We start from the raw sequence: 46,048 nt of genomic DNA, 5'->3' as shown, positions 1-46,048 counted from the left end.
TATCCGGGCTGCGGTTACGGCGGTTCCTGTTTCCCCAAGGACGTGCAGGCGCTGGCGCGCACCGCCAGCGAGGTCGATTACCCGGCCGATCTGCTCAATGCCGTCGAGAGCGTCAATCGTCGTCAGAAAAGCACCCTGTTCGCCAAGCTCAATCAGGCCTTCGACGGCAACCTGACCGGCAAGACGATTGCCCTGTGGGGACTGGCCTTCAAGCCCAACACCGATGACATGCGTGATGCCCCGAGCCGCGACGTCATGGAGGCACTGTGGGCGGCTGGCGCCAAGGTCCAGGCCTATGACCCGGAGGCCATGAAGGAATGCCGCCGCCTCTATGGTGAGCGCGATGACCTGGTGCTGGTGGCCGATCGCATTCAGGCCGTGAAGGGCGCGGATGCCCTGGTCATCTGTACCGAGTGGAAAGAGTTTCGGATTCTCGACTTCGACTGGCTCAAGGCGCAGCTCGCCATGCCGGTAGTGGTCGACGGGCGTAACCTGTTCCCGCCGAAGGCCGTCAAGGACGCGGGCCTGATGTACTACGCCGTGGGCCGCGGGGCGTCACTGAAGGCACAATAATTGCGATATACACGGATTCTTCTTAGCTTTGAATCGCCCTGCCTATTAATCTAGGGCGATTCAGGCTTGCACTTGACAAAGGTTTAGCCGATTAGAATACGCTCCCGAAGGTGCTCTATTACGGCATCCGCCGCCTCTTCGCTACTCATATCTCCTGTTCTCAGGTGGAGGTCAGGGGCATCGGGCGCTTCGTAGGCAGAGTCGATGCCGGTGAAGTTCTTCAGCTCGCCTCGCCTGGCTTTCTTGTACAGCCCCTTGGGGTCACGGTCTTCGGCCACTTCAAGCGGGGTGTCGACGAAGATCTCGATGAATTCACCATCATCCACCAAGTCCTTGGCTAACTGCCGCTCGCTGCGGAAGGGCGATATGAAAGCTGTCAGCACGATCAGGCCCGCATCCACCATCAGTTTGGCGGTCTCGCCTACACGGCGAATATTCTCGACTCGGTCGGCATCGGTGAAGCCCAGGTCACGGTTGAGGCCGTGGCGCACGTTGTCGCCATCCAGCAGGTAGGTGTGTTGGCCGGCGGCATGTAGTTTTTTCTCGACTAGGTTGGCAATGGTCGATTTTCCGGCCCCTGAGAGACCGGTGAACCACAGCACGGCAGGGCGTTGATTCTTGGCAGTGGAACGTGCTTGCTTGTCGACATCCACGTGCTGCATGTGAATGTTCTGGCTCCGGCGCAGTGCAAAGTGCAGCATACCAGCGCCAACGGTGTTATTGGTCATTCGGTCAATGAGAATGAAACCGCCAGTGTCCTGATTGTCCTTGTATGGGTCGAAGGCGACCGGGCGGTTCAGGCTCAAGGTGCAAACGCCGATGGCATTGAGGTCCATCTGCTTGCCAGCGGTGTGCTCGAGCGTATTGACGTTAATCTGGTACTTGATGTCCGTGACGGTCGCTGAGACGGTCTGCGTACCGAGCTTCATCAGATAGGGGCGACCGGGCAGCAGTGCTTGTTCATGCATCCACACGATGGTGGTCTCAAACTGGTCGGCTGTTTGAGCCGGCTGATCCACGCCCGAAATCACATCGCCGCGTGAAATATCGATTTCATCGTCCAGCAGCAAGGTGACGGATTGACCGGCAACGGCCTCATCCAGATCGCCATCGAAGGTATAGATGCGCTTGACGGTGCTGTTCTTGCCGGATGGCTGTACGCGAATCGCATCGCCCGGTTTTACGCAACCACTTGAAATCATCCCGCTGAAGCCACGGAAGTCTAGGTTAGGGCGGTTGACCCACTGCACCGGCATGCGGAAAGGCGTACGTTGCAGGTGTGCTTCATCTATCTCGACGGTTTCGAGATAGGCCATCAGCGTAGGGCCGTGATACCAGGGCATGTGGTGTCCATGCTCGATAACGTTATCGCCCTTTAGCGCCGACATCGGGATGAAAGTGATCTTTTCCAGGCCGAGTTGCTGGGCCAAGTCGCGGTATTCCTCGACGATTGCGTCGAATCGCGCCTGCGAGTAGTTCACCAGGTCCATCTTGTTGATCGCCACCACCACATGGCGTATCCCAATCAGTGACATCAGAAAGCTATGGCGGCGCGTCTGTGTCAGGATGCCGTGGCGTGCGTCGACCATCAGAATGGCGGCATCGGCAGTCGAGGCACCGGTCACCATGTTACGGGTGTACTGCTCGTGCCCAGGCGTATCGGCAACGATGAACTTGCGTTTGTCGGTGGAAAAGTAACGGTAGGCCACATCGATGGTGATGCCCTGTTCACGCTCTGCGGCCAGGCCGTCCACCAGCAGGGCGAAGTCCATGTCGCCGCCCTGGGTACCGTACTTGCGTGAGTCGGCTTCAATGGCCGCTAATTGATCCTCGAATAGCAGCTTGGATTCGAACAGCAGTCGTCCGATCAGTGTGCTCTTGCCGTCATCCACGCTGCCACAGGTAATGAAGCGCAGCAGTCCTTTGTTCTCGTGTGACTGGAGGTAGCCCTCAATGTCACCGGCGATCATGTCGGAAGCGTGTGCCATCAGAAATACCCCTCTTGCTTTTTCTTTTCCATGGATGCCGCACTGTCGTGGTCAATGACGCGGCCTTGTCGTTCGGATGTTCTGGTGAGCAGCATTTCCTGGATGATCGCCGGCAAAGTGTCGGCCTCGGATTCCACGGCACCGGTCAGCGGATAGCAGCCCAGGGTGCGGAAGCGCACCTTGCGCATCATGGGTACTTCGCCTGGCTCCAGCGGCATCCGTTCATCGTCGACCATGATCAGGGCGCCATCACGTTCCACGACAGGCCGTTCTCCGGCGTAGTAGAGAGGAACGATGGGGATGTTCTGCAAGTAGATATATTGCCAGATATCCAGCTCGGTCCAGTTGGAGAGCGGGAACACGCGTATTGATTCACCCTTGTGCTTGAAGGTGTTGAAAACCTTCCAGAGTTCGGGGCGTTGGTTCTTTGGATCCCAGCGGTGCTGAGCGGTGCGAAACGAGAAAACACGCTCCTTGGCGCGGGACTTTTCTTCGTCGCGACGCGCGCCGCCGAAGGCGGCATCGAACCCGTACTTGTCCATTGCCTGCTTGAGGCCTTCGGTCTTCATTACATCGGTATGAATCGCCGAGCCGTGGGTGAAGGGGTTGATATCCTTCTCGATGCCTTCTGGATTGATGTGAACCAGCAGGTCCATGCCCGCTTCCTCGGCCATCCGGTCTCGGAACTCGTACATGGCACGAAACTTCCAGCGGGTGTCCACGTGGAGGAGCGGGAATGGGGGAGGAGATGGCGCAAAGGCTTTGCGTGCCAGATGCAGCATCACGGCGCTATCCTTGCCGACGGAATAGAGCATCACCGGGTTCTCGGACTCGGCGACCACCTCGCGCATGATCTGGATGCTCTCGGCCTCAAGGCGTTGAAGATGGGTGAGTGTCGTCATCGTTGTTCCATTTGGTGGTAAATGCGCGGCTTATCGTAGTTGTGTGCCCGCTTATAGCTTGCTGTTGGGCGGTACGCCGAGAAGTTGAAAATCAGTGTGTTGCTCGAGCCAAGCGGCGATCTCTGCGCTTGCCTTGAAAAAGGCTCCATGGAAAATCAGTGCTGTGGGGCCTTGATCGGCCAAGCGCTCGAACAATTCAATATAGTCTCTGGCCTTTGGTGGCGAAGCGAAGCGGCAGGTATGCAGCACGCCGCGCTTGCCATGCACATACAGCTGGTAGCAACGCGCCTGTCGACCGTCTGAATTTGTGACGACGCGCACACCTCCCTGCCAGTGAGCACCGCCGAGGCTCCGCACTCGCTCAAGAACCGGCTGTACTTGCTGATGCAGCCACCGCCCTTTGCGCGAACGCTTTGTCGTGGTCTCAAGTGACATGGGCGCCGGTTTGAGATCCCGCGCCTCCAGCCAGTGTTCTATAGCGCGCGGCGAGACCTTCCGCCCTGTCTCATCGCTGAGTGCCTCTGCCAGCTCCCGGCTAGTCCAGCCAGGGCTTTTATCGGCAGGCCAGCGAGATAGCTGCTGCCACAGGAACTCTCTTTCAGTCTCACCCAGTCTCTGGGGGTTGCCCTTGTGACGGCCACGAGGGCGAACCGGCACCGCCTGCCAGCCTCCCTCCCTAAAGGCCTTCCACGCGGCCGAAATCGTCGGTGCAGATAGCCCGGTGCGTTTTGCGGTGTTAGCCACTGTCTGGCCGTCGAGGCGTAAGCGAACAGCCTCAAGACGGCGCTGGTTGAGTATTTCAGGCGATAAATGTTTAGTGATCATTGTGTTTTCAATGCACTGAAATTAAAGAGAAAAAATTTGGCTTCCGCACTGCGGGTGCATGCCTGTTCGACATCATCATAAAAGGCCCCGTAAACTCCCACAAGTTTTCTGCAGCCTTCAAGGATGAATCGGATGACAGCTTGGTTGGTACTGCTTTCCTTGGCCGGCCTGTTGGCCTTGCTGGTGTCGGGTTTGGTGCGGCCTGCCATCGCCTTCGTCACCATGGCCGCTGGCTACTTAGTCTGTGGACTGGTGGATACCACTGTGCTTCTTCAGCAATACACCAACCCGGCCTTGGCCACCTTGCTGTTGCTGCTGCTTGTGTCATTAGCCTTGGAGCGCTCGCCGTTGCTTGACTGGGTGTCACAGCACCTTCTGCAAAGGCGTCCTGATAAGGCGGTCGTGAAGTTGATGGGCGTCAGTGCTGTTCTTTCGGCTTTTCTCAATAATACGGCCGTGGTCGCGAGTTTCCTGAGTACGATTTCACGGCAAGACCGTATTGCCCCGTCTCGGCTGCTGATCCCGCTTTCCTATGCTTCCATCCTAGGTGGGATGACTACTCTGGTTGGGACCTCGACCAACCTGGTGGTCAATTCTTTCGCGATGGGCAGCGCAGGCATCGAACTTGGTATGTTTCAGTTCAGCCTGGTGGGTGTGCCCGTGGCGCTGCTGACTTTTGTGGTGTTGGTATGGCGAGCAGCAACATTGCCGCATCATCACCCGGAGGAAGCTGAAGATAAGCTTTCCTATTTCCTGGCGGCCGACCTCGAGCGAAGCTCCGAGTTGGTTGGCAAGAGCATAGAAGCCAATGGTTTGCGCAGCCTGGATGGCCTCTATCTGCTCGAGATTGAGCGAGAAGGGCGGCTGATCACTCCCGTGGGGCCGGAAGAAGTGCTGCATGCAGACGACACGCTGGTATTCACCGGCGCGGTGAGCAAAGTGCAAGCGCTCCAGCGTTTCCCGGGGCTCAAGCTGTTTGGGCACCACGCCGATGACCTGCTGGCCACCAACCTGATGGAAGTCGTGGTCTCGCATGAATCGGAGCTGTCGGGACGGACGTTGCAGGAAGTCGATTTTCGCAGCATGTTCAATGCGGGGGTGGTGGGCATTCGTCGTGGGGGTAAACGCTTGGAAGGCCAGTTGGGGCAAATTCCGCTGCGAGTGGGCGACTGTCTATTGATGGCGGTAGGGAGCGACTTTCATCAGCATCGTAACCTGGATCGCAACTTTCACTTGCTGAGCGGCAGCCCCACCCGGCCACGCCTGAGTACCTGGGAAAGTGGCTTGACCCTGGCAGGGTTTGCGGGCGTGATTGGGCTGTCGGCCCTTGAGCTTTTGCCCTTGTTTCATGGTTTGCTGTTGTTGATGGGGGGATTGTTGCTTGGGCGTGTGCTGAGCCCTTCAGAGTTGCGTCGACGCTTCCCCTTTGAGCTTTGGATGATCATCGGCTCGGCACTGGCTATTGCTCAAGGACTGGAGACATCCGGCGCGGCAGAACTGCTGGCCGATGGCATGCAGGCAATGTTCAATGGTCACGGCGTGTATGGCGCATTTATCGGCTGCTATCTCCTGACGCTGCTACTGACCGAAACGGTGACCAACAATGCCGCTGCGGCCTTAGGTTTTCCGGTCGCTTGGGCTACCGCTCAGGCCTTGGGCGCCGACCCCATGCCCTTCATCATGGCTGTCGCCTATGGGGCCAGTGCCTGCTTCTTGATTCCCTATGGGTATCAGACCCATCTGATGGTCTACTCGCCGGGGCGGTATAGTCTGAACGACTTTCTACGTATTGGTGCCCCGGTCAGCGTTGCCTACTCGGCAGCCGTGCTCGTATTGACCCCCATCGTCTTTCCTTTTTAAGAGGGCCTCTGCAACGGCCGAAGTGAAGCTCGTCCCATCGGCTGTGTACAATGGGGCGCTAAGTTGAAGCGCTAACACGAAGCGGAATGCGGCAGATACCATTTTTCGGATGGGTTTCAGAGCGCGTCAGGGGCGTGGTCCTAGTGTACTGTACGATAAGATGCGGAGAACCAATAAAGGCATGGATGTGACATACCCATACGAACGTCGCCACTCCCGGTGGTATGAGCAACTCCTGCTGGGCCTGCCTTTCCAGGTATTGGTCGGGCTACCGCTGGTGATTGTGCTGCCTGCTCTAGAGCGTTGGGGCTGGGGGTTCTGGCAAACCATGCCGGATTATCGCTTCAACACCATCGTGGCGCTCGGCTTGGCCTTTGTGGCTATTACCCTGTGCTTGCGGCGGTTTGCCCGCTTTCCCGGCGTGCAGGTGGCCGCTTATATTTTGCCCACTGTCAGCTTGGCCTTTCTCGTGGTGGTGGCCATCCTCTTCTTCACCAGGGAAGAGTACACACGCCAAGTACTGTTTACGGGGTATCTGGCTTCGCTGCTGTGGTTCTTTGCCGGTTACTTCATCGGTAGGCGCTACCGCCGTATGAAAATCGCGGTGGTACCTGTAGGGAATGCCCTGCAATTGAAGCCCACAGCGAGGATAGAGCTGCGCCAGCTATGTACTCCAGAACCGGATGGCACCCGCTATGATGCTGTCGTGGCGGATCTGAGAAGCGAGGACCTGGGGGCCGAATGGGAGAAGTTTCTAGCGCAATGCACCCTGTGCAGAATTCCGGTTTATCACGTCCGCCAGATGCAGGAGTCCATCACCGGTCGTGTCCGGGTCGACCATCTTTCGGAGAATGAATTTGGCTCTTTGCTGCCATCTGCCATGTACGCCGGCTTGAAGCGTTGTGCTGATTTGCTGGGGGCGTTGCTGCTGCTACCCGTTCTTGCTCCCATCATGCTGCTTACGGCCTTGGCGATAAGGAAAGATAGTCCCGGTCCCGCGCTGTTTCTTCAGGAGCGCATGGGTTACCGCGGTGTTCCGTTCAAGGTCTACAAGTTTCGCAGCATGTATATCGATCGAGAGGGCAAGGGCTTCACCGATGGTGATGACGACCCCCGCATCACCCGGGTTGGCAAGGTGATCCGCAAGTACCGCCTTGATGAGCTCCCTCAGTTGTTCAATGTGTTGAAAGGTGAGATGAGCTTTATTGGCCCTCGCCCAGAATCGATGCAGCTATCCGAGTGGTATGAGCGCGATGTGCCTTTCTTCCGGTACCGCCATGTCGTCCGGCCGGGCATTTCCGGCTGGGCTCAGGTCGAGCAGGGCTATGCGGCGGAGATCGATGGCATGACAACGAAGCTGCAATATGACTTTTACTATATCAAGCACTTCTCGCTATGGCTTGATGTGTTGGTGCTATTCAAGACTGTCAAGACGGTGTTTACCGGTAATGGTGCTAGATAGTAAAGTCAATTATCTTTTCGATGTTTCAAGAAGGGGTGGCTTTGTGCTGCCCCTTTTTTTTATCTTAATTATTTTTAATTTAGTTGTTGATGGGAAGGTATCTGCAAATAGGTGGTAGTTTTACCTACTTTCACTTTCCAATATATCAAGGTCCTGAAGGGGGTGATAAATATCATCGGGATGAAGGCTGTAAAAAGACTCAAGGTTTCCGCGGGAAGGTCACAAGTCGCTGATATAATTGAGTGTTTTTTTGGCTGAATCAAGGAGCTGCGCTAGGTTCGCACTCGTTACGAAAAAGTGCCCAGCAAGTTTCAGGACAATGATATGCATTGCTTGCTTGACCGCTCCTTGCGTGTCGTCTTGTCAAACAGAGGCTAATCAGCCACGGCCATTCGCCCCATTTTCTTTCACAAGGGGCTGAAGCAACATGCGGTCCAGTCGCAGGTCATGTGCTGATCTAAATGCCTTTATGCCGATTGTCATGCCGAGATGGCCGGCCGCAGGCTGGTCTCGGTAAGTGCCGAACAGTCGATCCCACCAGGGCAGGTTGAAGCTGAAGTTGCTGTCGGTTTCCTGGCGAACAATGGAGTGGTGGACGCGGTGCATGTCGGGTGTCACCACGACCAGGCGTAGCCAATGGCCAACTCTGGTGGGTAGGCGGATATTGCCGTGGTTGAACATCGAGGTGGCGTTGAGCAACACCTCAAAGATCAGTACGGCCAGCGCCGGCGCGCCGAGCAGGGTCACCACGGCAAGCTTGATGCCCATCGAGATCAGGATCTCAAGGGGGTGGAAGCGCAGACCCGTGGTGACATCGAACTCCAGGTCCGCATGATGCATTCGATGCAACCGCCACAGCCAAGGAACGGCATGGAAGAGGCGGTGCTGGAAGTAGATAGCTACGTCCAACATGATCACGCAGACGATCACGGTCAGCCATATTGGGACCGACACCAGATTGAAGAGGCCCCAGCCCCGTTCGGTGGCCAGCAGGGCGGCCCCCACGGCGGCGAGCGGGAAAACCAGACGCACCACCAAGGTACCGAGAGCCACAATGGCCAGGTTGCTTGGCCAGCGGAGGCGGCGATGAATGCGCTGGGGACGTCGTGTGGCAATGACCTCCCATAGAGCCACTGTCAACAGCATGCAGGCGAAGGCACCCGCTCTGATCAGCGGTTCATGGCGCAGGAGCATCTCGGTCAAGGTGATGCCCCCTGTAAGGCGACGGGTAATCCCGCCGTTTTCCACTCTGATAGTCTTTGGCTAGTGTTCAAATAGCCTTTGGATAACCTTCCTCGAGGCGTCGGGCGCGATAGCCGAGGAGAGTCAGTAAAACAGGGTCAGTAAAACCGGGTCAGTAAAAAACGTACTACTCGACCAGTGACGAAGTCGAAGCCTATCAACACAGGTGTAACATGAAGTGGCGATACTGGTGTTGATAATACTAGCCTGGTGCTGACCATTCCCACGGCTATCGACTGAACCTGAGCCCCACTGCTCAATGCTGCATGCGACTCGGTGCGCGGGAACAGTGCCAGCAAATCACCCACCTCAGGCTATGCCGTCCAACTGATCTTGGTCGGGAAGGTTGGCTGTGCCCAAGCGGAAGCTGCTGGCCCTTACCGATGAAGTCGTGAAGGAAGAGAATTGTGCTACTGAATCCAAGCAAAAATGACAAGGAACCTGAGCGATGAGCGATACTCCCCGCTCTGTTGGATATGTTAGAGAAGTTTTCAGTGCCTTTCTGGTGCTGGGCTTGACCGCCTTCGGTGGTCCCATCGCCCACCTTGGCTACTTTCGTACTGAATTCGTGGCGCGGCGGCGTTGGCTGTCCGAACAGGCCTATGCTGACGTCGTCGCGTTGTGCCAGTTCCTGCCGGGACCGGCCAGCAGCCAAGTGGGCTTCGCCTTGGGGCTGATGCGTGCCGGCCCTTGGGGAGCAGTGGCGGCCTGGACGGCTTTCACTCTGCCTTCAGCTATTGTATTGGTGCTGTTCGGCATCAGTGCAGCCATCCTCGACGGACCCGTTAGTCAGGGCATCATTCATGGCCTCAAGGTGACAGCGGTGGCCATCGTTGCCCACGCCGTTTGGGGGATGGCGCGCAATCTATGCCCTGACAGGCGCCGCGCTGGCATCGCTCTGCTTGCAGTGTTCACTGTGGTGCTGGTCAGCGGGTCACTGGGCCAGATAGCCGCTATCGTGATCGGCGCTCTGGCGGGGATGGCGCTGTGCCGGCCCCATGCCGAGGCTGAGGTTCACGACGACCTGTCGTGGCCTGTCTCGACACGTGCTGGCCACCTAGCGGGGCTGGCTTTCGCTGTTCTGCTGGTGGGCCTGCCGCTGCTGGCTTGGGCCATCCCCTCCACAACCCTGGCGCTCATGGACGCCTTCTATCGCACCGGTGCCCTGGTCTTCGGGGGTGGGCACGTCGTACTGCCGTTACTGGAAGCCGAGGTGGTGCAGTCCGGCTGGGTGACTGCGGATGAGTTCTTGACAGGCTATGGTGCCGCTCAGGCAGTGCCGGGCCCGCTGTTCACCTTTGCTTCTTATTTGGGCGCGGTGATGCCGCCGTCAGGCGGCAGCTTTTTCGGTGCCGCCCTGGCGTTGTTGATGATTTTCCTACCCGGAATGTTGCTGCTGGTAGCGGTGCTGCCGCACTGGAACCGATTCCGCCGCTGGAACAGCGTGCAGGCACTCATGCGCGGTGCCAATGCGGCCGTCGTGGGCATTCTCGGCGCCGCTCTCTATCAGCCGGTCTGGACCAGCGCCGTTCTTGGCCCTCGAGAGTTCGCCCTGGCGTTGACCGGCTTTCTCCTGCTTAGTGTCTGGAAACTGCCCGCTTGGGTGGTGGTAGGAATCCTTGCCAGTGGCGGCGTACTCATTACCCTCTAGCTGGCATTGCTCTCCATGCCCAGCAGGCACTGTTCCGGAACGCTCGCTTGCCATAAGAGAGCAGTGACAGCCGATACTGCGCTGATGCTCTCTCGTGTGTTTGGCAATACTGTGCAGTTCTGGCTGGGCCTTCAACAAAAGGTGGATATTTGGGAGGCGACTCAGGACGCATACCGCTCATCGCCACGGTGGGGGTAGACATGGCTTACTACTCCTGATCTCATCCAGCGTTGCCCGCTGTGCCGCCAGCCGTGAGGCGTTGCGCCATGAATGTCGTCGTTGTCATAGACCCTCCAATGATTGGGTGAAAAGCTGTTGATCAGGCCAGCAGCGATTCTTCGAAGGGGAAGCGTGAGAGCAGCCGAGTACCTGTCTCGGTCACTAGCAATTGCTCTTCAAGCTTCACACCCTCGCTGCCGCCCTCGGCGCCAAGGTAGCTTTCCACGCAGAGTGTCATGCCGGGCAGGATCACGCCGTCGTAGCCCGCATCCGGGAAATCGGCGATGTGGTAGAGGTAAGGGTATTCGCCACTCATGCCGACCCCATGAGCAGAGAGATAGTAGCGGTTGGCATGGAAGCGCGATGGAATGTCCCAAGCGCGCTCAGCGTAGTCACGAAAGCTCATGCCCGGCTTGATGATGGCCATGTTGTGATGTAGCTGCTCATGAGCCAAACGGTACAGCTCCCGCTGGGCGGCACTGGGGTGATCGGGACCAACGTGGAAGGTGCGCGAGAAGTCTGAGAAGTAGCCATGGCAACCGATTACGTCAGTATCCAGCGCGACCAGTTCGTTGGCGGCCAAGGGTTTGTTGCCGCTTTCCTGGAACCAGGGGTTGGTACGTTGTCCTGAGTTGAGTAGCCGGGTCTCGCAATAATCACCGCCTCGTTCGATTATGGCCTGGTGTAATACCGCCCACAAAGCGTTTTCTGTGATGCCTGGGCGGATGGCCTCGCGCAGCTTGGCCACGCCATCTTCTGTTGCTCGAAGCGAGGCGACGGCGCACTTCACTTCCTCGGGTGACTTGATGCAGCGAGCCAGTTCGACGGGTTGCTGGGCGTCAACGATGGTCATTCCTAGCTCAGCCATGGCAATGGCCGTACCCGCGTTCATGCGCTCCATTCCGACCCTTGCTCTCGGTCCCGCCTGCTCGATGACCAATGCCTGCATCTGACTGGCCCATTCACGCTCACGGGCCGCGATATCGGGGCCAGCCGCGACAAAGCTCGCGGTGAAGCCGGGACGGACTTCATCGATAGTTTCCAGGCCATCGGCCAAATGCAGGCAACCGGCGAACTCGAAGAGGATGACACGGTGCTCAGTGATTAGGCAGTAGCGCGCGGGGGCGTTGCGCGCCGAGAAGACCTGCATATTGCGCGCCCCGGTAGCGTAGCGGATATTAACCGGATCGGAGAGGATCAAGGCACTGATGTCCAGGTGCCGCATCTGCTCGCGTACCCGGGCCAGGCGGTAGCGCCGGACGGCCACTAGGTCGATACCATCACTATCTTTACCCCCGCCGGTAAGGTCGAGGGACTGCAGGTCGGTACGCGCCGCGTGCCAGTCGAGGACGGCCATCGTGATCGTGCTCCTGGAAGTTAATTGATAAGCTGAGTTTTGGCTTGTTAAGTCGTTTCATCATAAGAGTGTCGATTTACTATGTGTATAGCGGGAATTGTTATAGAAAATCATAAGTTGGTATTATGAAAAGCTTTCGGCATCAGCTGCCGCCGCTGCATTCCTTGATGGTTTTCGAAGCCGCTGCCAGAGAGCAGAATTTCTCGCGGGCCGCCCGCGAACTGCATGTGTCCCAGGCGGCAGTAAGCCAACAGGTGCGCGCACTGGAGGACTATTTAGGGACGGCGTTGTTTCGGCGGGCAGGCCGTGGCGTCGAACTGACTCGCCAGGGAGCAGCTCTTCAGCAACGGGTTGATTCGACATTGAGCTATCTAGTCGATGCGGTCCAGTCGGCGTCCTCCATGACCGGACCAGTTGGTGTCAGCATCTCTGCCAATACCGCCATGTCGCATCTGTGGTTGAGCCCTGCTATCAATGCCTTCCGTCGGCACTATCACGATGAAGCCTTCTACCTGCGCATGGTGACTAGCGACCATAGCCAGGATCTGCTTATAGATAACATCGACATTGCTTTGCTCTATGACAGCCCACCCCAGCCGGGATGGCATCTCCAGCCGCTTTTCGAGGAGTGCCTGTTTCCGGTTGCTTCACCGAACTACCTGGATCGGCATGGCCGCACCTTGGAGACACCGGAGGCCTTGCTGATGCACAAGCTGCTCGATTTCGAGCGTATCGAGCCCAACTGGGTGAACTGGAGGCAATGGTTAGAACGCTTGGGGCTCTCGGTAGGGGAGCTGGTACCTGAAGGTGTCTTTAACAGTTACTCGATGCTGATTGACGCTGCCGAGCAAGGTCACGGCATTGCCCTAGGCACGGCATACCAGATCGACGAGAAACTTTCTGCCGGCTCATTAGAGCGGATAGGTCAGGACAGTGTGGTGACAGGGCGGCACTATTGGCTGGCGTTACGGCAGGCAAGCGATGCTAGCTTCGAAGCCAAGCTGCTTGCTGATTGGTTGCTAGGCCGGGTGGGTGGCGGTAAATGATGACTGAGATCATCCAGACCGAGGCGAAGGAATTCGCGAGCGGCGATCAGTACCTCCTTGTCCATGAACTTGCTCCCGAATGAATGGCTGAAGAAGCTCTCTGGCGGCTAGCAGAGAATCACTACTATAGGCGGTTTGATCATCCGGGATTAGCGATGCACAGTGGCGAGCGATGGTCGTTGTTACTGCCGTGTTCTATTAGTCTGGCTGAGCATCAACGTAGCTCTTGTCTGGTTTATAGTGGATCATGACAAAACGACGCTAAGAAAGGTCGCCGTTGATTACAGGGAAGGTTGACTTTTGCCGAAAATAAAAAAGCCAAGCCAGGTGCATTGGAGAACCGGGCAGTTTTGTGAACATGGCAGGGAATGCCTGTATCGCAGGGCGATTACGCCCAGGGTGCGCCTTGAATCTCGTCTGGCACTGGTTCTGGTTGCCGCCATCTTCAGCATGTTCGCTATCTCTGACTACTATTACCTTGGGCCGACCAGAGAGTTTGATTTGCTGGTTACCCTGCGCGCCGTGGTGGTCAGCTCGTGCCTGGTTCTGGCTTTCGCCATCGGACGCTGGGGCAGCTATGCCAGTAAAGTCTGGTTACATGCGTTGCCGCTCTGGGTGCTTTCGACGGGAATTATTCTGATCGTTCCGCTGCGACCCGAGACCCTCTCCACTCAGGTCGTGGCGGTGGTAGTGGCTATCATGGCGTTCTACCTTTTGATTCCCAATTTGCTGACGGTCGTGACAGTCGCCAGTCTCTATTTGAGCATTGGTTTTCTGACTGCCGCGATTGTGACGGCGGAGATTTCTCCAGTGGTGGCGCTGCGTATGGCGCTGTTGCTGATCATGACCAATATTGTGGGGTTCTTTGCCTTGCTGCGGATAGAGTCACTGCAGCGCATACAGTTTGGGCTAATTCACGAAGAGCGTCATCGCAATCGCCAGCTGCTCAAGGAAGTGGCCCATCGAAAAATGCTTGAAGCGCAGTTGCGCGGGCTTGCCGAACGAGATGCGTTGACTGGCCTGAACAATCGGGGCCACTTCATGAAATGGGCTCATGAACTGCTACAGCGCTCGCGAGTCGAGGGGGCGCCGTTCAGTCTGTTCATGCTCGACGTCGATCATTTCAAGGCCATCAACGATACCTGGGGGCATAGTCACGGGGATTGGGCTCTGAGCGAGATCGCGAGGGTCTGCCAACAGTCAGTACGGCCGCAGGATGTGGTCGGTCGCTTCGGTGGCGAGGAGTTCATTGTGGCCCTGCCGAATACCAGGCTCGACGACGCCCGAATCGTGGCGGAGCGTTTGCGAAAGAAAGTGGCCGAGCTGATGTTGAGGGATGAAATGTGCGATCTGAATCTAAGCGTCACGATTGGTATCGCCGAGGCGCATGCCGAAGAGACCGAGTTGGAGCCCCTGATCAAGCGAGCGGACAAGGTGCTGTACGTGGGCAAGAATGAAGGAAGGAACCGTGTGGTTGTATGCTGTGAGGGGATCGAAGAGCGCTAAATGGGCACTAACTGTCGTGTCATGTGTGATTGATTAGGCCAATTCCACTTAACGTGTCGAAGAGCCTCCAGGATTGACCTGACTCACACTGTGATCGATCTAACATGAAAGACTTGGTGCTGTAAGGGGGCTCGGTTCGCGACAGTCAGTACTGTTCGACCCTGTACCCGTCGATGCTGACCCGGCATGATTTCAAGAGCAGTATGAGTGTCAGAGTCAACTGCTACACGGCAATGCCTGTGCCGAGAGCTTCTTCCACAAATCGTGAGCGCAAGGCAAAGGGACATGGGGAACGGGGGTCTCATGAAGGCACCTCATGCTTTACTGGGCGGTTGTCTTGCCAATGGCGCTGTGTCGAAGGGTGTACGCCAAAGGTTTCGCTAACCTCGATACCTTGTGTGTCGGCGAGTAAGGCGATGATCGCCATGTGATGAATGGCGTGACTGGTCAAAAAAGCCAGTTCTCGCTCGAGGCTAGTGCTCAAGGACAGTGTGTGGTCGCCGGCCCGGTACGTCAGATGCTGGCGATAGGCGGCCGTGTCGTGCTGCTCGAGTCGAGTCAGGCGCTCACGCAGGTGATGGAGATGCTCGAGCGCGACTTCTGGGTGTCGCTCGAGATCAGGGTCGCGCCGGCGATGCTCGTAATCGATGGCAACGGCCATCGTGTCGAGTCGCGCAGCCAATAGTGCCTCATAGTGATCGAGGATATGTCGGATGTGCTTGCCGATAGAATGCCGGGCATCGGCGCCATGCGGGGCGTTATAGCATCCGGCTGGCAGCGTGCTTACGAACGTCTCCAGCTGTTGCAAGGTATCGATGGTCTCTTCCAGCAAGGCATTCAGCGCAGGGTTAGGCATCACGGATACTCCCGTTGGGGCAAGTCAGGGCGCGAGGTCGCGGGTGGGCTCGCGCCCTGCGGTGGATGATATCAGGTGGCTAGCTTAGCCTTTGGCTTCTGCCTCGCCTTCGCCTTCACCTTCGCCTTCGCCTTCACCTTCTGCCTCGCCCTCGGCACTCGCCAATAACAAAGCTGCGTTCTGGGACGGTGTGGTGTAACCCGCTGTATCGTTCATGTTATCCGCCATTGCCTGGGCGGCGAACGGGCCGGTCAGTAGAAGCAACATGGGTGTCGTATAGAGCACCTGCCGGCTCAGGCGCTGCATCAGGCACTGACGCTTGCTTTCATGTGATGTCATGATTGCACTCCTTTTTACTGCAGTGATTGGCGGTACGAGATACCGCCGTCAAAGAGGCCTTGACGCAACGTCAACCGGCCTCGGGACTCGCTTCGGCTTCGGCTTCGGCTTCGGCTTCGGCTTCGGCTTCGGCCTCGGCCTCAGGGCTGGCCTCCGCTTCGGGACCGGCTTCCGCCTCGGGACTGGCCTCGGCCGAGGCGAACATGTAGTAGCCCGCGGGAGTGGCCAGGTCAGAATAGATCGCATGCATGGCTGATCCGCCGACCAATACGGCGAGTGCCGGGACGCTATAGGCGATACCGCGTGACAGGGTATCGAGCAGGGTGCGACGTGAGTGCTGGGTCATGAGGTATGCTCCGTTGTGACTCGCCAGGATGGTGATGATCGGTTCAGCTTTGATTGCCCTTGGCCATTAGATACAAGGCAATCAATACCAGCGTGACCTGAAACATCATGCCGCCTAGCGGGTGGCTGGCGGTGGCCATGAAGTGCCACTGGCCCCAGTGCTCCATGAAAATCGCGCCCAGCAGAATCGGCACTGCAAACAGGGCGCCGACCCGGGTGATGGCATCGCCCACGGGCCCGGCGATCAGCCCGCCGAGCAGAATCAGCGCACCGGTGGAAATCTCGCCCAGGGCGACGGCCAGGGCGATGATCCAGGGCAGCGCCATGATTTGGGCAAAGCCCTCGATGCCGGCGCCCGCGAACTTGTCGACGCCGGTGTACAGGAAGACGCCTGCCATGGCCGCACGCAGCAGCCAATGCGCCCATGAGGCGCGGGGGAGAGAGGCGGAGGCTTTCAGTGCTGAAGTCATCATGTGTTGGTGCTCCTGGGAGGCCATGAGGTGACGAACAAGTAACGATGAGGTAGCGCCGGGTGCGGAGCGCCGGCGTGGGTTTCATGATCCGGTCGCTAGGGCATGCGGTGTGGCGTCTTTCAGGCGTTCTTTCGCCAGTTCTGGCGCATCGCTGGGCAACGAGAACCTCGGCAGCGCCGCGAGCCAGTCGAGCAAGGCGCTGGCGTCCTGCCCGTCCGGGGGGCGCTTGTCGGCATACCGAGATGCCGGTAGCAGCGTTGCGAGCAGTGTCAGCGGGGTCGGCTCGGGCGCGTCGTCATTGCATAGCGCTGCCCCGACGATGTGCAGCTCGGTCGATGGGCTGGGCGAGGGAGCGATGAGTCGTCCTCCGGGGGCGGCCAAGGGAAGTGCCAGCACACGCCCCCGGTCGCCTGCCTGACGGCACCAGGCCAGGCCACGCATCAGGCGATAGCCGAGCGCCTCCGTTAGTATGCGTAGTGGTTGCCAGTCGTCATCGGCCATGGCCACGAGAACAGCCGCATCGGGCGTTTCGGGGTGAATCAGCAGCGCGGCGTCGATCATCATCTGACCTTCGGCGAGCGCGCGTCGACCGAGCTCGTCGATCAAGCGGGGGCCGAGCTCGGCGAGGCCGAGATGAGAGGCTACCCGCTCTGTGCCGATCATGATGGCGTAGCCACTGGGCTCCTGGATCAGCTCGAGTCGTGGCAACGGGTCGCCCTGGGCGGATTCCACCGGTGTGAGCGCCCCCGCCAGTCGCTCTCGTGCTGCCTGACTATCGCTGCGCAAGTCCCAATGGCACCCCGCGATGGCAAGGTAGGTCGGTACCAGGGTGGTCGTCTTCGCGGGCGCCGTCTTCACGTGCGTCGCGACTGTGGACGATGTGCCTGCGTCCGGGTGGGTCGCTAGTTGTTGCAAAAGCCCCTGGCGGCACCAAGCCTCCAGGCATTGCCAGACGTGGCGCTCCAGAGCATCGCGATCGGGCGGAGTGTGGCCGACCTGGCTGGCCTGATACAAATGATCGGCGATGGTATTTGGGGGTTCGCCCTCGCTTGCCAGCAGCCAGATAAGCGCGGCGCTGTCGTTGAGCGAGAGCAAGCTTCCGCGCTGCGTGTCATAGAGAGCCAGGCAGTCGTTATCGATCAACTCGCTGACATTGCCGCGTTGCAGTTGGGGACCGGCCGGGATGTGTGCACCCAGTGTGTCGGCTAGGCGCCAATCCTGGCGGCTGGGCAGGGTAAAGAACGCCAGGTAGTCAGCGGGCGTCGCGCTTGGGTAAAGACGCAGAAAATCCCCGGCGCGTGACAGTTCGCGTTGGGCATCGTCGCGCAAGGTCTGGGGGGAGTCGTCGTTGGCCGGTGTCTCCTGAGCGTCGATATCCACCAGTTCGACCATGTCCTCGACCAGGCGCCGCTTGATGGTTTCCTCCAGCGGTCCGCCGCTGTCGGGGCCGGCGCAAACGCCCAGCGAGGGACTCAGGTTGCATTCGAGTATCCAGGGCTTGAGGTCGGCATCGACCAGGCAATCGATACCCAGCAATTCGTAGCCGCCGCGACTATCGATATTGTCCTCACCACAGCGCTGGCGAAAACTGTCCATGGCGGCAATGACGGTGAGGGTCAACTGGTCGTGGAGGCGTTCGAACAAGGCGTCGTCATCATGCCCTTGTTCGCGAAGCCACGCTCGGTAGCGCTCCAAGTCGATGAACTCGACGGGCACCTCGGCATCGGTATTGTGGGCGTTGATGTCGGGGTTGGTGAGATGGCTGTAGAGGTTGCCGGTATCGCCGTGATCGTAGGGGGCTGACGCCAGCTTGGCGAAGCCCTGTCGGTACACGTAGAGGCGCAGGGGATCGAGCGATGCCAGCAGCACGTAAAGACGCAGGACGTATTTGTGGCCGCGGATAGTGTGCGGGTCGCCGAGATACTCCTGGACCAGCCAGTTGGCCTGCCGGGGCGCGTCGGCGGCATCGTCGAGCAGGCGGATGCCCTTGCCCTTGGAGGCATTGGAAGGCTTGAGGATCCAGCGCTGTGCCGGAGCGGCCAGAGCGGCCTCCTGCAAGGCATGGTAATCATCGGGCATGACATAGGAACGCGGGAAGAAGTCGAGCCGTGCGACCTGAGGTGAATGCGCGCCGAAGCGCTCGCTCATCCGCTCGCGTAGCGTCGCCAGCGATTGATGCAGTCGGTTCTTGAGCGTCAGCGCATTGTTGCCAGGAAGATGGTTGAGCTTATGCTTCGGCGTCAGCTTGCGAAATTGCGCCAGCTCGGGGGTGCCGGTGAACCAGCCCGCCTGCCAGTCTTCGGCATTGCCCAATTGCCAGCCGCGCGCTTCGAGTGCCTCGCGGAAGAAACGGTCCTGCTCGTCGGCGCGTTTGCCTCCTAGCCAGTAGCGACGCGCTCGAGACGATGGGTTGGTCATGTCCCTATCCCCGTACTGATGTTGTGATATCCCTTGAGTCGGGAATGGGGCAGTATCCTTACAGAATTCCTGCCAGGGGCGGTGGCATGGGAGCTGGTGGGCGGAGATGACTGGCTGGGTGAGTGCCGGCAGACCCGGTAAGGAATTTCGCCACGCCACGACCAAACGTTTACCAGTCTTCTGCGCGATGCCGTTTCGGCTTTACCTGACAATTGGCGACTGGTGTTCAGACAAGGCCAGGGTTGGTGTAAGGGTTGGTGTAAAGGCCAGGCTGGTATAAAGGCCAAGATTGGTAGAAAGCCCAAGTCAGTGGCAAGGCAAATGAATTGACAGGTGAAGTTTCGCTTCACGAATAAGGGCGCTGAGAGGCATAAACAAAGCGTCGGCTTTGACTACCTTGGGGCTGGTGGGTGCTTGGTAGGCCACGCCGCATATCGGGAGTTAAACAATGGACAGCCTGCTGAATGGAACTGGGCGCTTGTTGGCGGCTTATCTCAACCAGCCTGTACATTCGCCTTATTCTCAGCCACCGGCTAATATCGCGGCCTTGGGTGAGCTGCTCAAGCCGGCCGACATCATACTAGTGGACGGCAATCGTCGTATCAGTACGGCAATCAAGTATCTGACCCAATCGACCTGGTCTCATGCCGCTATATATATCGGTCGCCTGGAACTGGAGGACGGGAGCTCTGATCAACCCGCTTTAGTCGAAGCAGATGTCGAAAGTGGCGTTCACGTCGTGGGTCTCGAGAGCTTTGCTGGCTTACATTTGCGATTATGCCGGCCCATAGGCCTAACCGAAGAAGATGCCGCACGAGTAATAGCGCATGTGTGTGCACGGATCGGCAATCGCTATGATCTCAAGAATGTTTTTGACCTCGCTCGCTACCTGCTGCCCACCCCGCCGGTACCGTCAGCATGGCGCAGACGCATGCTGGCGCTTGGCAGCGGTGATCCTACTCGCGCCATTTGTTCGTCGCTGATCGCTGAAGCTTTCCAATCCGTGCGCTTTCCGATTCTGCCGTTGATTGAAGTCTTGCCATACGGGCCTAGGGATTGTGTCGACTGCGTACGCGAGCAGTGGCACATTCGTCACCACAGCTTGTTTGTGCCGCGAGATTTCGACGTGTCTCCTTACTTTGCCGTCATCAAACCCAATATGTCTAATGGCTTTGACTATCGCACACTGTCATGGCATTCGGCCGGAATGGTCGGTAGCTAGTGGCCGGTAGCGATTGACCGACGTTGACGACAGAGCTGCCTGAGTGTTTACCGATGCTGGACGATTCGACATGAATGCTGGCCTTATCGAGTGGAGAACGAGGCGTTTTGTTGCCATGCTGATCGCTTGTCATCGATTGGGGAAAAATACCATGGTAGAAAGCCTCGACTCAGCAAGGGATCTGGACTCGCCCGGCGAGCGGCAGCGCCGACTCGAGGCGATAAGACCCAGGTTACTTGCCTTTGCACGCTTGCAATTGCGCGATGCCTCCGAGGCAGATGATGTCGTACAGGAGGCCCTGATCACCGCCTTTGAGAAGAATGCAGACTTCGCTGGCAGGTCCGGTTATGAGACATGGGTATTTGGAATCTTGAAAAATAAGATTCTCGATGCGTTGCGAGCCCAGAAGCGTCGCGGCAAGTGGCAACCATGGGATGATGATGGCGTCGAGGCGGCCGTGGAGCGTCAGTTTCAGGCAACAGGACGGTGGCAGAACATAGCGCGACCCAGGTCCTGGGGAGATCCTGAAGACACCCTTACCAGTGAGCGTTTTTGGCAGGTGTTCGATAGCTGCATGATCGCGCTGCCTGATAACATTGCTCGAATCTTTACTATGCGGGAGCTCATGGGGCTCTCAACGCGACAGATTTGCGAGGAAGCCGGCATAAAAGAAAACAACTGTTGGGTCATTCTGCATCGCGGTCGTTTACTGTTGCGGGCGTGTCTGGAAAAGGGCTGGTTGGCGGAGGCAGACTCATGAAAATGGTGATGTGCCGGGAGGCCACGCGTCTCATGTCGAAACGTCTGGATTCGCCGTTGGGTATTCAGGAAAAAATGACACTGAAGTTTCACTTGGCCATGTGTGGGGCCTGCAAGCAATGCAATAAGCAGTTTCAGCTAATGCACGAGGCGGGCCGTGCATTGGAGAGTCAGGCCACGATACCGTCTTCGGATACGGACGATGGTACTGATGACACGCCATGATGCGCATAAAGGCATTGGCCAGGACCCTCTGACCTCTCTTTTGAAACCCATCTTCATGGGAAGCGATTTTTATCATGTTGCCAAGCAATGCGGCGACTGGTTGTTGTCTCATGAACATGCCATCGCACCGAGTTTTCACCTGGTGACTGAAGGGCAGTGTCGTCTTACCTGGCATGATGGTGGCGTGGAACATTTACAGGCCGGTGACCTGGCATTTTTCCCCGGTGATGCGCCACACCAACTAACGCCAGAGGGGGCTTCAACCGATACGCGGCCGCAGGTGGTGCCGCTTGACAGCCCGCAGCCCGGCGTGGGGTTGATCTGTGGCCACTTTCGCTTCGTGCATGATATTCCCCCTGCTTGGTTCGGTGCCTTGCCGCGTATCGTGCGCATTTCTCGGCCAGCGCGAGGAGAGGCGTTTCAGCAGACGATAGAGGCTTTCGCAAAGGAACTGCCCGCTGAAGATGCGCCTGGGCACAGGCCAGTAACGACTTCTTTGGCCAATGCTCTGTTGATCTTTATGCTTCGGCATTGCCTTGAGACGCGGCTGCTTGACTATCGACACCTGATGTCGTTTCTGGATACTCCGGTTAGCCGCGCACTCGCGTTGTTGCATGAAAACCCTCGGCGAGACTGGACGCTGCACGAGCTGGCCCGTGCCGTTGGACTGTCCCGCTCGAGCTTCAGCGAACGCTTCCATCGCGTCGTGGGGGTGACTGTGGCGCGTTATCACGGGTGGCTACGCATGATGTTGGCGGACCAGGCCCTCGCCAATGGCGAGAGCATCGTAGGTGCCATGCTAGCCAGCGGTTATCGCTCGGAGTCGACTTTTCGCAAAGCCTACAAACGGATCAGAGGGGTGTCGCCATCGCGGCTCAAGGTTCGCTCTACAGAGTGATCACTTCGCTGACCTGCAACACCGGTTCTGTGTTGGTGAAGTGGGGAACATCGTCCATGAGCTTCTGGCCAACCGCATCAAACGCCGCCTCAAAGGCTTGCGATGAATCGAATCCTAAGTGTGCGATGAGGTAATAGGGCGATGAGGCATCGGCACCGCGATGAATTCTCGCGTAACGCAGGCCATGTCGTCCTAGTTGTGCCTCTACTAGGGGAATATGACTTTCCACGTAATAGTTGTCATCGAAGGTGAGGTCCTTCTGGTTTGGGTAAGCTACCATGACATCGATCATTGTCGTTTCCAGAGATATAGTCGTGAGCTGAGAGTCTACGCTAGTTCAGTCGTATGGCGCCTCTAAAGCTTACATAGTCATCCCGCTCATGGCGCAGTGGCGGCTGAGCACGAAGATGCGCGACGCAAGGAGCCGCGCTGAGGCGGCAAGATCCGCTACCGGGTTGGCCGGCCCGCACGATACATGTCGCTCTACCAGAGCATCGAACATTGATGTGTCCAGCATGCACAGCAAAAGGAGGCTACGATCCCAGGTTGATAATGTACGCTGCGACATGAAAGAGAGACGTGAGGTAGCATTCTTTCTGCTCAATGAGGGCTATTCTTGAGGATGACATACGTCATCGAGAGGATAGTTACATGGCAGACTTCGCACTGCATACGGTCGAAAGCGCTCCCCAGGAAGCCAAGGAACGCTTAGAAAGTACACAAAAACAGATGGGCTTTTTGCCTAACTTGTTCGCCAAGATGGCCGAAGCGCCGGCGCTCCTTGAGGCATATCAGACGCTGGATGGTATTTATTCACGAACCAGCCTGACACCTGCTCAGCAGCAGGTCGCGCTACTCGCCATCAGTTCCGTCAACGGCTGCAGTTTCTGCGTGGCGGCCCATACCGGTGGGGCCCAGGCAGCCAAGGTGCCGGAAGGCGACATTGCGAAGCTGCGCGAGCTGCGAAATCCCGATGACCCCAAGCTCAACGCCGTGGCCCGCTTCGCTAAGCATCTCGTCGAGGCCAGGGGCTGGGCCGAGGAGGTCGAGATGCGGGCGTTTCTGGATGCCGGGTTCGAAAAGCAGCAATTGCTCGAGCTGGTGATTGCCGTCAGCCTCAAGACGCTTTCCAACTTCACCAATCATATCGCCGGCACCCCTCTCAACGACGAACTCAAGTCACTCGAGTGGCAGGATCCACGTGCTTGAGATAGGTATTGAGGTAGGTGTTGAGGTAGGTGTTGAGGTAGGTGTTGAGGTAGGTGTTGAGGTAGGTGTTGAGGTAGGTGTTGAGATAGTTAAACCCGAGGCTTAACGGATGTTCAAGAGCCGTTGCCTGGCCTGAATTCGGGTAAGAACCATTGCGTAAAAAGGTAGGCGATATACCGGTATCGGTGTATCGCCTTTTTCGTGACAATGACGGCGACGCTGAGACAGCGTCATGGGTCGGGGCCTAACCCCTGTGTGCACCATGCGCCCGACCAGTAGAGGCAGGCTAAATGAGCTGAGTGCTGGCTAAATGTGTCGCCAGTCACTTGGGAGCCGGTATCTACGTCCTTGCAACCATCGGCTGAGATAGTTGATCAAGCGCCTCATACATAAGTTCTGACATTTTCAACCATGATGACTATTTTTTCCTGGTTGATTACGCACGCCGAAGATAAGTTGACTATTGTGAAAGCGAATCCAAATGTAGTGCTGCTGACATTAGTCGGTTGGCGATGGTTGATAGTGGCGATATTTAACCTGGTTTTGTGGAGGTTCTTTATATCTTAAAGCTGGCGCCGGGTAGTCATATGATGGTGTAAAAAAAGTTCATGCGATTACTCGATCGCTGAACTTCTATGTGAGGTTGGCTGTTTTATTATGCTGTAAGTGATGGTTTTGTCGACGAGCAATTGACCCTTAAGCAGTCTCCTTGGTGGAGGCTGGCTCAATGAGGCTAATAAGAAAGGGAGATTGAAATGAATTTTAAGATAAAATATGCGGGGGTCGCGCTTCTGGCGGCACTTCTATCGGTATCGACATCAACTCAGGCGCAGGATATTTCGTGTAACTCGACATATACGACGGAGCGTGGAGACTCTCTCTCCGAAATAGCTAAACGTGCATACGATAATCCAAGAGCGTATCAGAGTCTGTTTGACGTCAATCCAGGGGTCCTGACCAGTCCGAATGTGGTTCCCATTGGTGCCGATCTCTTTATTCCCTGCCTTAATGCCGGCGAACATACTTCCTCCGGCCGTCTTCCCGAAATTCGGGATGCGAATTCGCAGAATATCAAGATCCTGACAGGAAAGGACTATGCACCATACGTGGGACAAGACCTTCCCGAGGGCGGCTTCAGTACTGAACTCATTCACCGCGCGATGCAGTTTGGGGGGCAGCCTGCTAATTATCTGATCAGAGCCATCGGGGATTGGTCTGTGCATCTGTCACCGCTATTGGAAGAGAGTGATTATGACATTGCCTATCCCTGGTTCAAGCCGGATTGCAACAACACCGCCAGCTTGGGTGACGCTTCTGTTTGGCGTTGCGACAACCTACTGTGGTCGCGTCCCTTGCACGAAATCGTAGTGACTTTCTATGGGCGAGCGGGAGAGGTCGAGAATATAAGCTCTGCCGAGGACGCCCGCGGCATGACGTTGTGCCGGCCAGCCGGGTATTTCACACATGATCTTGAGGCGGCCGGTTTGGTAGAGCCGACGATAACACGAGTCAAGCCCGCTACGCCGGAGGACTGCTTCGAGATGCTGGCCGCAAGGGAGGTCGATCTTGTCTCAGTCAACAGTGATACTTCTGATCGCATCATCCAGAGCCTGGGAATGGAAGAGCGGACTACCGAGGTGATCGACCTGTCCACGATTCAGACTCTTCACGCAGTTGGGATGCGCACCAATCCGCAAACTCGCATCATTTTGCGTCGGATTGACAAAGGGCTAAAATCCATTCAGGAAAGCGGGCAGTTCAGGGAAGTCGCTGCAAATCACCTGTGACTGACGGCGGCCTATGATTACGGCCATAGGCCGCTTGGTCTTGCCCCGCAGTGAGCATCCGGCTGTCCCCTGCGGAAGTAATGTCTGATTGAAGAAGACTGGGTAAAATGTAAAAGGACATGATTGTCGTAAAGAAGCTATTATGCCCTGGAAAATGAAAGTTTTGTTTCATTTTTTGATGTGGTGAAAGTGTGCGGAAGCGTCAGTAAAGAAGTTAGTAAGTTACATGGCGATGCTTGAGGAGTGCTATATAATATTGTTTGGCGAATTTTAGTTTTCCTTTTAGCGACTTTGCAACGCTGGCATATGTCAAATTCGACTAGCTTTTCTGCCGACATAGTAATCGTGGGTAGAGGGCTCTATCAGAGGACCCCTTACCTTCAATCAGCTATGTCAGGTTCAGCGCCATCTAATGAAGATATAGAGATATCCATGGCATTGTGATCTTTACTGCCGAGCTGCACGCCTTCAGCACTTTCAGTGGTTTCGGAGTTTAGCTCGTAAATCAGCCGTATGATTTTGGCTTCCTCCTCTGGTGCTAAACGAATTCCTCGATCCAGAAAATTCCTCCGGGTCTTGGCAATCACTTCTTCCATTCGCTCTACATCCAAAAGACCCTTGATAGGGGCGCTCTCTGGTTGGTGTTCAGGCGGTGCTTGGCCAGTGGCCAGCCACTCCAGGCTGACGCCCGTCTCTTTGGCTAGAATCAGCGCCTTGTCGAGACCTGGGAGCGATCCAGATAGATATTTTCTGATCAGACTGTCGCTCATTCCACAGGATTTTGCCACTGAATGTATGGAGCGGTTGCCAATCGCCTGCTTGAGGCGCTGAGAGAACCCTCTCTGAAGTTCTAGTATTATGCCTGAGTGCGAGCTCTTGAGCGTCGATTTTTCACTATCGTCTGTTTTCATATGGAAGCGTTCTGCGTGAATGCCCTGTTAAGGCCCTTCTAATGAAGGATATTTTGGTTATGAGATGACATTGAAGTGTTGAAGGCATGGCTCCTGAGTGTTAATTTATCACTTTAGAGATAGTTTGTAGTGACTCTATAGTTTGCATGCTGGTTAAAAGTATGCATTGTACCATGAAATTTACATAGCCGAGCGGTAGACCTGTATCAGAAAGGCTTGCCTTATGCCGTGAAAGTTGAAAGTAACAATCAGAGTGACTTTTACCGTGAGAGATCCCTTAACTGATGGGCGAATACGCACTGGCGTCCCAGGCTTCGATGACATTCTCCAGGGAGGGCTGGTCCCTCGGAGTACCTACCTGGTTCGAGGTGGTCCTGGCTCGGGCAAAACCACGCTCGGAGCCCAGTTGATGAGTGAGGCTGCCAGGCGCCACGAGCGCTCGGTAATCGACTCCTTCGATGAAGGTCGATCCACCTTTTTGGCCCGCTGCCGGCAAGTGGGTCTGCCTGTGGAGGAAATGATCGCCGCTGGCAACCTGAATTTTGAGACAGTCGAACCTTTGCACTATAACCCCGATGAATTTGCGGCTCGGGCGCGCATTGAAGTGGAAGAGCGCGGTACGACCATGGTGATGATCGATAGCTTGTCGGGTTACCAGCAGTCGTTAAAGGGGGATGATCTGGCGCAACGTATCCATGCGCTGTGCCGTTACTTGGTTAACATGATTGTCACGGTGCTTCTGATCAATGAGGTTTTTGTGATTACTGGTCAGCAGGCTCGTGTAACAGAATATGGGCTTAGCTATCTGGCCGACAATATCATTATGCTTCGTTACATTGAGCTGGATAGCGAATTGCGCAAGTCGATCGGTGTATTGAAGAAGCGCGCCGGGGGATTCGAGAGAACATTGCGAGAATTCGAAATCACCTCTGCGGGGTTAAAAGTTGGCCAGCCATTTAGTGGCTTGCGGGGCATTCTGGGTGGTACTCCGGAAGTGACCAATAACACCTGGGGGGGCGCACGATGACGCCCGCCAGCCACCATGCCGAGTTCCCGCGTATCGCTGTAGAGCTGGCCAACCCATCCAATGGAAAGTTACTAGAGCGACTGCTCGGGCAATCATTCTGCCTGCATCATGAGTTCCTTGAGGGGCATGAGCACCCCGCTCAGGAGGTTGACCTGGTAATGGTCGATGTGGCCTCTTTGCGTCGTCATTATGATTTGATTCGTGAGTTGAGGCGCCGTGCTCGCCCCATGGTATTGCCGGTATTGCTGGTAGCAGAGAGCCGGGGAAGCCCGCACCCTCAACTTACCGCCGAGTTGGGCAGGAGCGTTGATGATATTTTGCGCATTCCTACCAGCCAGGCGGAGTTGCAAGCCAGAATCAACAACATGCTGCGTCTGCGTACCTTGGCTAGGGAGCAGGATGACGCCAGGCGGCAATTAGTCGGTGTGGTTAGTGCTCTGCGGACGTTGAGTGCCTGTGACAGCATAGTCGTACGGTCGGATTCCGAGAGTGAACTCATCAAGGCACTATGCGAAACCGTCGTTGATGAGGATGGGTATAACCTGGCGTGGATTGGTTTTTTGGCTGAAGGTAGCGATTCGGTATTCGACATCCGTGCTTGGGCTGGGCCGGCCCAGGAGTTCGTCGCTGACTTGAAACAAAACCTTGATCAGGAATCACCGTGTTTTGACATGATATCGCAGTGCATTCGCACCAACACCGCACACATTGTCAACGACATTGCTGACACCTCGCCTCGTTGTCTCCTTAGTGACCGAGCAATTAAGCACCAGCTGGCCGCGGCCATCATGTTACCACTGAAGTTCGAGTCAGGCCCTGCGGGCTGCCTGACTATCTATTCCAATCGAGCCGACCATTTCGACCACAATGAATGCCAGTTGCTGGAACGACTCGCCGCGAACCTCGTGTTTGGACTGAATTCTTTGCGCACACACAGCGAGCGCGAGCAGCAGGCCGCTGAAATTCATTACCTGGCGTATACTGATGCGCTAACCGGTCTGCCCAACCGCAGGCATCTGATTCATTATTTGGATGACATCGTATCGGCGCATGATACACAGGAAAATGACTGCGCCATTTTGTTCATCGATTTGGATGGATTCAAGCGGATCAACGATGCCTTGGGTCACGAGGTCGGCGACGAGGTTTTGTGCCAACTTGGCCAGCGCTTGCAGGCGTCGGTTCGTGACTCAGATCTTGTGATCCGCCAGGGGGGAGATGAATTCCTCGTCGTGGTAAATGCCGGTGCCCGTGATGGTACCGCTCGCGAACCTGCCACAATTGTCGATATAGCCCATCATCTCGCCGATCGAATTATCGCCCACGTCAGTGAGCCGTTGATGGTGGGTGGCTATACACACCATCTGAAGGCCAGCGTGGGTATCAGCCTAGTGCCTGAACATGGTCGCGATGCCACCATCCTGATTGAGAACGCTGACAAGGCAATGTATGAAGCGAAACGCAGGGGAGGTGGACAAAGTCAATTATTTTCCAAGGACATCGCAGACAGTTGCCAGCAGCGTTTTTCGATGGAAACCAGGCTGCGCCGGGCGCTAGAAGAGCAGCAATTCGAACTCTATTATCAGCCTATCTTTGAGCTCGCTTCCTGCCGAATTGTCGCTGCCGAAGCGCTGATTCGCTGGCCGCAGAGTGATGGTGAGGTCTTGGCACCAGGTGCGTTCATGCCTCTGGTGGAAGAGCTGGGATTGATCAAACCGCTCGGAGATTGGGTGTTGGAAACGGCCGCTCGCCAACTCAAAGCCTGGCATGATCAAGGACTAGAGCTGGAAATGGCCGTCAATCTCAGCATCAACCAGCTTTATCCGAATAGCGATGTTGAGCACTTTTCTGCTCTGGTTACCCCGCACGTTGACCCTTCGTGGATGCATTTGGAGGTCACGGAGAATGCGCTGATGGAAGATCCGACAGAAATCGAAGCCTTGCTGCGGGCGCTGCATGATCAAGGGTTTCAACTGGCCATCGACGACTTTGGCACGGGCTATTCTTCATTGAGCCGGTTACAGCATTTATCTCTCCAGACCCTTAAAATCGATCGCAGTTTCGTTAATGAACTAGATCAGCCAAACAACAAGGGGGAGGCTTTGGTGGCCATCATATACCAGATGGCGAGCAGTCTTGGTCTCTACACGATTGCCGAGGGTATTGAAACGTCACAACAGCGTCAGCTGCTGATCGAGATGTCAACGGGAAAAGCGTGGGGGCAGGGCTTCTGGTTCAGTAAGCCCATTCCGGCACATGAGTTCGAGCAATTGGCTAATGGCCAAGCAAGGCCGTTGTCCAAGGGTGAAGCGTTCACCTTATAATATTTGTATGATTACTGATCTATATCCTTTCTCTCTTCATCCAGAATATATATAAATATATACCCAAGACATATAACCAGGAATTAGGCCTAAAACATAGGCCCAAAACATAGCCCTAAAACACAGCCCTAAAACACAGCCCTACAACATAGCCCCGAGACACCATGCAGGAAGTGACTCAGTATCGTGCCCAGCTCGCCTGGTCAAGAACTCAGGGTGTTTTGCCTGCCATTCCTTAATTGCAGCAACTGCCTCGTTGGCAAGGTAGAGCAATAGCTTGACTGGCTAGGCATGCAAGGGGTCGTGGGCTTGACAAACCAAGACATCTCGACAGTATCGCCTGTTCTGGGGGCGATAAAATATGAAGTAACTCCTGAATCGCGCAGTGAGACCGTAGCCATGTTTTTATCTATGCCTACGTTTCTGTCTATGTCTTCGTTTCTGTCTATGCCTTCGCGGCCTTTATTCCGTAGTCTGCGGGATTGGCTATTCCTTCGAGCTTGCCGATCTGTGAGAAGTCATTTTGGGTGATGACGCTGTCCATGTTGGTGTCTGGGAATCTAAGGTTTTTGACGACGTGTACCTGGTTTGGAGTACCCTTACCATCGGTATCCATGATCCAAGCAAGGAAGCCGCCCGAGAATTTCGCAAGGCTACCAATCGGGTAGAGGCCATACACTTGGATGTATTCCACCAGCACCGTTTTGTCATAGGCGGTGTCCGCATCATGGATTTGCCGATACGCGTCAAGGGGGGAGCGGGGTGGTAGGCCGTTACGCGCATGCATCAACTTGTTGACCGCCTTGATTACCGTGACCAGCCGAATCAGTTCTGAAAGTTCTTCGCCGCGTTTGCCCGCCGGGTATCCGGAGCCGTCAAGGCGCTCGTTGGCCTGTTCGATGACCTCGCGGCAGATAGGGCTGGGCACCCACTCAAGTTCATGAAGTTTATCGAGCAGCGCCTTCACGTGGCCTTTGAGGATCGTCTTCTGTGTCGGGTTCATGTTCATTTTTAGGGATGGCAACTGAGCACTGATCAGCAATGGCTTGCCCATTGTATGAAGCAAGGCACCCAGCACGGCTTCACGTATCTGGGGGTCATGTGGATCACGCGTCAGCGTGAGGTCGGCTAGTTGTCCCGCCACTTGGACGGCATGTCTAACCCAGTCCGGTTCGTCGCGAAGAAATGCCAGGGCATACAGGAAGGTCTTGCGGTCCTGCTCAACCAGGTAGCGCAGCGTGTCCACGCAATCGTAGAACATCTGATGAGGAAACGAGTGGCGAGTCTTCATGTACATTAGCCCCACCTGAAGCTGATGGGCCACCTCCATGACACCGCGCTCCATTGGTGACTGTCGGGAGATCCTGTCACGTTCCGTTGCTTCTCGTTGCAGAATCTTCTTCTCCTTGGCCCCGGGAATGAACAGGGGCGAGTGTTGGGTCAGCTTGGCGTTGGTGCCGGTGCGGTAAGCGGCTTCTCGCTCCGATTCATTGACGTATCGCAATAGTGACTCTGTCTGCGATGCCGACATGTCGATGAACTGGAGGCCAACGACCGCATAGCCATGCTTGCCGAAGGGGCGGATATGACGAATATTACCTTCGGCGAAGAAACTATCCCCGTTGGGGAACTCTAGCGTTACCCCAGGGATTGCTTGATCCGTGTCGATCGTAATGCTGTCAGCTAGATCAATGTCGATCATGCAGCCTCCCAGCGAGAGGTTGCGCAGTTGCCCCGGCACATTGAGCTCATGGAGGTATACTTCGAGGTTGACGCGGGCATGCATACCAAGAATGAAGGGAATTCGCACCGATCCTCGGTTTTCCTTCACGAATATCGATTCGGGTAGCTGGCATTCAAGGCGGTACTGTGTGCTGTCAGTCTTGAGAGACTTGGCAGTGATGTTGCTGAGGCTGTAAGTCTCGCGGCCGACGGCCTGGGAGCTTTTCAGAGTTTCCAGGTCGAAGCTCAGTCCGCCGCGAGCCAAATATGCTTCGATATCCGAACCGGTATATTCCACTTCTAACACCAGCCGCCCCGTGTCCAGATCCAGCTCGGTGACTTCCGCTTTCAGTGGATAGGCCATGTCGTGGGCATAGACCGATAATTCATGGCTGTGCTGGAGAAGTGAGCGAATCACGTTCGCGGGTGGATTCACGGTCAGACTGGAAGCGGCCATAATCTATACCTGTGCATTTGACAATATTTTTTATTTGTATATCAAGGAAATACTACGATTGCTTATACCACTGGATGATACCTGCTTTGTCGGGCAGAACAATCAGTCTTTGCGAAAAATGCTCGCCATGCGGTGGTCTGAGAATAATAAGAACTATGTTGGTTTCTGGCCCTTGGCAGACGGGATATCCAGAGTGATTATCTTGCAAAGTATCTATCCATGAGCCTGATGCCGATATTCCCCCTTGGCCGCATGTGGCTCTTCACTTATCCAGTGGGCGATCGTGTCTAGCGTTCTTTCTAGTGGCGCCTGCTGAGAGATTAGCTCGTGAGCATGCTGCTGAGTTTTTAGCATGTTGAGGTCATCTGTCATATGTGAACTCCGAAGCACACGGACACTGAGGCCCCACGCGGGCTGTTAGGGCATGTTTTTATTAATGTTTTTTTATGTTATGAAGAAGGTTGCGTCAGGGCAATCACGACATGGCGCAATAACCTTTGGCCAGAGAGCTATCCGCTAATGAGCTCTCGGCGGTGACTGACCTTAGGCGCCACATCGCCATGCCCTTACCCTACATGGGCATTTAGCGGGTAGTATGGCCGTCAACAAAGCGAATCCCTGTAACTAAGCCTTCACTCGCACGCAATCCTGCGAATGGCTGTCTTTAGGCGTGTCCTCGAATGCGGTGCTTGCTGTGTTTCGTTGCGCTTCGGTTGTCGTCAATTCGTCGAACACTGCCATGCCCAGGGCGTAGTCCATACCCTCCGTCGCAGAGCCTCGGGTGGGACCTTGCTCCGTTTTTTCTGACAGCTGGGCTTATCTCCCTAGAGCGAAGCAATGTGACCTGAGAGATGACGCTGGCCTGTTTTTACCTGATACTTCGTGTGCCCAAAAGCCGATTCAGATTCGGTTCCTAGTCACTGGGATACCCTGGGTTATCTGCCAGCAAGGCTTTCGGCAGGCCCTACGCGAGAAGCCTTCATTGATCATCAAAGCACTCTGGGCCCGTTTGATCGTGGCCACACTCCTGCCCGTGGCGTTGGTCACCGTGACGCTGACGCCGATTTTTACCTCGCACATCGAGGAGCGAGTCGATAGCTCACGCCGGTCGGCCGCAGTACTGCTCGAGTCCGAGTATGACATGTTACTCCAGAGTATGAACGAGAGCTTCAACCAGGTGTTAGCCACTGCGGAATATTCGCTACTGAGTCGCTTCCTCTCACAGCAAACTTCTTCCCAAGCCCCGGCTTGGGGGCTAGCGGCCCAGAACGATTGGGAGGAGCTGAGGGCATTGTTCGACACACTGTTGTCCCACTTTGGTCGCTATACCCGTTTGACAGTGATCGATACCGCCGGACGTGAGTGGTTCGCTTCCTCAGTGGCACCTCAACTGCCAAGGCCTCCAGTGATCGGTAAGCGTGCGATACCGGCCTATCAGGCGGCTATGGGGCTGCCAATTAGCGATTTGTACGTCTCACCGCCGCGCTTGGGTGCCTCCGGGAAGGCGTTGTCGCCAATAACCACTGTGCTAGACATCGCCACGCCGATTATCGATCATCAAGGAAGGCGCCTTGGGGTGCTTCTTTTTACTCTTGATTGGTCGCATATTACCGCCTCTCTGCCACATGCTGAGGATAGCGGGCGCAGTGAGGCACTGCTGGTAGATGCTCAAGGTAAGTGGCTGCTACCTGACGGCGATCGTCAGAGTGAACGATTCGGACGCCCGCTGACAGAATACTGGCCTGGCGCCTGGGCGGTCATGTCGGCGCGTACCCTAGGCACGGTCGACCTGGAAGAGAATATCCTTGCTTTCCTTACCCATGACATCCATACCCAGCACTATTCCAGCCTAGCAGGCACGATCATCAGCGACCCAGGAACCCAGCCTTGGCGTTTCGGGATCCTGATGCCACGGCCCAGCCTGTTGGGGCTACTCACGGAGAGTCCTGTTCAGCTGCTGGCCATTGCTTTGGTTTATTTGATATCGGTGGCCTTCGGCGTGTTTTGGGTGCTAAGTGATCATCGGCTTCGTGCGCTGCGGCAGCGTGCTTTGGCGTTTTCCCGTGAGGCCCGCCAGTATGCTGGCGAGGTACAGGACCTTTATGAGCATGCTCCCTGCGGCTACCACTCGCTGGATAGCCATGGCCGGGTCGTCAAGATCAATCGCACCGAACTTGATTGGATAGGCTATCGCGCCGATGAAGTGGTGGGTAAGCGTCTCTATCGAGACTTTGTTACGCCGGCGACGCGCGAGGCATTCGACGCGGCTTTCCAGCAGGTTCTGGGCCAGGGCCAGGAGGGCGCAGTCGAATGCGAGCTGTTGTGTGGAGATGGTTCCATCTTGCCCGTGGCGATTCAGGCGACTGCTCAGGTCACTGAAGAAGGGTTCCAATACTCCCGTGCGATGGTCTTCAACCTGCGCGAGCGAAAGCAACTGGAGGAGCGACTCGCCAAGCAGGCACTGACCGACCCTCTTACTGGGCTGGGTAACCGTCGATTCTTGGAGGGGCAAGCCGCCATGGAGGTCGCACGTGCAGAGCGCCACAGATGCCCCCTGAGCTTGATTGGCATTGACCTTGACCACTTCAAGCGCATCAACGATACCTATGGTCATGACGTTGGTGAGCAGGTACTGCAGAGCTTCGCCAAGACGGCGCGCAAGGTGCTGCGCGACGGGGACGTACTGTGTCGCATGGGCGGCGAGGAGTTCGTGGCGCTGCTGCCGCATACCAGCTGTGAACAAGCCATTCAGGTAGCAGAGCGTCTTCGCCGTGCGGTAGAAGCGAGCCCGGTCTATGTCGGTCACGATGCGGCGGAGAATGGGATGCTGGCATATTCGGCTTCGCTAGGCGTTACACTGGTCAGTACTGATGAAGCTTCGTTGAATCCCGCCATCAAGCGTGCCGACCAAGGGCTCTATATGGCCAAGCAGGCCGGGCGCAACAAGGTCTGCCGGGCATAGCTGGAAGATAGTAGTGCTTGGTTAAGGCCACTTCGCTGAGCCTCTTCTCACCCTTTGTTTGGATGGCTGGAAAGCTGTCAGCTTGCCTAGCGCATGACAGTCGTGGTGATGAAGCGAGTGGGCTGATGGAGACGGCAACGCCCCGTTAGGCCTTGGTTGAAGCTTGTGCCCGCTTAGTGAGCCAGGTGATGAGGCTGTCCAGCGGCATGGGTCTGGCTAGCAGAAACCCCTGGAAGACTTCGCAGCCCAGCGACATTAGATAGTCATGCTGTTCCGCTGTTTCGATGCCTTCGGCCACTACTTTGAGGTCTAGCTCCTGAGCCAGCGTGATCACGCCATGGCAAATGGCCGCGTTTTTATTGCTTTTGATAGCATCTTGTACAAAGCTGCGGTCGATCTTTATCTTGTCGATAGGCAGGTCACGGAGATAGCTCAAACTGGAAAAGCCGGTGCCGAAGTCATCGATAGCGGTGCTTATCCCCATGTCGCTCAAGGCATTGAGGATAGAGATAGCGCCATCCGTATCGTGCATGAGAATTCCTTCGGTCAGTTCCAATTCAAGATGCTCCGGAGGAAGCCCGGCTTCATCCAGCGCACTCTGTAAAGAGCTGAGAAAGTGGGGCCGGTGGAACTGAATGGGAGATAGGTTGATCGCCATGCGCCCTTTCAATAGCCCTTGGTTTAATAGTTGACGGGCGTCCTGGCAGGCTTGTCGTTTGATCCAGTGGTTTAGCGGAATGATCTGGCCGGTTTCTTCGGCGATGGGAATAAAGGTCGCCGGTGAGATGAGCCCCTTGGTGGGATGAAACCAGCGTACTAGCGCTTCCAGACCATCCACGTTGCCTTCCCGATCCAGCAGGGGTTGGTAGTACAAGCGAAGATGGCCATGCCTGATGGCCTCCTGGAGGTCACTCCGTAACGTCACTCGCTGGTTGAGTTTCCTGTCGAGATCTTCGGTAAACAGCTGATAGTTATTCCGGCCCCGCTGTTTGGCCTTGTACATGGCCATGTCGGCATACCGAAGTAGCCGTTCCGGCTCATCGAGCCCGCCTCGATTTATGGCGATCCCGATGCTGGCCGAAACATGCAGCTCGTGCCCACTGACTCGATGCGGCTTGTTGAGGTCTCTTAAAATTCTACTGGCGACCTCCTCTGCTTCGGCAGAGTGGTTTAGGTTGGGAAGCAGCAGTACGAATTCATCGCCGCCAAGACGGGCAAGGGTGTCGCTAGCTCTAAGACCCTGGCGCAGTCGGTCCCCAATATTGATCAGCAGTTGGTCGCCTACCTTATGGCCCAGGGTGTCATTGATGGGCTTGAACTCATCTAAATCAACGAACAGCACGGCCAGCATCCGGCCATTTCGGGCTGCCAATTCAATGTCATGAGCCAGATGGTCATTGAACAGGGCGCGGTTACCGAGGCCGGTCAGTGCGTCGTGGGTGGCCTGGTGCGCGAGCTCATGTTCTTGCTGCTTACTCTCTGAGATATCGTTAATGATGCTGATGACATGAGTAATGGTCTCGTTGGCATCTCTCACTGGCGACAGGAACAATTGGTTCCAGTAGGGGGAGCCATCGCGTCGATAGGTACGCAGAGTCGCCGACAGGCTGGTGCCGTCACGGATTGCGGCATGAATCTGTTCGTTGTGCTTGGCATCGTTCTCGTCAACGTTCAGAAAGACGGGAGGGTGGCCGATCACGTCTTGCGCCAGATAGCCGGTAATGCGGGTAAATGCGGGGTTCACGTATACCACTGGTAAGTGGTCTTCGCGCACGTCGACGATCACGATGCCGTTGCTGCTGGCCTCGAGGCTGCGCTCGAGGATGTGTAACCGCTCTTCGTCGGCGACCCGGGCGGTAATGTCTTTAGCAATGCCGAAGACGCCGTCTACCTTGTCATTGACGACGCTGGGCACGAGTGTCACTTCCAGATCTTTGGGCGGCCCCCCGCTAGCTGACAAACGCATCGCATAGCTACTGGGAAAGCCGTTGGCGGCGCGCTGGAACGCTATCTCAGTGCGTTCGATGTCCTGCTGTGAACAAGTCGGCTCACTGATGACAGACCGAAAGTGATGACCGATTAGATTCTGCTGTGATAACCCCACGATAGTTTCGGTGACGGGATTGAGGCTCTCGTACACACCGTCGCGTGTATGGACGAAGACTGCGTCTGGATGCTGGGTAAATAACGAACGGAAGCGCTGTTCACTGCGAGCCAGGGCGGCGGACTGTTGATCCCGGGCAGCCACCAAGGCGCGACCAACCATCAACTGGTAGGAGAATATCAAGCTCAACAGGCCAAAAACTACCGGCAAGGCGCCAGGCAGGCTGGTTATTGACGGTGGTCCAGCCAGTGCCTTGAGGGTGACGCTTGGGCCGCCTGGTAATGTCCACGTGCGAGACGTAATGATTCGCTGGGCGATGCCTTCGTGCCAATCTTTAGGCATCAGCGTGCCCCATTCGCTGCCTTGTGAGGCGAAGGTAATGGAGAAGCTGCCTGTATCCAGATGACGCTGCAGGGCGACGATTTCGGCAAAATCGATGATGGCCAGCATGGTGTTCTCACCATCCAGTGTCACCGCCAAGAGGCCAAGACTGTCGCGCTGAGAATCGGGGAAGCGCCAATTGATATGTCGGCCAAGCTCCCTCTGCTGACGAACCCAGTCAAGCGTTGCCGGGTCCGTTTGCTGGTCCATCAACCACCGCAAGTCATTCGTTTCGCGTCCGGCATGCCAGTGGTTTTGTCCTTGGGGCCCTTGGTAGGCAAGAGCCTGCAAGCTAGGTTCGTCCTTGAGATAAGTGCGGGTTTCTACTTGCCAAAGCTGCCGGGCAACCCTCTCGTCTTGGCCGCTCAAGGCTTGCCAGCGAGCGGCAAGCCGTTCGATCAAGCGTACTTTGGTCTCGATTTGCTGCTCCATACCGTCGGCGGTATTGCTGAGTAGTTGGTCCGCAGCGTCAACCCGGGCGCTGTACAGTACCCAGCTGCTGACCAACCAGACGACAATACTGGCTGTGACACCTAGCATGCCGCTAATGATAGCGGTGCGAGGCAGCGAAAGTGCGGGTGCCATTTGCTGATGGCCAATGATCAGCAGGCCTGCGCCCAGTAGCAAACAAAATACGCTACCCAGCGAGGTTATTTCTGCGAACGGCGTCAGCGGCGCCTCGGTCGTCAGCGGATACGTCAGTGTGGTGGCGCCAATCCCTACCGATAGCCAGCCGGCCATGCGATAAAGGCGCCACGTGTGTGTCGATGTCGGTGGCATCTGATAACAGAGCCCTGCTATCACAACCAAGAAAGCGGGTAGCGGACTCAACAGGGCATGGCGGGTGAGCCATGAAAGACCGCTCTCCGTCACCGGAGCTAGCAGGTGGTGGCTGAGGCTGTAGCCGCCTAAGATGATGAGTGAGCCACCGATCAGGCGTCGCCATCGTGGCTTATCTCTGAGCAGGGCAAGCATCCCAAGACTGACGAGCAATACGGCGATAGCGCCGCCCGCCTTTAACCGCCATTGAGGCGGTAGCGGCATGTATCCCAAGAGATCGAACAGAAGACTGCTGGCACCCACCAGAAAGCTGCTGGTCAGTAAAATTAGCAGCCAAGCCTGGATATCGAAGTGGCGGTGACTCTGCTCCATCAGGTGGTGATGTCCTTCGGCTTGTGGGTCGAGGGTGAAGCATGCTGATGCGGGTAAATGGTGAAGCGGCCTGCCGACCTATCCGTCGGCACTCATCCCCATAAGATATCGCCCTTTATACACGCGTAGGATCAAGGCGCAACTGAAGCTAACAGCCTGTGCAGGTCTGAATGATTGAGTGGCTTTTGCTTGCTCAAGAAAACTGCATTGTTGGGTGGGGCAACCCCGTGATTGATATCGGGTCAGGTGGTCCACCAAATGGACCTTACCAGTAAACCCAGGACCAGAGTGGCTGACACGCTGAGTAGGGTGCCCAGAAGCACATACTCAGTGAGCTTGCGATCGCTGCTTTCGCGCAGGTCGCCGAAGCGCAGCACTGACTTGGCGGTCAGCAGGAAGCCCACTGCCGTCAGTTCGTCCAATAGCACCAGTGTCAGCACTAGGAAGCGCTCGAGCATGCCGATTCGAGCCCCGGCAGCAGCGAGTGTTCCGGGGTCGTTGACCTCATCGCTCCATGGGCGCATGGCCAGGGCGATGGCAATGGCCATCGGTCGGGTCACCAGTAGGTAGGCGCCGGCCAGTGTCAGGGCGTGTGGGGTGGTTATCCAGGTGGCGACGTCCAAGAGAGGCTTTAGACTGCCTAACCAGGTGAGCCACAATCCGAGTAGCACCAGCAGGTGTAACAGCTGGTCGATTAGGAACCACTCTAACCGGTTTGAATCAAGGTGCGCCTTGCCAAGGTCGATCAGTGCATGGCTGATCGCTATCAGAAGCGTGCCGACCAGAATGATGCCCGGTCCGCTGCCAGCGAAGGTGAGTACCAGAGCCGTGAGCAAACCGTGCAGACATGCATGCCAGTAAAGGGCAGGCGACAATTGCTTGTGTCGCTGTTTGGAGTCGACCCATCGGCGCGGCTGAAGTAGAAAATCGCCACTCAGGTGCGCTAGCACCAGGCCAAGCAATGTTGCCATTTCAGGTGAAGTCATTGGGCAGGTTGCTCCGTGGCCAGGCGCTGTTGGAAAAAGTCCAGAGTATCGGCGAGCATGACCCAGCGGGCGGCGCCCAGGCGCTTGTGTACGCTTGGCTGGCGGATGCCGAGCCGCTCGGCCATGGCCTGCTGGGGTTCATCGTGCCACAACTTGAGAAAGGCGATTTCAGCTGAGTAGCGGGACCAGTCATTGATCAACTCATCCACATAGCGGACCAGCAGCGTCATGGCAGCGTCATGGGGGGCGCCGGCCTCGATCAGTGCCAGGTGGGCTGCACTCTCGCTCATCGCATCCAGCGCCTTGCCGGATGCGATGAACACCGGCCCGTCGGCGGATGCCAGGGGGCTACCGGGCTGCCACTCGTTATGACCGACGGCTACCGCGACTCGGGCATCCCAGCGTTGATCCTGTGAATGCATGATCAGCTCGGTACGCAGAGCCACCGCGGCATGCAAAGCTTCGCCGATGCAGGGGATGGCCAGTTGGAAGCCATCTCCCCGGTAGCGTTCGAAACGGCCGCCATAGTGCTTGGTAAGGCGTGCCAAGGTAGCATCCAGCACCCGGTAGAGGGCTGTTGTATCGCTGATTCGCTGTGACGCGATGATGTCGCCGGTCAATACGGCAAGGGGCTGCCTCATGGGTGGGGTCTCTTATGGAGCGGTTGTCTTAAAAATAGCCCAAAATGGTTATTTGTAAAATATATAGCCTTAAATGGTTATAATTAGATAATATTCTATTAAAAGGCTATTCTAGGTTATGTCTCCAGATCGTTTCACGCTAGATGCTCGCCGGTCTTCTCCGTGAATCGCTTGTGCATGGATTTTGTGCATGGATCAGGAAGCATGCTCGCCTTAGCTGGCTTCATGGCTTTGATGTCAGCTTTGACGCCAGGCTTGAAAACAGGCTGTTCGTCGCTATCATATCGCTCATGATCGGCGGCATCTGCCGTCGGTCTGTTTACCAATGCTCGCTTCGCACCCCGCCCAGCCTTGGCTGGGCGGGGTTTTTTCTTGATCCACCAAGGGAGATCCTATGACCGATACAGCCGCTCAAGATACTCAGGACGACGCGCTGGTTCGTGCCATCACGCTGCAGATGGAAGTCGATGAGCTAAAGGCTGACGTTCAGCAGCTGAAGAAAGAGGCGCAGCAGGCCCAGAAGGCGCGCGACAAGGCCAAGCACGAAGCCGAGCAGTTGCGTACCCGCAACGCCAAGCTTAGTGACAAGCTTGATGCCGCAAAGAAAGACGCGAAGCAGGCCAAGCACCTGGCGCGCGAAGAGTTGCAAAAGGCGCGTGCCAAGCAGGACGCCAAGCGGGGCAAGTCGGCCAATAGCGGTGCGGATGAAGAGGCGCCGTCGATCACCAGCGACGATGGCAAGGTCCAGGTGTCGCTGATCAATGACCAGGTCCAGATTGCGCAGCCGCCTCATTACGTTATCAGTAGCACTCCGCTGAGCGAGAGTGATCAGCATCAGCTAGAATTCTGCGACCTGATCACCGCGGTTCGCGAGAGCGAATATGGCGAGTTCGTGGACCAGGCTGCTCAGACCATGGCGGCTCGCTGGCGACAGCAGAACCAGTGTCTGAGGGTCGAAGACCTGGAGCTACCGACAAAGGTTACGGCAACGCTGGCCGAAAATGGGCTCGTGATGATTAGCGACATCGAGAGCCGCCATGCAGCCGGCACTCTGGCTGACATCAAGGGGATCGGGCCGGCCGCCATCGACCAAGTGGACAAGGCGTTGGCAAGCGTATCTTGATTGGCGCCATTGATGGGTCAAGTGCCAGAGCGACTGGTCAGCCATACTGGTAAGCCATAGGGGAGGGGGGCTTCGCCCTTTTTGAGCTGCCGGGAGGCGCGCATGACTCCTCATCTGGTTGCAGGAACTGACCAGCAGTCCGCTTTTTCAAGACCCGCGCATTAGCCTTGATAGAGTGAGTATCTGTTTTTTCTCCGGTGTGGCTGGGGTTGATCCCGAGCTTTCTTGTTCTCGGGACCCGTATCTTGACTGGCGATAAACGTTGCGCCTGGCTGCTGGGGCCGGCGCATCGCTATTATATTTGTCAGTGCGACGGAAGTTGTTCGTCATTGCGAAGGGTCAGTCCCGGCGTGCTGTGACTCGCCAGCGCCAGACATGGGTCACCAGCCCTCCCAAGATCAGGTTATGAACGTATACGCCGGATGAGAATGAAAGGTAAGCCTCGAACTGGTTGACGATCACCCAGAAGATGAAGAAGCTTGTGGCGAAGAGCGCCATGTCGCTGGGCATGGCGCCTGCGCGCCAGGCAAGCCAGGTACCGCGTCCTACCCAGTAGGCGAGTGCCGCAACGACCAGAACGCCCAAGGCGCCATAGGCCACCAGTACTTCCAGGAAGGTGTTATGCAGGTGGCCATAACGTTCCTTCGTTGTTTCTGGCAGCCATTCGGTCTGTTTGACGGCGAGACTACGTCCATGGGCGCCCCAGCCAACCAGCGGTCGCTCAGCTATCCATTGCGTGGCGGCAATCCAGGTATAAATGCGATTACCAATACTGGAATTGGGGTCGATGGCGTCAATATCACCATCCATTAGCTCAGTGATCACCTGATTCTCGGCACTCAGCCGCCGTTCGATTGAACCATGGAAGGCTGTCCCTAACAGGACCACCACGAGGAATGCAGAGACGCCGCCAAGCACTAGGTGCTTTTTCCTGACGCCAAGCCGTTGCGGCATTAGCTTTGCAGAGGTCAGCATTAAACTGGCCATGACGGGCAGTGCTATTAGCAAGGCGAGCCAGATGGCGCGGGTTTGAGTCACTATCACGCCCGTAAGACATATCGCCAATGCCATTCCCCACCCAAGGCGACGTAGGGTGGACCAGGAACCGGGCTGAAGAGCTCTTCTGCTGAAGGCAAGTAGCCCCAGCAGCGATGTGCCGAAATACATGGCCCCGTGCTGAGCATTGTGTATGCCGAAATCGACTCGATGCCCCGACAGCCCTCTTTGCCAGTGATCAAGGCCCACATCGGTAGTTATCGAGGTAAGGAATAAGCCCAACATTGCCAGGCCCCACAGCCAGAGGGTCAGGCGAGTGCGGCCGCCAAGCCACCATGCAATGCCAATGAAAAGGAACCACTTGCCCATGCGGTCCAGTTGGGGGTTGTCCGGTATCCAGTCTGGGTGATGGAAGTAGCCAAGACACCAACTGAGCAGTTGAACAAGTACCGCTGCGAGCAAGAGCCAAAGCGGCGCGGAGCCGCGGATATCAGCGTTACGTAACACCATGATCAGCCCTAAAACCGCCATCAAGGTTCCGGCGATTCCTCCCACTTTGGGCCATAGCAAATTAAAAAAGCCGTAAAGGAAAACGCATGCTATCCCTAATAGCCATAGGGGCTTAGGTGACTGCCAAGTTGCCGCACTTTGATTGAATTGCCACCTAGGTCTAAGCATGTGTTCGTGATTCCGCTGCGTATGTGTGATGATTTTTGGGTGGGTGTATAACAGGAGGTTCGTTATTACTTGGTGCTAAAGCGTGTGTGTTAGTGTGCTGGTTTGTTCACTGCCGCGAGGGTGTTCCAGGTAGCGGGCAACCATGGTCTCTTCAGAGAAGTCCTTGAGCCATTCGGGTTTGATCTCATAGCCGCCCAGACCAAGGACTTCCTGTATCTTGTTCGCCAAGCCTTCTGCACTGTGTTCAGCGATGCCGATTTCGAGCTCGCCTTTGAGGATCTCGCGAATGCCGCCGGGGCAGTCGACTGAGACCACTGGTGTATCGCAGGCCAAGGCTTCGCTTAACACGATCCCCATACCTTCTATTCTCGAGCTCAAGACGAAGAGCCGGGCCGCGCGCATCCAGGGATAGGGATTGCGTTTGGTGCCGGCAAAACTGACGCGCTCGGCAATGCCGAGCCGGCGTGCTGTGTCTTTCAGTGCTGTCTGTAGGTGGCCTTCGCCGATAATGACAAGCCGCTCTTCGGGCATGGCCTTGGCATAGGCTTCAAGCAGCAGCTCGTGATCCTTTTGGGGCACCAGCCTGGCGACGTTGAGAATGAAGGGCTCGTCCGGAATCTCGGGGTCTTCCTCGAGCATCAATGATTGGATGCGTTTCACCGGGCAGGCATTGATGATGCGCTCTAGTGATAGCGGCGTCAGTTGGAAGCGTTGGCAGTAAGCTTGGGCCGATTCCACCACCCCTTGGGAGACGCCCACCAGGTGGCGCTTGTTCAGAAGGCAGCGCGCAAAAAGGCGTTGCTGCCAGAGAGCGCCTTTGAAATTGACGCCATTCTCGAGCACGAAGCATGCGCGCGCATCACGGAAGCTCCAGATCCCTTCGTAGGTGCCTAGGCCACGAAAGATCAGGCGATCCACTTTGCCGTGTTTCTTTTCAAAGCGTTTCAGCCAGGCCCTGAAGACAAAGCCACCCAGCCAGCCCGTCCATACAAAGTGGGAGCGACGGATCAGCGGGTTGAGGATCAGCCGCGAGAGGAGTTCGATCAGCAGGCCAAGGCCGGTCAAGCGGATCAGGCGCTGAATCGGCACCACATGGCTGGTGACGCCGGGGTGATCAGGGGTGAGAACCTGATCCCGGTCGCGCCAGGTGACGATGTGAGCGTCATGCCCGGCGTCGGCGAGGGCATCGGCGAGCGTGATGGCCATTCGTTCCATGCCGCCCATCTTGAGGCTTCTGACGATGACAAGGGTGCGCATGTGACCTCGGCGTTGGCAGGTTGGAACTGAGTCCGGCTAGTTTAAAGCGTTCTGGCGTTGATGGAATCGCTGACGGGAGGTCGGGTCTAGAGGGGGCGTCTCATGGGCAGCGGTGGTCAAAAACGGAAAAGGCCAAAACGAAAAAAGCCACTCGACAAGGCCGAGTGGCTTTTAATGTTACTGGTCGGAGCGACTGGATTCGAACCAGCGACCTCTGCAACCCCATTGCAGCGCGCTACCAAGCTGCGCCACGCTCCGACTCTGATTCTCGGTAGTGCCTTCCGGCTCCTGTGCCCCGAGAACGAGGCGTATACTAGCGCGAGATGCTGGCAATGGGAAGCCCCTTAAGCGCTTTTTTTTCAAAAGCTTGGCCGGATGGTTGGGCTGCACCTAGACGAAAGGGGTAAACTGTCCTCAGCCAAGAATGGAGGAGGGCAGGCATGTCATTGATCGTTGGGTTTATCATCTTGCTGGGATGTCAGTTCCTGGGTGAGCTGATCGTTCGAGGATTCAGTATTCCCGTTCCAGGGCCGGTGATGGGCATGGTGATTTTGCTGGTCGCCTTGCTAATCAATGGGCGAGTACCGGATGGCCTTCGCAAGACAGGTCAGGGGCTGCTGAATTATCTGACGCTGCTGTTTGTGCCGGCCGGTGTTGGGATGATGGTGCACTTCCAGCTGATTCAGGCTGATTTCTGGACGATCATTGTCACTCTGTTGGTGTCCACCGCGGTGACTCTTGCTGTCACGGCCAAGGTCATGATGTGGATGAACCAGCGAGCCGGCGGGGCAGGAAAAACCAAATGAACTTCGTCGCATTGGACCAAGTCTGGGTCTACCTGTCGGGCAACCCCTTGCTCTCGCTGCTGGTGACCCTGGCGGCCTTCTACCTGGCCACCCGCATCAACATCCTGCTCGGCCGCACGCCCTTGCTGCACCCGGTGGTAATTTCGATCGTACTGCTGATCAGTTTTCTGTTGCTCAGCGGCATCGAATACAGCACCTACTTCGAAGGAGCTCAGTTCATTCACTTTCTGCTCGGCCCGGCCACCGTGGCGCTGGCGATACCGCTCTATGACCACCGGGAACGGGTTCGTCGGTTGATATGGCCGATCATGGTCGCCTGTGTGACCGGTATCGTGACTGCCGTTGGCTCGACCCTTGGCATCGCTATGCTGATGGGAGCGAGCCGGGAAACACTGCTGACGCTGGCTCCCAAGTCGGTGACCTCGCCGATCGCGATGGGCATCGCCGAACAACTGGGCGGAATTCCATCGCTGGCAGCGGGATTGGTCTTGCTCACCGGGTCGATCGGCTGTGCCCTGGGCCCCTGGATATTCAGACTGCTACGCATCAAGGACCCGACCGTTCAAGGCTTTACCCTGGGGCTGGCGGCTCATGGTTTTGGCACGGCGCAAAGTTTCAGCTCTATCGGTGCGCTGGCTGGCGCCTTTGCGGGTCTCGCCATGGGCCTGTCGGGCTTGGTGACCGCCTTCCTGCTGCCACTGATTGTGGCGCTGTTGGGTATCTGAGCGGTAGCTAAGACCACAGGACGAGGAGCGCACTGACTGAGTGATCGTGATTGAAGAGCCGTGATTGACTGATCCGGGCTTGCGCTAGGCAAGGCCGAGTGAGGCGCGCCTGGCTGAAACCCGCTTGCCCGGGCTGTCGGCCCGCGATTGCTTATATCTCTTCCCAGACCCGCTGGCGAAAATCTTCGGCCATTTCGTTGACCTTATCCATCCGGTGCAGGTGGGCATTGATGAAGTCCTGCATGACGTCTTGATAACAGCTGCCGACGACTACCGGGTCCTTGAGTATCTGCTGGTCGGACATGCACTTGATGAGCTGCTGTTGGCTGGTAGCGCAGGCGGTCAGCAGTTCAGCCTCCAGCTGCATGGCATCGAAGAGCGTTTCCATCCATGCCACCTGCATGCGGGAAAATGGGCTTGCTGCTCCCATCCAGTGATTTAGCCACCAGTTGATGACCGGGTCGCTGACCTCTCGAACTGCTAAAGGCAGCTGGGTGATATTCTCGGCTTGCTTTGTCATCACTCCTCCTTGCTCTATCGCCGTTGTCTTGTATAGCTGTCGGGTCCCCGATGATCGAATCGCCTATAGAAGTTATCCTCTGCTAGCCGCCAGAGAGCTTCTTCAGCAATTCAT

38 protein-coding genes and 1 tRNA gene are annotated in these 46,048 nt (G+C 56.5%); 19 read left to right on the top strand and 20 right to left on the bottom strand.

The genetic code is table 11. The features are described 5' to 3' along the window. On the top strand, positions 1–573 hold a 573-nt coding region (locus HUS66_RS16310; protein WP_175072253.1), incomplete at its 5' end, for a UDP-glucose/GDP-mannose dehydrogenase family protein. Between the two features lie 83 nt (positions 574–656). Here the strand turns inward: HUS66_RS16310 and cysN are convergent. From cysN to HUS66_RS16295, 3 genes are read right to left on the bottom strand one after another with little or no spacing between them, the layout of a single operon-like run. Beyond that, a complete protein-coding gene (gene cysN / locus HUS66_RS16305) occupies positions 657–2,561 on the bottom strand; it encodes a sulfate adenylyltransferase subunit CysN (protein ID WP_175072252.1) in 1,905 nt (634 codons plus the stop codon). Continuing rightward, positions 2,561–3,463 (bottom strand): sulfate adenylyltransferase subunit CysD, encoded by a 903-nt coding sequence (gene cysD / locus HUS66_RS16300; protein WP_175072251.1) that lies wholly within the window; start codon positions 3,461–3,463, stop codon positions 2,561–2,563. Before cysD ends, cysN begins: the two co-directional genes overlap by 1 nt. Positions 3,464–3,514: 51 nt before the next feature. After that, positions 3,515–4,288: a helix-turn-helix domain-containing protein gene (locus HUS66_RS16295; RefSeq protein ID WP_175072250.1), complete on the bottom strand. Its 774-nt coding sequence runs from the start codon at positions 4,286–4,288 to the stop codon at positions 3,515–3,517. 132 nt (positions 4,289–4,420) lie between these two features. On the opposite strand from HUS66_RS16295, the gene HUS66_RS16290 reads away from it, so the two are divergent. Next, positions 4,421–6,148 carry an SLC13 family permease gene (locus HUS66_RS16290; RefSeq protein ID WP_175072249.1) on the top strand — a complete coding sequence of 576 codons (1,728 nt, stop codon included), beginning with the start codon at positions 4,421–4,423 and terminating at the stop codon, positions 6,146–6,148. Between the two features lie 181 nt (positions 6,149–6,329). After that, positions 6,330–7,610: a sugar transferase gene (locus tag HUS66_RS16285; RefSeq protein WP_175072248.1), complete on the top strand. Its 1,281-nt coding sequence runs from the start codon at positions 6,330–6,332 to the stop codon at positions 7,608–7,610. 378 nt (positions 7,611–7,988) lie between these two features. On the opposite strand, the gene HUS66_RS16280 is transcribed toward HUS66_RS16285, so the two are convergent. Next, entirely contained in the window at positions 7,989–8,804 is an 816-nt protein-coding gene (locus HUS66_RS16280; RefSeq protein WP_175072256.1) for a sterol desaturase family protein, read from the bottom strand. 496 nt (positions 8,805–9,300) lie between these two features. Here HUS66_RS16280 and chrA point away from each other — a divergent pair, with 496 nt between their 5' ends. Further along, on the top strand, positions 9,301–10,503 hold the full coding sequence (gene chrA / locus HUS66_RS16275; RefSeq protein ID WP_175072247.1) for a chromate efflux transporter: 1,203 nt from the start codon (positions 9,301–9,303) through the stop codon (positions 10,501–10,503). A 15-nt stretch (positions 10,504–10,518) separates the two neighbouring features. Continuing rightward, complete coding sequence (locus tag HUS66_RS17990; protein WP_175072246.1) at positions 10,519–10,701, top strand: HigA family addiction module antitoxin; 183 nt, start codon at positions 10,519–10,521, stop codon at positions 10,699–10,701. Between the two features lie 121 nt (positions 10,702–10,822). Here the strand turns inward: HUS66_RS17990 and HUS66_RS16265 are convergent, their stop codons facing one another. Further along, entirely contained in the window at positions 10,823–12,079 is a 1,257-nt protein-coding gene (locus HUS66_RS16265; protein ID WP_175072245.1) for a M24 family metallopeptidase, read from the bottom strand. Positions 12,080–12,204: 125 nt separating this feature from the next. Here HUS66_RS16265 and HUS66_RS16260 point away from each other — a divergent pair, with 125 nt between their 5' ends. Continuing rightward, on the top strand, positions 12,205–13,125 hold the full coding sequence (locus HUS66_RS16260) for a LysR substrate-binding domain-containing protein (protein ID WP_175072244.1): 921 nt from the start codon (positions 12,205–12,207) through the stop codon (positions 13,123–13,125). A 300-nt stretch (positions 13,126–13,425) separates the two neighbouring features. Continuing rightward, a complete protein-coding gene (locus tag HUS66_RS16255; RefSeq protein ID WP_175072243.1) occupies positions 13,426–14,631 on the top strand; it encodes a GGDEF domain-containing protein in 1,206 nt (401 codons plus the stop codon). 301 nt (positions 14,632–14,932) lie between these two features. On the opposite strand, the gene HUS66_RS16250 is transcribed toward HUS66_RS16255, so the two are convergent. The 5 genes from HUS66_RS16250 to HUS66_RS16230 form a co-directional block, all read right to left on the bottom strand. Then, a complete protein-coding gene (locus HUS66_RS16250) occupies positions 14,933–15,487 on the bottom strand; it encodes a DinB family protein (protein WP_175072242.1) in 555 nt (184 codons plus the stop codon). Between the two features lie 84 nt (positions 15,488–15,571). Further along, on the bottom strand, positions 15,572–15,826 hold the full coding sequence (locus HUS66_RS16245) for a hypothetical protein (protein ID WP_175072241.1): 255 nt from the start codon (positions 15,824–15,826) through the stop codon (positions 15,572–15,574). Positions 15,827–15,896: 70 nt separating this feature from the next. After that, the gene (locus tag HUS66_RS16240; protein ID WP_175072240.1) at positions 15,897–16,172 is read right to left on the bottom strand and encodes a hypothetical protein; all 276 of its coding nucleotides are present in this window, start codon (positions 16,170–16,172) and stop codon (positions 15,897–15,899) included. A gap of 43 nt (positions 16,173–16,215) precedes the next feature. Continuing rightward, complete coding sequence (locus HUS66_RS16235; protein WP_175072239.1) at positions 16,216–16,644, bottom strand: DoxX family protein; 429 nt, start codon at positions 16,642–16,644, stop codon at positions 16,216–16,218. Between the two features lie 81 nt (positions 16,645–16,725). Next, complete coding sequence (locus HUS66_RS16230; protein ID WP_175072238.1) at positions 16,726–19,062, bottom strand: amylase; 2,337 nt, start codon at positions 19,060–19,062, stop codon at positions 16,726–16,728. A 448-nt stretch (positions 19,063–19,510) separates the two neighbouring features. Between HUS66_RS16230 and HUS66_RS16225 the strand changes: the two genes are divergently transcribed. The 4 genes from HUS66_RS16225 to HUS66_RS16210 are packed head-to-tail and all read left to right on the top strand — an operon-like array spanning position 19,511 to position 22,166. After that, positions 19,511–20,284: a YiiX/YebB-like N1pC/P60 family cysteine hydrolase gene (locus tag HUS66_RS16225; protein ID WP_175072237.1), complete on the top strand. Its 774-nt coding sequence runs from the start codon at positions 19,511–19,513 to the stop codon at positions 20,282–20,284. Between the two features lie 43 nt (positions 20,285–20,327). Further along, positions 20,328–21,044 carry a sigma-70 family RNA polymerase sigma factor gene (locus HUS66_RS16220; RefSeq protein ID WP_340162770.1) on the top strand — a complete coding sequence of 239 codons (717 nt, stop codon included), beginning with the start codon at positions 20,328–20,330 and terminating at the stop codon, positions 21,042–21,044. Continuing rightward, positions 21,041–21,268 (top strand): zf-HC2 domain-containing protein, encoded by a 228-nt coding sequence (locus HUS66_RS16215; protein ID WP_175072236.1) that lies wholly within the window; start codon positions 21,041–21,043, stop codon positions 21,266–21,268. The genes HUS66_RS16220 and HUS66_RS16215 overlap by 4 nt, the downstream gene beginning before the upstream one ends. Next, positions 21,255–22,166, top strand: a complete 912-nt coding sequence (locus HUS66_RS16210) for an AraC family transcriptional regulator (RefSeq protein ID WP_217488145.1) — start codon at positions 21,255–21,257, stop codon at positions 22,164–22,166. The genes HUS66_RS16215 and HUS66_RS16210 overlap by 14 nt, the downstream gene beginning before the upstream one ends. On the opposite strand, the gene HUS66_RS16205 is transcribed toward HUS66_RS16210, so the two are convergent. After that, on the bottom strand, positions 22,156–22,458 hold the full coding sequence (locus HUS66_RS16205) for an EthD family reductase (protein WP_175072234.1): 303 nt from the start codon (positions 22,456–22,458) through the stop codon (positions 22,156–22,158). The genes HUS66_RS16210 and HUS66_RS16205 overlap by 11 nt on opposite strands. A 359-nt stretch (positions 22,459–22,817) precedes the next feature. Here HUS66_RS16205 and HUS66_RS16200 point away from each other — a divergent pair, with 359 nt between their 5' ends. Both HUS66_RS16200 and HUS66_RS16195 read left to right on the top strand, forming a co-directional pair. Next, positions 22,818–23,375, top strand: coding sequence for a carboxymuconolactone decarboxylase family protein (locus HUS66_RS16200; protein ID WP_175072233.1), 558 nt, complete (start codon positions 22,818–22,820; stop codon positions 23,373–23,375). Between the two features lie 755 nt (positions 23,376–24,130). After that, positions 24,131–25,162, top strand: coding sequence for a transporter substrate-binding domain-containing protein (locus HUS66_RS16195; protein ID WP_175072232.1), 1,032 nt, complete (start codon positions 24,131–24,133; stop codon positions 25,160–25,162). A 380-nt stretch (positions 25,163–25,542) separates the two neighbouring features. On the opposite strand, the gene HUS66_RS16190 is transcribed toward HUS66_RS16195, so the two are convergent. After that, positions 25,543–26,073: a helix-turn-helix domain-containing protein gene (locus HUS66_RS16190; protein WP_175072231.1), complete on the bottom strand. Its 531-nt coding sequence runs from the start codon at positions 26,071–26,073 to the stop codon at positions 25,543–25,545. Between the two features lie 253 nt (positions 26,074–26,326). Here HUS66_RS16190 and HUS66_RS16185 point away from each other — a divergent pair, with 253 nt between their 5' ends. Then, on the top strand, positions 26,327–27,100 hold the full coding sequence (locus tag HUS66_RS16185) for an ATPase domain-containing protein (protein WP_175072230.1): 774 nt from the start codon (positions 26,327–26,329) through the stop codon (positions 27,098–27,100). Further along, complete coding sequence (locus tag HUS66_RS16180) at positions 27,097–29,424, top strand: EAL domain-containing protein (protein WP_175072229.1); 2,328 nt, start codon at positions 27,097–27,099, stop codon at positions 29,422–29,424. Before HUS66_RS16185 ends, HUS66_RS16180 begins: the two co-directional genes overlap by 4 nt. Before the next feature lie 445 nt (positions 29,425–29,869). Here the strand turns inward: HUS66_RS16180 and HUS66_RS16175 are convergent, their stop codons facing one another. After that, on the bottom strand, positions 29,870–31,603 hold the full coding sequence (locus HUS66_RS16175) for an HD domain-containing phosphohydrolase (RefSeq protein ID WP_175072228.1): 1,734 nt from the start codon (positions 31,601–31,603) through the stop codon (positions 29,870–29,872). A gap of 982 nt (positions 31,604–32,585) precedes the next feature. Between HUS66_RS16175 and HUS66_RS16170 the strand changes: the two genes are divergently transcribed. After that, complete coding sequence (locus HUS66_RS16170; RefSeq protein ID WP_175072227.1) at positions 32,586–34,565, top strand: sensor domain-containing diguanylate cyclase; 1,980 nt, start codon at positions 32,586–32,588, stop codon at positions 34,563–34,565. A gap of 145 nt (positions 34,566–34,710) precedes the next feature. On the opposite strand, the gene HUS66_RS16165 is transcribed toward HUS66_RS16170, so the two are convergent. From HUS66_RS16165 to HUS66_RS16155, 3 genes are all read right to left on the bottom strand, one after another. Next, positions 34,711–38,202, bottom strand: coding sequence for a putative bifunctional diguanylate cyclase/phosphodiesterase (locus tag HUS66_RS16165; protein ID WP_175072226.1), 3,492 nt, complete (start codon positions 38,200–38,202; stop codon positions 34,711–34,713). A gap of 242 nt (positions 38,203–38,444) precedes the next feature. Next, complete coding sequence (locus tag HUS66_RS16160) at positions 38,445–39,188, bottom strand: DUF3307 domain-containing protein (protein ID WP_175072225.1); 744 nt, start codon at positions 39,186–39,188, stop codon at positions 38,445–38,447. Next, positions 39,185–39,829, bottom strand: coding sequence for a hypothetical protein (locus HUS66_RS16155; protein WP_175072224.1), 645 nt, complete (start codon positions 39,827–39,829; stop codon positions 39,185–39,187). Before HUS66_RS16155 ends, HUS66_RS16160 begins: the two co-directional genes overlap by 4 nt. Positions 39,830–40,223: 394 nt before the next feature. On the opposite strand from HUS66_RS16155, the gene HUS66_RS16150 reads away from it, so the two are divergent. Beyond that, positions 40,224–40,952, top strand: coding sequence for a hypothetical protein (locus HUS66_RS16150; protein WP_175072223.1), 729 nt, complete (start codon positions 40,224–40,226; stop codon positions 40,950–40,952). 339 nt (positions 40,953–41,291) lie between these two features. Here the strand turns inward: HUS66_RS16150 and HUS66_RS16145 are convergent, their stop codons facing one another. The 3 genes from HUS66_RS16145 to HUS66_RS16135 all read right to left on the bottom strand — a co-directional run bounded on the left by HUS66_RS16145 (position 41,292) and on the right by HUS66_RS16135 (position 44,141). Then, the gene (locus HUS66_RS16145; protein WP_254628878.1) at positions 41,292–42,479 is read right to left on the bottom strand and encodes an O-antigen ligase family protein; all 1,188 of its coding nucleotides are present in this window, start codon (positions 42,477–42,479) and stop codon (positions 41,292–41,294) included. 222 nt (positions 42,480–42,701) lie between these two features. Continuing rightward, positions 42,702–43,883, bottom strand: a complete 1,182-nt coding sequence (locus tag HUS66_RS16140; RefSeq protein ID WP_217488141.1) for a glycosyltransferase — start codon at positions 43,881–43,883, stop codon at positions 42,702–42,704. 181 nt (positions 43,884–44,064) lie between these two features. Next, positions 44,065–44,141 (bottom strand) — tRNA-Pro (locus tag HUS66_RS16135). Positions 44,142–44,323: 182 nt separating this feature from the next. Between HUS66_RS16135 and HUS66_RS16130 the strand changes: the two genes are divergently transcribed. Both HUS66_RS16130 and HUS66_RS16125 read left to right on the top strand, forming a co-directional pair. Beyond that, positions 44,324–44,689 (top strand): CidA/LrgA family protein, encoded by a 366-nt coding sequence (locus HUS66_RS16130; RefSeq protein ID WP_175072221.1) that lies wholly within the window; start codon positions 44,324–44,326, stop codon positions 44,687–44,689. Continuing rightward, positions 44,686–45,414 (top strand): LrgB family protein, encoded by a 729-nt coding sequence (locus HUS66_RS16125; RefSeq protein ID WP_175072220.1) that lies wholly within the window; start codon positions 44,686–44,688, stop codon positions 45,412–45,414. The genes HUS66_RS16130 and HUS66_RS16125 overlap by 4 nt, the downstream gene beginning before the upstream one ends. 151 nt (positions 45,415–45,565) lie before the next feature. On the opposite strand, the gene HUS66_RS16120 is transcribed toward HUS66_RS16125, so the two are convergent. Further along, positions 45,566–45,934: a hypothetical protein gene (locus tag HUS66_RS16120; protein ID WP_175072219.1), complete on the bottom strand. Its 369-nt coding sequence runs from the start codon at positions 45,932–45,934 to the stop codon at positions 45,566–45,568. Between the last annotated feature and the right edge of the window lie 114 nt (positions 45,935–46,048).

Origin of the sequence: Onishia taeanensis, assembly GCF_013349955.1 — a bacterium.
Taxonomy (GTDB): Bacteria; Pseudomonadota; Gammaproteobacteria; order Pseudomonadales; family Halomonadaceae; genus Onishia; species Onishia taeanensis_B.
This window is presented reverse-complemented; position numbering and strand designations above follow the sequence as displayed.

What these genes read in the sequence shown, in the direction of transcription:
- cysN (WP_175072252.1), bottom strand. Translation starts at nt 2,561, where the DNA reads ATGGCACACGCTTCCGACATGATCGCCGGTGACATTGAGGGCTACCTC.
- cysD (WP_175072251.1), bottom strand. Translation starts at nt 3,463, where the DNA reads ATGACGACACTCACCCATCTTCAACGCCTTGAGGCCGAGAGCATCCAG.
- HUS66_RS16295 (WP_175072250.1), bottom strand. Translation starts at nt 4,288, where the DNA reads ATGATCACTAAACATTTATCGCCTGAAATACTCAACCAGCGCCGTCTT.
- HUS66_RS16290 (WP_175072249.1), top strand. Translation starts at nt 4,421, where the DNA reads ATGACAGCTTGGTTGGTACTGCTTTCCTTGGCCGGCCTGTTGGCCTTG.
- HUS66_RS16285 (WP_175072248.1), top strand. Translation starts at nt 6,330, where the DNA reads ATGGATGTGACATACCCATACGAACGTCGCCACTCCCGGTGGTATGAG.
- HUS66_RS16280 (WP_175072256.1), bottom strand. Translation starts at nt 8,804, where the DNA reads ATGCTCCTGCGCCATGAACCGCTGATCAGAGCGGGTGCCTTCGCCTGC.
- chrA (WP_175072247.1), top strand. Translation starts at nt 9,301, where the DNA reads ATGAGCGATACTCCCCGCTCTGTTGGATATGTTAGAGAAGTTTTCAGT.
- HUS66_RS17990 (WP_175072246.1), top strand. Translation starts at nt 10,519, where the DNA reads ATGCCCAGCAGGCACTGTTCCGGAACGCTCGCTTGCCATAAGAGAGCA.
- HUS66_RS16265 (WP_175072245.1), bottom strand. Translation starts at nt 12,079, where the DNA reads ATGGCCGTCCTCGACTGGCACGCGGCGCGTACCGACCTGCAGTCCCTC.
- HUS66_RS16260 (WP_175072244.1), top strand. Translation starts at nt 12,205, where the DNA reads ATGAAAAGCTTTCGGCATCAGCTGCCGCCGCTGCATTCCTTGATGGTT.
- HUS66_RS16250 (WP_175072242.1), bottom strand. Translation starts at nt 15,487, where the DNA reads ATGCCTAACCCTGCGCTGAATGCCTTGCTGGAAGAGACCATCGATACC.
- HUS66_RS16245 (WP_175072241.1), bottom strand. Translation starts at nt 15,826, where the DNA reads ATGACATCACATGAAAGCAAGCGTCAGTGCCTGATGCAGCGCCTGAGC.
- HUS66_RS16240 (WP_175072240.1), bottom strand. Translation starts at nt 16,172, where the DNA reads ATGACCCAGCACTCACGTCGCACCCTGCTCGATACCCTGTCACGCGGT.
- HUS66_RS16235 (WP_175072239.1), bottom strand. Translation starts at nt 16,644, where the DNA reads ATGATGACTTCAGCACTGAAAGCCTCCGCCTCTCTCCCCCGCGCCTCA.
- HUS66_RS16230 (WP_175072238.1), bottom strand. Translation starts at nt 19,062, where the DNA reads ATGACCAACCCATCGTCTCGAGCGCGTCGCTACTGGCTAGGAGGCAAA.
- HUS66_RS16225 (WP_175072237.1), top strand. Translation starts at nt 19,511, where the DNA reads ATGGACAGCCTGCTGAATGGAACTGGGCGCTTGTTGGCGGCTTATCTC.
- HUS66_RS16215 (WP_175072236.1), top strand. Translation starts at nt 21,041, where the DNA reads ATGAAAATGGTGATGTGCCGGGAGGCCACGCGTCTCATGTCGAAACGT.
- HUS66_RS16210 (WP_217488145.1), top strand. Translation starts at nt 21,255, where the DNA reads ATGACACGCCATGATGCGCATAAAGGCATTGGCCAGGACCCTCTGACC.
- HUS66_RS16205 (WP_175072234.1), bottom strand. Translation starts at nt 22,458, where the DNA reads ATGATCGATGTCATGGTAGCTTACCCAAACCAGAAGGACCTCACCTTC.
- HUS66_RS16200 (WP_175072233.1), top strand. Translation starts at nt 22,818, where the DNA reads ATGGCAGACTTCGCACTGCATACGGTCGAAAGCGCTCCCCAGGAAGCC.
- HUS66_RS16195 (WP_175072232.1), top strand. Translation starts at nt 24,131, where the DNA reads ATGAATTTTAAGATAAAATATGCGGGGGTCGCGCTTCTGGCGGCACTT.
- HUS66_RS16190 (WP_175072231.1), bottom strand. Translation starts at nt 26,073, where the DNA reads ATGAAAACAGACGATAGTGAAAAATCGACGCTCAAGAGCTCGCACTCA.
- HUS66_RS16180 (WP_175072229.1), top strand. Translation starts at nt 27,097, where the DNA reads ATGACGCCCGCCAGCCACCATGCCGAGTTCCCGCGTATCGCTGTAGAG.
- HUS66_RS16175 (WP_175072228.1), bottom strand. Translation starts at nt 31,603, where the DNA reads ATGGCCGCTTCCAGTCTGACCGTGAATCCACCCGCGAACGTGATTCGC.
- HUS66_RS16165 (WP_175072226.1), bottom strand. Translation starts at nt 38,202, where the DNA reads ATGGAGCAGAGTCACCGCCACTTCGATATCCAGGCTTGGCTGCTAATT.
- HUS66_RS16160 (WP_175072225.1), bottom strand. Translation starts at nt 39,188, where the DNA reads ATGACTTCACCTGAAATGGCAACATTGCTTGGCCTGGTGCTAGCGCAC.
- HUS66_RS16155 (WP_175072224.1), bottom strand. Translation starts at nt 39,829, where the DNA reads ATGAGGCAGCCCCTTGCCGTATTGACCGGCGACATCATCGCGTCACAG.
- HUS66_RS16150 (WP_175072223.1), top strand. Translation starts at nt 40,224, where the DNA reads ATGACCGATACAGCCGCTCAAGATACTCAGGACGACGCGCTGGTTCGT.
- HUS66_RS16145 (WP_254628878.1), bottom strand. Translation starts at nt 42,479, where the DNA reads ATGGCGGTTTTAGGGCTGATCATGGTGTTACGTAACGCTGATATCCGC.
- HUS66_RS16140 (WP_217488141.1), bottom strand. Translation starts at nt 43,883, where the DNA reads ATGCGCACCCTTGTCATCGTCAGAAGCCTCAAGATGGGCGGCATGGAA.
- HUS66_RS16130 (WP_175072221.1), top strand. Translation starts at nt 44,324, where the DNA reads ATGTCATTGATCGTTGGGTTTATCATCTTGCTGGGATGTCAGTTCCTG.
- HUS66_RS16125 (WP_175072220.1), top strand. Translation starts at nt 44,686, where the DNA reads ATGAACTTCGTCGCATTGGACCAAGTCTGGGTCTACCTGTCGGGCAAC.
- HUS66_RS16120 (WP_175072219.1), bottom strand. Translation starts at nt 45,934, where the DNA reads ATGACAAAGCAAGCCGAGAATATCACCCAGCTGCCTTTAGCAGTTCGA.